54 protein-coding genes (2 of these 54 cut by a window edge) are annotated in these 57,158 nt (G+C 55.0%); 28 read left to right on the top strand and 26 right to left on the bottom strand.

Annotation, left to right across the window (positions count from 1 at the left end):
* Positions 1–8, bottom strand: the beginning of a protein-coding gene (locus A6R74_RS08440) for a GPO family capsid scaffolding protein (protein ID WP_064234085.1). The gene continues 805 nt to the left of window position 1, outside the view; only the first 8 of its 813 coding nucleotides appear in the window; the start codon lies at positions 6–8; the stop codon falls past the left edge of the window.
* Positions 9–59: 51 nt separating this feature from the next.
* Between A6R74_RS08440 and A6R74_RS08445 the strand changes: the two genes are divergently transcribed.
* The 3 genes from A6R74_RS08445 to A6R74_RS08455 all read left to right on the top strand — a co-directional run bounded on the left by A6R74_RS08445 (position 60) and on the right by A6R74_RS08455 (position 4,024).
* Positions 60–1,952, top strand: coding sequence for a terminase large subunit domain-containing protein (locus A6R74_RS08445; RefSeq protein ID WP_441294763.1), 1,893 nt, complete (start codon positions 60–62; stop codon positions 1,950–1,952).
* The gene (locus A6R74_RS08450; RefSeq protein ID WP_082906634.1) at positions 1,942–3,006 is read left to right on the top strand and encodes a phage portal protein; all 1,065 of its coding nucleotides are present in this window, start codon (positions 1,942–1,944) and stop codon (positions 3,004–3,006) included. Before A6R74_RS08445 ends, A6R74_RS08450 begins: the two co-directional genes overlap by 11 nt.
* 82 nt (positions 3,007–3,088) lie before the next feature.
* Positions 3,089–4,024 (top strand): hypothetical protein, encoded by a 936-nt coding sequence (locus tag A6R74_RS08455; RefSeq protein WP_064234086.1) that lies wholly within the window; start codon positions 3,089–3,091, stop codon positions 4,022–4,024.
* A 249-nt stretch (positions 4,025–4,273) separates the two neighbouring features.
* Here A6R74_RS08455 and A6R74_RS08460 read toward each other — a convergent pair whose 3' ends face one another.
* Positions 4,274–4,525: a hypothetical protein gene (locus A6R74_RS08460; RefSeq protein ID WP_064234087.1), complete on the bottom strand. Its 252-nt coding sequence runs from the start codon at positions 4,523–4,525 to the stop codon at positions 4,274–4,276.
* A 464-nt stretch (positions 4,526–4,989) separates the two neighbouring features.
* A complete protein-coding gene (locus A6R74_RS08465; protein WP_064234088.1) occupies positions 4,990–5,967 on the bottom strand; it encodes an OmpA family protein in 978 nt (325 codons plus the stop codon).
* Positions 5,968–6,175: 208 nt separating this feature from the next.
* Between A6R74_RS08465 and A6R74_RS08470 the strand changes: the two genes are divergently transcribed.
* Positions 6,176–6,385 carry a helix-turn-helix domain-containing protein gene (locus tag A6R74_RS08470; protein WP_064234089.1) on the top strand — a complete coding sequence of 70 codons (210 nt, stop codon included), beginning with the start codon at positions 6,176–6,178 and terminating at the stop codon, positions 6,383–6,385.
* An 80-nt stretch (positions 6,386–6,465) separates the two neighbouring features.
* On the opposite strand, the gene A6R74_RS08475 is transcribed toward A6R74_RS08470, so the two are convergent.
* A complete protein-coding gene (locus tag A6R74_RS08475) occupies positions 6,466–6,924 on the bottom strand; it encodes an META domain-containing protein (RefSeq protein ID WP_064234090.1) in 459 nt (152 codons plus the stop codon).
* Positions 6,925–7,321: 397 nt separating this feature from the next.
* On the opposite strand from A6R74_RS08475, the gene A6R74_RS08480 reads away from it, so the two are divergent.
* The 4 genes from A6R74_RS08480 to A6R74_RS08495 all read left to right on the top strand — a co-directional run bounded on the left by A6R74_RS08480 (position 7,322) and on the right by A6R74_RS08495 (position 11,453).
* On the top strand, positions 7,322–8,146 hold the full coding sequence (locus A6R74_RS08480) for a manganese catalase family protein (protein WP_064234091.1): 825 nt from the start codon (positions 7,322–7,324) through the stop codon (positions 8,144–8,146).
* A 433-nt stretch (positions 8,147–8,579) separates the two neighbouring features.
* A complete protein-coding gene (locus A6R74_RS08485; protein WP_064234092.1) occupies positions 8,580–9,389 on the top strand; it encodes a Crp/Fnr family transcriptional regulator in 810 nt (269 codons plus the stop codon).
* 281 nt (positions 9,390–9,670) lie between these two features.
* Positions 9,671–10,669 (top strand): ectoine hydroxylase, encoded by a 999-nt coding sequence (thpD, locus tag A6R74_RS08490; protein ID WP_064234093.1) that lies wholly within the window; start codon positions 9,671–9,673, stop codon positions 10,667–10,669.
* A gap of 118 nt (positions 10,670–10,787) precedes the next feature.
* Complete coding sequence (locus tag A6R74_RS08495; protein ID WP_064234094.1) at positions 10,788–11,453, top strand: fumarylacetoacetate hydrolase family protein; 666 nt, start codon at positions 10,788–10,790, stop codon at positions 11,451–11,453.
* Between the two features lie 189 nt (positions 11,454–11,642).
* Here the strand turns inward: A6R74_RS08495 and speA are convergent, their stop codons facing one another.
* Complete coding sequence (gene speA, locus A6R74_RS08500; RefSeq protein ID WP_064234095.1) at positions 11,643–13,559, bottom strand: biosynthetic arginine decarboxylase; 1,917 nt, start codon at positions 13,557–13,559, stop codon at positions 11,643–11,645.
* Positions 13,556–14,515: a homoserine kinase gene (locus tag A6R74_RS08505; RefSeq protein WP_064234433.1), complete on the bottom strand. Its 960-nt coding sequence runs from the start codon at positions 14,513–14,515 to the stop codon at positions 13,556–13,558. The genes speA and A6R74_RS08505 overlap by 4 nt, the downstream gene beginning before the upstream one ends.
* Before the next feature lie 167 nt (positions 14,516–14,682).
* Between A6R74_RS08505 and polA the strand changes: the two genes are divergently transcribed.
* Positions 14,683–17,472: a DNA polymerase I gene (gene polA, locus A6R74_RS08510; protein ID WP_064234096.1), complete on the top strand. Its 2,790-nt coding sequence runs from the start codon at positions 14,683–14,685 to the stop codon at positions 17,470–17,472.
* 129 nt (positions 17,473–17,601) lie between these two features.
* Here polA and A6R74_RS08515 read toward each other — a convergent pair whose 3' ends face one another.
* Positions 17,602–18,630: a Fe(3+) ABC transporter substrate-binding protein gene (locus tag A6R74_RS08515; protein WP_121499370.1), complete on the bottom strand. Its 1,029-nt coding sequence runs from the start codon at positions 18,628–18,630 to the stop codon at positions 17,602–17,604.
* Positions 18,631–18,855: 225 nt separating this feature from the next.
* Between A6R74_RS08515 and A6R74_RS08520 the strand changes: the two genes are divergently transcribed.
* Positions 18,856–19,959 carry an ABC transporter ATP-binding protein gene (locus A6R74_RS08520; RefSeq protein WP_064234097.1) on the top strand — a complete coding sequence of 368 codons (1,104 nt, stop codon included), beginning with the start codon at positions 18,856–18,858 and terminating at the stop codon, positions 19,957–19,959.
* Between the two features lie 7 nt (positions 19,960–19,966).
* Here the strand turns inward: A6R74_RS08520 and A6R74_RS08525 are convergent, their stop codons facing one another.
* From A6R74_RS08525 to dctP, 4 genes are all read right to left on the bottom strand, one after another.
* Positions 19,967–21,652, bottom strand: a complete 1,686-nt coding sequence (locus A6R74_RS08525) for an ABC transporter permease (RefSeq protein WP_064234098.1) — start codon at positions 21,650–21,652, stop codon at positions 19,967–19,969.
* Between the two features lie 200 nt (positions 21,653–21,852).
* A complete protein-coding gene (locus A6R74_RS08530; protein ID WP_064234099.1) occupies positions 21,853–23,190 on the bottom strand; it encodes a TRAP transporter large permease in 1,338 nt (445 codons plus the stop codon).
* Complete coding sequence (locus A6R74_RS08535; RefSeq protein WP_064234100.1) at positions 23,187–23,690, bottom strand: TRAP transporter small permease subunit; 504 nt, start codon at positions 23,688–23,690, stop codon at positions 23,187–23,189. Before A6R74_RS08535 ends, A6R74_RS08530 begins: the two co-directional genes overlap by 4 nt.
* A 61-nt stretch (positions 23,691–23,751) precedes the next feature.
* Positions 23,752–24,855, bottom strand: coding sequence for a TRAP transporter substrate-binding protein DctP (gene dctP, locus A6R74_RS08540; protein ID WP_064234101.1), 1,104 nt, complete (start codon positions 24,853–24,855; stop codon positions 23,752–23,754).
* Between the two features lie 360 nt (positions 24,856–25,215).
* Here dctP and A6R74_RS08545 point away from each other — a divergent pair, with 360 nt between their 5' ends.
* On the top strand, positions 25,216–27,378 hold the full coding sequence (locus A6R74_RS08545; protein ID WP_082906636.1) for a tRNA(Met) cytidine acetyltransferase TmcA: 2,163 nt from the start codon (positions 25,216–25,218) through the stop codon (positions 27,376–27,378).
* A 27-nt stretch (positions 27,379–27,405) separates the two neighbouring features.
* Positions 27,406–28,872, top strand: coding sequence for an aminoacyl-histidine dipeptidase (locus A6R74_RS08550; protein WP_064234103.1), 1,467 nt, complete (start codon positions 27,406–27,408; stop codon positions 28,870–28,872).
* A gap of 88 nt (positions 28,873–28,960) precedes the next feature.
* Here the strand turns inward: A6R74_RS08550 and A6R74_RS08555 are convergent, their stop codons facing one another.
* Together A6R74_RS08555 and A6R74_RS08560 are read right to left on the bottom strand one after the other, a co-directional pair.
* The gene (locus tag A6R74_RS08555) at positions 28,961–29,437 is read right to left on the bottom strand and encodes a Dps family protein (RefSeq protein ID WP_022522067.1); all 477 of its coding nucleotides are present in this window, start codon (positions 29,435–29,437) and stop codon (positions 28,961–28,963) included.
* A 320-nt stretch (positions 29,438–29,757) separates the two neighbouring features.
* The gene (locus A6R74_RS08560; RefSeq protein WP_064234104.1) at positions 29,758–30,891 is read right to left on the bottom strand and encodes a glycerate kinase; all 1,134 of its coding nucleotides are present in this window, start codon (positions 30,889–30,891) and stop codon (positions 29,758–29,760) included.
* Positions 30,892–30,997: 106 nt separating this feature from the next.
* Here A6R74_RS08560 and A6R74_RS08565 point away from each other — a divergent pair, with 106 nt between their 5' ends.
* The 4 genes from A6R74_RS08565 (at position 30,998) to A6R74_RS08580 (ending at position 33,686) form a co-directional block, all read left to right on the top strand.
* The gene (locus tag A6R74_RS08565) at positions 30,998–31,552 is read left to right on the top strand and encodes a hypothetical protein (protein WP_064234105.1); all 555 of its coding nucleotides are present in this window, start codon (positions 30,998–31,000) and stop codon (positions 31,550–31,552) included.
* Positions 31,549–31,908, top strand: coding sequence for a hypothetical protein (locus A6R74_RS08570; protein WP_064234106.1), 360 nt, complete (start codon positions 31,549–31,551; stop codon positions 31,906–31,908). The genes A6R74_RS08565 and A6R74_RS08570 overlap by 4 nt, the downstream gene beginning before the upstream one ends.
* Complete coding sequence (locus A6R74_RS08575) at positions 31,905–32,564, top strand: DUF1007 family protein (RefSeq protein ID WP_064234107.1); 660 nt, start codon at positions 31,905–31,907, stop codon at positions 32,562–32,564. The genes A6R74_RS08570 and A6R74_RS08575 overlap by 4 nt, the downstream gene beginning before the upstream one ends.
* Positions 32,565–32,654: 90 nt before the next feature.
* Positions 32,655–33,686: a nickel/cobalt transporter gene (locus A6R74_RS08580; RefSeq protein WP_064234108.1), complete on the top strand. Its 1,032-nt coding sequence runs from the start codon at positions 32,655–32,657 to the stop codon at positions 33,684–33,686.
* Between the two features lie 8 nt (positions 33,687–33,694).
* Here A6R74_RS08580 and A6R74_RS08585 read toward each other — a convergent pair whose 3' ends face one another.
* Positions 33,695–34,114 carry an HIT domain-containing protein gene (locus A6R74_RS08585; RefSeq protein WP_064234109.1) on the bottom strand — a complete coding sequence of 140 codons (420 nt, stop codon included), beginning with the start codon at positions 34,112–34,114 and terminating at the stop codon, positions 33,695–33,697.
* A 174-nt stretch (positions 34,115–34,288) separates the two neighbouring features.
* On the opposite strand from A6R74_RS08585, the gene A6R74_RS08590 reads away from it, so the two are divergent.
* Positions 34,289–34,420, top strand: a complete 132-nt coding sequence (locus A6R74_RS08590; RefSeq protein ID WP_064234110.1) for an entericidin A/B family lipoprotein — start codon at positions 34,289–34,291, stop codon at positions 34,418–34,420.
* A gap of 108 nt (positions 34,421–34,528) precedes the next feature.
* Positions 34,529–34,900 (top strand): I78 family peptidase inhibitor, encoded by a 372-nt coding sequence (locus A6R74_RS08595; protein WP_064234111.1) that lies wholly within the window; start codon positions 34,529–34,531, stop codon positions 34,898–34,900.
* Here A6R74_RS08595 and A6R74_RS08600 read toward each other — a convergent pair.
* Positions 34,897–35,502 carry a LysE family translocator gene (locus A6R74_RS08600; RefSeq protein WP_064234112.1) on the bottom strand — a complete coding sequence of 202 codons (606 nt, stop codon included), beginning with the start codon at positions 35,500–35,502 and terminating at the stop codon, positions 34,897–34,899. The two genes, A6R74_RS08595 and A6R74_RS08600, sit on opposite strands and share 4 nt — an antisense overlap.
* Before the next feature lie 98 nt (positions 35,503–35,600).
* Between A6R74_RS08600 and A6R74_RS08605 the strand changes: the two genes are divergently transcribed.
* Positions 35,601–36,995 (top strand): aminotransferase-like domain-containing protein, encoded by a 1,395-nt coding sequence (locus A6R74_RS08605; RefSeq protein ID WP_064234113.1) that lies wholly within the window; start codon positions 35,601–35,603, stop codon positions 36,993–36,995.
* Between the two features lies 1 nt (position 36,996).
* Here A6R74_RS08605 and A6R74_RS08610 read toward each other — a convergent pair whose 3' ends face one another.
* From A6R74_RS08610 to A6R74_RS08640, 7 genes are all read right to left on the bottom strand, one after another.
* A complete protein-coding gene (locus A6R74_RS08610; RefSeq protein ID WP_064234114.1) occupies positions 36,997–38,001 on the bottom strand; it encodes a hypothetical protein in 1,005 nt (334 codons plus the stop codon).
* Between the two features lie 75 nt (positions 38,002–38,076).
* Positions 38,077–38,613, bottom strand: a complete 537-nt coding sequence (locus tag A6R74_RS08615) for an acyl-CoA thioesterase (protein WP_064234115.1) — start codon at positions 38,611–38,613, stop codon at positions 38,077–38,079.
* 80 nt (positions 38,614–38,693) lie between these two features.
* Positions 38,694–40,004, bottom strand: a complete 1,311-nt coding sequence (locus tag A6R74_RS08620; protein ID WP_064234116.1) for a short-chain fatty acid transporter — start codon at positions 40,002–40,004, stop codon at positions 38,694–38,696.
* 174 nt (positions 40,005–40,178) lie between these two features.
* Complete coding sequence (locus A6R74_RS08625) at positions 40,179–41,483, bottom strand: MATE family efflux transporter (RefSeq protein WP_064234117.1); 1,305 nt, start codon at positions 41,481–41,483, stop codon at positions 40,179–40,181.
* Positions 41,484–41,488: 5 nt separating this feature from the next.
* On the bottom strand, positions 41,489–41,737 hold the full coding sequence (locus tag A6R74_RS08630; protein ID WP_035585565.1) for a YfhL family 4Fe-4S dicluster ferredoxin: 249 nt from the start codon (positions 41,735–41,737) through the stop codon (positions 41,489–41,491).
* A gap of 73 nt (positions 41,738–41,810) precedes the next feature.
* On the bottom strand, positions 41,811–42,305 hold the full coding sequence (gene coaD / locus A6R74_RS08635; protein WP_064234118.1) for a pantetheine-phosphate adenylyltransferase: 495 nt from the start codon (positions 42,303–42,305) through the stop codon (positions 41,811–41,813).
* Positions 42,302–44,185 (bottom strand): beta-ketoacyl synthase, encoded by a 1,884-nt coding sequence (locus A6R74_RS08640; RefSeq protein WP_064234435.1) that lies wholly within the window; start codon positions 44,183–44,185, stop codon positions 42,302–42,304. The genes coaD and A6R74_RS08640 overlap by 4 nt, the downstream gene beginning before the upstream one ends.
* 217 nt (positions 44,186–44,402) lie before the next feature.
* Here A6R74_RS08640 and trmB point away from each other — a divergent pair, with 217 nt between their 5' ends.
* The 6 genes from trmB to A6R74_RS08670 all read left to right on the top strand — a co-directional run bounded on the left by trmB (position 44,403) and on the right by A6R74_RS08670 (position 51,265).
* The gene (gene trmB, locus A6R74_RS08645) at positions 44,403–45,068 is read left to right on the top strand and encodes a tRNA (guanine(46)-N(7))-methyltransferase TrmB (protein WP_064234119.1); all 666 of its coding nucleotides are present in this window, start codon (positions 44,403–44,405) and stop codon (positions 45,066–45,068) included.
* Positions 45,065–45,394, top strand: a complete 330-nt coding sequence (locus A6R74_RS08650) for a DMT family transporter (RefSeq protein WP_064234120.1) — start codon at positions 45,065–45,067, stop codon at positions 45,392–45,394. The genes trmB and A6R74_RS08650 overlap by 4 nt, the downstream gene beginning before the upstream one ends.
* A gap of 8 nt (positions 45,395–45,402) precedes the next feature.
* The gene (gene dacB, locus A6R74_RS08655) at positions 45,403–46,875 is read left to right on the top strand and encodes a D-alanyl-D-alanine carboxypeptidase/D-alanyl-D-alanine endopeptidase (protein ID WP_064234121.1); all 1,473 of its coding nucleotides are present in this window, start codon (positions 45,403–45,405) and stop codon (positions 46,873–46,875) included.
* 34 nt (positions 46,876–46,909) lie between these two features.
* Positions 46,910–47,281 carry a diacylglycerol kinase gene (locus tag A6R74_RS08660; RefSeq protein ID WP_022522083.1) on the top strand — a complete coding sequence of 124 codons (372 nt, stop codon included), beginning with the start codon at positions 46,910–46,912 and terminating at the stop codon, positions 47,279–47,281.
* Positions 47,282–47,330: 49 nt separating this feature from the next.
* Complete coding sequence (gene glnE, locus A6R74_RS08665) at positions 47,331–50,303, top strand: bifunctional [glutamate--ammonia ligase]-adenylyl-L-tyrosine phosphorylase/[glutamate--ammonia-ligase] adenylyltransferase (RefSeq protein WP_064234122.1); 2,973 nt, start codon at positions 47,331–47,333, stop codon at positions 50,301–50,303.
* A 68-nt stretch (positions 50,304–50,371) separates the two neighbouring features.
* Positions 50,372–51,265: an AEC family transporter gene (locus tag A6R74_RS08670; RefSeq protein ID WP_064234123.1), complete on the top strand. Its 894-nt coding sequence runs from the start codon at positions 50,372–50,374 to the stop codon at positions 51,263–51,265.
* A gap of 38 nt (positions 51,266–51,303) precedes the next feature.
* On the opposite strand, the gene A6R74_RS08675 is transcribed toward A6R74_RS08670, so the two are convergent.
* Complete coding sequence (locus A6R74_RS08675) at positions 51,304–51,663, bottom strand: hypothetical protein (protein ID WP_064234124.1); 360 nt, start codon at positions 51,661–51,663, stop codon at positions 51,304–51,306.
* A 287-nt stretch (positions 51,664–51,950) separates the two neighbouring features.
* Between A6R74_RS08675 and A6R74_RS08680 the strand changes: the two genes are divergently transcribed.
* Positions 51,951–53,576 carry a BCCT family transporter gene (locus A6R74_RS08680; RefSeq protein WP_064234125.1) on the top strand — a complete coding sequence of 542 codons (1,626 nt, stop codon included), beginning with the start codon at positions 51,951–51,953 and terminating at the stop codon, positions 53,574–53,576.
* Positions 53,577–53,667: 91 nt separating this feature from the next.
* The gene (locus A6R74_RS22770; RefSeq protein ID WP_165603369.1) at positions 53,668–53,814 is read left to right on the top strand and encodes a hypothetical protein; all 147 of its coding nucleotides are present in this window, start codon (positions 53,668–53,670) and stop codon (positions 53,812–53,814) included.
* A 40-nt stretch (positions 53,815–53,854) separates the two neighbouring features.
* Here the strand turns inward: A6R74_RS22770 and A6R74_RS08685 are convergent, their stop codons facing one another.
* From A6R74_RS08685 to A6R74_RS08695, 3 genes are read right to left on the bottom strand one after another with little or no spacing between them, the layout of a single operon-like run.
* Entirely contained in the window at positions 53,855–55,141 is a 1,287-nt protein-coding gene (locus tag A6R74_RS08685) for a GGDEF domain-containing protein (RefSeq protein WP_064234126.1), read from the bottom strand.
* Positions 55,138–55,890, bottom strand: a complete 753-nt coding sequence (locus A6R74_RS08690; protein WP_240488191.1) for a substrate-binding periplasmic protein — start codon at positions 55,888–55,890, stop codon at positions 55,138–55,140. Before A6R74_RS08690 ends, A6R74_RS08685 begins: the two co-directional genes overlap by 4 nt.
* Before the next feature lie 6 nt (positions 55,891–55,896).
* Entirely contained in the window at positions 55,897–56,559 is a 663-nt protein-coding gene (locus tag A6R74_RS08695) for a substrate-binding periplasmic protein (RefSeq protein WP_240488192.1), read from the bottom strand.
* Between the two features lie 262 nt (positions 56,560–56,821).
* Between A6R74_RS08695 and A6R74_RS08700 the strand changes: the two genes are divergently transcribed.
* On the top strand, positions 56,822–57,158 hold the beginning of the coding sequence (locus A6R74_RS08700) for an MFS transporter (RefSeq protein ID WP_064234127.1). It continues 1,031 nt past the right edge of the window; 337 of the gene's 1,368 nt are visible here — the first part of the coding sequence; its start codon is at positions 56,822–56,824; its stop codon lies off the right edge, out of view.

Raw genomic sequence — 57,158 nt, forward strand, 5'->3', positions numbered from 1 at the left:
TTGGGCATGTTGGGCTTCCTGAGCAGGGTGGCGGTTGATGTGGCTCAGGTTCCGCGTGTATGCGTTTTGGCTCAACGGTTGCGCGTTGTGCGGGCGGGCTAGCACAAGGCGTGGCAGGCGTGGGCATCGCGCGCGGCGGGTACGCTGGCGACATGACGACGACAGCCCTCAACACGATCCCAAGCACGATAGAAACGCCGCGACTCACGGCCCGCCATTTGTATTGGCAGGGCTGGCGAGTGGCGCGCATTGCTGAGCATATCGGTGAGAAACCGGCCACGGTGCACAGCTGGAAAGCGCGCGACCGTTGGGAAGATGCCACGCCGACCGAGCGCGTTGAGCACACGCTTGAAGCGCGCATGGTGCAGCTCATTGCGCTACCGGAGAAAGAGGGGAAACACTACAAAGAGATTGACTTACTCGGTAGGCAGATCGAGCGGCTGGCCAGGATTCGTCAGTACCAGGAAACTGGCCGCGAAGCGGATCTAAACCCCAATATTGAGCGGCGCAACGCGGGGCCGAAGAAGAAGCCCCGGCGTAACGCGCTGGAAGAAGAGCAGATCGAGGCGCTGGACGCGGCGTTTCTGGAATCGCTGTTTGAATACCAGGCAGTGTGGCTGGAAGCGGGCCAGAAGCACCGCATTCGCAATATTCTCAAAAGCCGCCAGATTGGGGCCACCTGGTACTTCGCCCGGGAGGCGATCGTCGATGCGTTCAAAACCGGGCGCAATAAGATTTTCCTTTCCGCCAGCCGCGCCCAGGCGCATATCTTCCGCAACTACATCGTGCAGTTCGTTAAAGAGGTGTGCGATGTGGAGCTTAAAGGCGATCCGATTGTTCTGGATAACGGCGCCGAACTGCACTTCCTAGGCACCAACTCCAAAACCGCCCAGGGCTACCACGGCGATGTGTACCTGGATGAGTACTTCTGGATTCACCGCTTTGCCGAGTTTCGCAAGGTCACCAGCGGCATGGCCATGCACAAGAAGTGGCGGCAGACGTATTTCTCAACGCCTTCCAGCGTTGGCCATGAGGGGTATCCGTTCTGGAACGGTGAGCTGTTTAACAAGCGGCGTAAAAAATCCGAGCGGGCTGAGTTTGATGTCAGCCATGACGCGCTGAAGAACGGCAAGCTGTGCCCAGACGGCCATTGGCGGCAGATCGTGACAGTGCTGGATGCCATGGAGGGCGGCTGTGATCTGTTCGATCTTGATCAGCTGCGCATGGAGTACTCGCCGGAAGAGTTCGACAACCTGTTGATGTGTGGCTTTGTCGATGATAGCCAAAGCGCCTTCCCGCTGGCGGTGATGAAAGCCTGCATGGTCGATAGCTGGGAAGTGTGGGACGACTACCGGCCGTTTGCCCCGCGACCGGTGGGCGACCGGGAGGTGTGGATTGGTTACGACCCCACCGGTACCGGCGAAGATGGCGATGGGGCTGGTCTGGTGGTGGTATTGCCCGCGCGCTCCAGCGAGGAAAAGCACCGGGTGCTGGAACGCCACCGCTTGAAGGGCCAGGACTACGAAGATCAGGCCGCCTTTATCGAATCCTTCCGCGACAAGTACACCATCGGCCATATCGGCATTGATACCACCGGCATCGGCGGCGCGGTGGCCGAATACGTCGAGAAGTGGTTCCCCACGGTGGTGCGCTACCGCTACGACGTTTCGCTGAAAACAAGCATGGTGCTCCAGGCTCAGCAGATTATGCGCAAAGACCGGCTGGAGTTTGATGCGGGCTGGTCGGATCTCGCCGCTTCATTCATGGCAATCAAAAAAGAGCTGACCGGCAGCGGCCGCCAGTTCACCTATGTTTCCGGCCGCTGCAAAGCGACCGGCCACGCGGATCTCGCGTGGGCCACCATGCACGCCCTACATTTTGAGCCTCTCGACGGCCCCGCCAGTGAAGGCGCTGGCCGTTCTATCATGGAGTTTTCTGACGATGACGACTAACACCGCTGCGGCCAAGCCGCGCATTCGCGTGCCTGCGTATCAGGTTCAACACGATACCGCCCCGGTGGTGGCCACCGGCAACGGCCGTATGGAGGCGTTTACTTTTGGCGATCCGGAGCCGGTCACCAGCATGCGCGATGTTTGGTATGAAGGCGTGTGGCTAACGCCGGATGAGTGGTACGAGCCGCCGATCCCGCTAAGCGTGTTGGCCAAGAGCTACCGGGCCACCGCCCACCACGGCAGCGCTTTGCAGGTGAAACGCAATATTCTGCTGAAAACCTTTATTCCCCACCCACTGCTGAACCGCCGCACCTTCAGCTCGCTGGCCCTCGACTACCTGGTGTTTGGTAACGGCTATCTGGAGGACGTGCGCGGGCGGCTAGGGCGGCGGCTGGGTCTGCAGCACCGCGGCGCAAAGTATATGCGCCGGGGTGAGGATGACCGCTATTGGTGGGTACCCAACTACATGGAACGGGTAGAGCTGCCCGCCGGGCGTACCGTCCACCTGCTTGAACCGGATATTGATCAGACCATCTATGGGGTGCCGGACTATATCGGCAGCCTGCAAAGCGCCTGGCTTAACGAATCCGCCACCTTGTTCCGCCGCCGCTACTACCTCAACGGCAGCCACGCGGGCTTCATCATGTACGTCAACGACCCGGCCCACGATCAAAAAGACATCGACGATATGCGTAAGGCGCTGAAAAACAGCAAAGGGCCGGGCAACTTCCGCAACCTGTTCCTTTACTCACCCAGGGGCAAAAAGGACGGCGTGCAGATCATCCCGGTGTCTGAGGTCGCGGCCAAAGACGAGTTCTACAACATCAAAAACATCACCCGCGACGACCAGCTGGCCGGGCACCGTATCCCACCGCAGCTAATGGGCGTGGTGCCTCAAAACGCCGCCGGATTTGGCGACGCTGAAAAAGCCGCCAAGGTGTATGTCGCCAATGAGCTAGAGCCATTGCAGGCCACCTTCAAAGAGATCAATGAGCACGTGGGGGAAGAGGTGGTGAGGTTCGATCCGTATTTGTTGGATCTTGATGATATGTGAATTAATAAAAATAAAATTGAGATAAAGTAAAATGTATGATTCATTGAATTAAATTTAATTATCTATAAGGGCTAGCCGCAATATGCCTAAATTACCTGCAGAGCTTGATCAACTCCTTTCATGTATAGAGATAGAGAAGGAGCAATACCCTGATCGTCAGAGCGATCTGGAATCCCTACAGGACTATGTTGCGAACGGCAATACCTTCATGGTGAGGTCGACAGCGGAGAGGATCGTTGAGCAACAGCGGGCAATAAAGCAAATGCGGGAGCAGGGCTTGCCCGCAGATCTCCAGCTGTTATGCGAACGAATTGAGCAAGAAGAAGAGCAATACCCTGATCGTCAGAGCGATCTGGAATCCTTACAGGACTATGTTGCGAACGGCAATACCTTCATGGTGAGGTCGACAGCGGAGAGAATCGTTGAGCAACAGCGGGCAATAAAGCAAATGCGGGAGCAGGGCTTGCCCGCAGATCTCCAGCTGTTATGCGAACGAATTGAGCAAGAAGAAGAGCAATATCCAGATCGTCAGAGCGATCTGGAGTCCTTGCAGGAATATATTGTGAACGGCAACACTTTCATGGTGCGGTCGACAGCGGAGAGGATCATTGATCAACAGCGGGCAAGAAAGCAAATGCGAGAGCAGGGCTTGCCCTCAGATCTCCAGCTGTTATGCGAACGAATTGAGCAAGAAGAAGAGCAATATCCAGATCGTCAGAGCGATCTGGAGTCCTTGCAGGAATATATTGTGAACGGCAACACTTTCATGGTGAGGTCGACAGCGGAGAGAGTCATTGAGCAACAACGGTCAGTAAAGCAAATACGCGAACACGGTTTGCCTGCAGATCTCCAGCTATTATGTGAACGAATAGAGCAGGAAGAAGAGCTATACCCTGATCGTCAGAGCGAGCTGGAGTCCTTGCAGGACTATATTGTGAACGGCAACATCTTCATGGCGAAGTCGACAGCCGAGAGGGTCGTTGAACAACAACGTGCAGTAAGGCAGATGCGTAAGTGACATTTTTTAATCAACTCACATTTTCTTAAGCCGCTTTTTCAAAGCGGCTTTATTTATTTCAATTGATTTTGAATTTTGATTGGCCCACGCCGCGCCATCGTCACCCCGCCCCGCCCGCGCGCTAAATGCAGTGGTTTTTATGCACCCTTGCGGCAGGCACTCAAGCCGCGCCATTGCTGGGCGGGAACGCGGTTATAAGGGCTGATGTTTTTATGCGTTTTCATGCGCATTCATGCACTTTTTCGGTGCTCAGTAAAAAGGTGTTTGGAAGTGATTGGCCAGCATGGCCAATATTGTTTTGCGGTGGCCATCCCAGGTTCTTTCATCGACCATATCAGCGACTACGGTGGGCATTTCTGCGCGGGTGATCCATAGCTCGAAGGTATCGTCAGGGGTTAGGCCGATCTTTGCGCGGTGGTTTTGTAGTCTGATATCAAACTGCAGGTAGGTTCCACCGCCAGGGTGTTGGCGTAGTGAATAGGTGAATCGCTTGATTTTCATGCCATATTCTCACGGCCATTTTCTACGTAGTTCATATCGCTAAGCCAATGATTTACAATGCCGCAATGGATGGATTTAACATAGTTCTTTTTCGCATAACTCGCTGATTGATATATTTAATTGTAATATCTTGTAATCAGTAGGTCCCGGGTTCGACTCCTGGTGTCGGCACCACTGAAGAGTGGTTAAAAGCAAAGCGTTAGAGAATTAGATTAAACCGTCCTTAGGGGCGGTTTTTTCGTGTGTGTCTATAAAATGTGGCACAGTTTTCAAAAGAGCAGAAAAGCATAAGCCGATGCCATCTATGCCATGATTTCTGGCTGTGTGAAGTCCCCATAAAGACCCAACGCCAGGGATGAGTGCCACATCGTAACGCACTGAAAAAGGGCGCTAATTATTAGCGCCCCATAACCAGTGATTTACTTCGCGCTACCACGGTAGGTTATTCAGTGTGTCAACCAGATTTAGTTTGGCAATTCCACAAGCTCGACCCGGCGGTTAAGGCTGCGTCCTTCTTCGCTATGGTTGCTGGCCAGAGGTGCCATCATCCCTGCACCTGACGCTCTCAGTCGGTCAGCCTGTATGTCATGCTGACGCTCAAGATAAGCGTTCACCGCTTGAGCACGGTCAGCAGATAGGCGCAGGTTGTACTCAAAGCTGCCGTCACTGTCTGTATGACCTACAACAAGCAAACGTAACCCCGTTTCAGCTTGCAGTAACCGTGCGACCTCTGCCAGTGCTTCGCTGGATTCGGGGAGTATCTCTGCGCTGTCAAAGGCAAAGTGGATCTGCTGCAAGGCCACCCGCCCTTGGCTATCCAGTTCGGTGGCCAACCGATCTGCTTTTAACGGCTCATGCGCCATCTCACTGTCCATTTCGGTAGTGGTGACTACATCCAACAGCACGACAGGGGTATCGCTACGAGCTGGCATAAAAATCACCACTGCGGCTAACACGTTTCTATCTGCTGAGCGCACAGCAAGATATGCCACATTGGAAGCGTGGCTCATGGGTAGTCTCATCTGAGGCTTAAACCCCATCCTTTCAACAGCGCTGTATCTGCCCATAAAGCGTGTGCCACGGCGGTTATCCAGCGCATTATCCGCACTGCGCCCACTGAACAGTACCTCGAAACCTGCGCGCTCCAACGACTGCTGATAGCTGTGCATGATTCTGAGAGTAGAGGTTGTTGACTCATCGAAGAAGTAGACAATACGCAGATGTTCGCCTTCGAGTGTTTCAGTACTGTCATAACCTTGGCGATACACAAAAGGGCCGGTGGGCACCGTTACTTGCTCAAAGTCACTTCGTGAAAACCAGCCAATATAAGACCCAGCCACGCGCTCGATCAAAGGGTGATCTCCCGATCCCTCGACATCCTCATTGGCTGAAGAAAGATAAGGCAATGCCAGTAAGAGCAGTAGTACGACTATTTTTTTCATGAGATATATTCATTTAAGTTTGGATTTGAAAGTATAAACACTGCTCGCTGGCTAAGCTAGATAGGAAATTTATATCCTCGGCGGTCTCCAACTCTATGTGTTTGTTTTTATACATTCATGCTAGCTAAGCCCATTGTGGCGCAGCCGTTTCTAAAGTCCGATATTGCTTAATTTTCCTATGTCGATGGGAAGAGGTAATTGCATCGATATGCTTGATCTCAATGAGATTGCTCTGTTTGTGCCAGTAGCACGTAACGGTAGCTTCACCGAGACCGCACGCCGGTTAGGCACACCTTCCAATACGTTAAGCCATCGACTTCAAAAGCTTGAAAATCAGCTTGGTACGCGGCTACTTCAGCGGCCTACTCGCAAGCTGACACTCTTAACACTGGCCAAACATTTCACGAGCAGTGCGTAGGATCAGTCGATGGACTTATGATCCCCTGAATACTTGCTTTGATAATTTAAATATTAGTGGCTCGTTGCGTGAGCCGATTACTAATAAAGATACACCGCCTCGAAGGTCGCCAGTGGTTTGCTATTGGCATCTGACAGCACAAGCATCGCGCCATCCACGTGCCATGCTGTTACCTGCTTGAGTGAGGCAAGAAAATCGCTCTCGGTTTTCATTTGGGTCGTTGGGCAGGCCATTTTAGTGCTGGCGATTTGACTAAACTCAATGTGCTCGTTTTCCAACAGGTAGCTGCCCATCAGGGTATTACAGCCCGTAGCGCCGGCTAAGCGTGAAGCATCTTGATGAAGAACCAGGTGAGCTTCACGAAAATTCTCATGAGTGACGACCGGCGCACCATTCAGTTTCGTCAGCTTCCAATAGGTATTGACCAACGGTTCATCTAGGGTCGCGGAAGCGCCTTGGGCTTTTGTCGCGTCCACGGTGCAGCCGACGAATATTAATAGAGTGCCGATAAATCCACATATCGCTAGCAGTCGCTTCAAATTGCAATTCCTTATGAGGTTAAAGAATGATAATAGCAGTAAATAATATGAATATTAAAATCAAAAAAATGATGATATTTTTAAGCCTGAAATTTTAGTTTTTCTGAGGATTTAATGGGTATGGTGATGTTGTTGTAGTTTTTACGGTAAATTATCTTGGTGATTTAAAATTAAGTTGGCATGATTTATTTTAATGTAAGTTAAATCTTTTGTTTTGTGCTGCTTGCGGCTTGATAGACAAGGCATGTCAGCTATGCTCATTAGTGTTCGATCTATATGGTGAATTATCTAAGAGCGATGAGGTTTGTGGTTTTAAATTACTAATAAACCTAAAGATGACATATGACATTACTGCCAGTGGAAGGATTCTCTGGTAGCTCATTAAGGAGAATTTAAAATGTTTCATCATTCCGCAAAACTTCAGTATCCGGTAAAAGTCGATAAGCCTAATCCCCAGTTCGCCATGCTGCTACAGCAGGCAATTGGTGGTATAGAAGGTGAAATTCGCGTTGCGATGCAGTATTTCTTCCAAGCGATGGGCGCCCGAGGCGATGACCGTATCCGCGATATGCTCATGTCGACGGCAACGGAAGAGCTATCGCATATTGAGATGCTTGGTCATGCCGTCGCGCTTAACCTTGAAGGAGCACCCCTCTCTTACCAAGAAGAGACCGCCAAAGATCCGGTTATGAATGCAATTCTCGGCGGTGCCAACCCACGGCACCTATTATCCTCAGGTCTTTCGGCGATGCCGGTAAATGCGAATGGTGTTCCATTTGATATGAGCCATGTCTATGCCACCGGTAATATTGGTGCCGATATGCTAGCAAACGTGGCTGCGGAAGCTGGGGGCAGGGTGCTTGCATCACGCCTATATAACTGGACTGATGATCATGGCATGAAGGATTTCTTATCGTTCCTGATCGCACGAGATACCTACCATCAACAGCAATGGCTGGCCGTCATAGAAGAGTTGGGTGGCATGCAAGCGCAGCTTCCCATTCCGAACTCGACCCCAGAAGACCATGAGGCGATGCAGCACTCTTACTATTACTTGAATACCCTACTTGATAAAGAAGCGCCGAAAGGCCGCTGGGCAGAAGGCCCTTCTCTTGACGGAAAGAGCAATTATTCAGTAATGGATCAGCCTGCACCTGAAGGCCAGGAAGCGACGTTGGGTAAAGCTCCGCCAAACTCTGGCGCTCAGAACGAGCAGATGTAGATGATTATTAAGGTTGAATCGGTTATGAAATAACTGGCTGTCTCGTCAACGTTATAACGTTTTTCAAAAGAGAAAGCGTGCTAGATTGACCTGATGGTTTTAATTTGAATATTTTAAACTGTCTCACATAGTGAATGTTTAGCCTTGGCTTGTTGCCCGGGCTTTTTTGTAGCAGTTTTTATTCCTTTATTGCTTTTTATTAATTAATTATGTTGCCGCTTTTTGGCTGAGTGGGAAATGGCGGATTTCGATAATCTATATATTTAGTGTTAAGTGAATTCGCAGCCCATTTTTTAATGCATGAATAAATTGACCTTGTAGTATTTCTAATTGTTGTCTATATTATTTAGTCATCAATCGAATGGATAATGTTTCCCATTATACATTATGTAATTGAGTGTATGCCTTTTGTCTAACTACAAGGAATGTAGAAATGACAGATTATATAATTGATATTCAAAACGAAACTTCGAATATAAAAGATCACTGTGCTCAAGTGTCTGAAGTGATAGTCAATTTATCTCAGCTTACAAGTTTGGGTGATGTTTTGAATCGTTATTGTAAAATTGAAGCTGAAGCTTTGGATCGTTTGTCGAGTATTAGGTTCGATAACGTAGATTTAAAGAAAAATCAAAAAATACACTCTTTGTATCAAGAAAGGGCGGACGTTTTTGTAGTGAAGAAGGGGTGGGTAAGCTCAAGTCGTTCCGTTAAAGACCGAAGTGAAGATATATGTAATGTATATATGCCTGGTGATATTGTAGGTATCCGAGAGAGTTTTTTCGACAATCATAATATGACAGTATTGGCATTGCAGAATTGTCAGTTAGATAGGGTGTCAACTGATAGGTTGCATGAATTATTTGAAAGTTATGTGGATATAAAAAGAGCGGTAATTTCTTATATAATGGTTAATGATAATATTGCAATCGAAAGATTGAGAAGTTGTACCCATCATAAAGCTGAAAAACGGGTGGCGCATTTTCTTCTTGAGGTATATGCAAGGCATAATTTTAAAGAAATGATGGATTCAAATGCAATCTCTCTGCCAATCAAACAAGAGGTGGTGGGTGAGTTGCTGGGTATTACTAGCGTGCATGTTAGCCGTTGTATGACTGCGTTAGAGCAAAAGAAAATGATTCGAAAAACCAGAGGCTCAATTAGTTTGTTACAACCTGATCTGTTGGCTGAATATGCCGACTTTGACGAAGATTCAATCTATGGTCATTTAAAACAGGTTTGAGCTATTTTTTAAGAAAACTGATTTTTAGCTGGTAAATTGAACAACTGATACGTTGGTTAGATCATGGGTTAATTCAAGTTATGTAAGTTGTAAGTTACCGTTCAATTTTTTTCACGTAACCCACGTTATCAAATGGCTAATCACGCCTTGCGGGGAAATTTTAGTGGTCTAGGATACTCCCTGCACGATGTTTTAACCGTGCCCTACTTTTTATACGTACGTGATTATTTGTACGTACAATATGTTCGATCTGAAACCTAATCATACAAGGAGTGGATTAGATGACAGTCAAAAGCACACCGCTAAATGCGGTAACTGCCCATAAGCAATATAGCGAAATGGCCGATACGCCTAACGCTCACGTTACTCCGGCTCAGCGTACACAGGTACAGGATGCCTACCCGTCGCGCTTGGCCACTACCCCGGTAAACACTTGGTTGCCGCGCCAAGATGCGGTCATCAAGGGGCGCCAGCTTTCTGGCCCGTTAAGTCAGGCGCAGCTTGATGAGTTTGAGCGTAAGGGTTTTTTGTTTATTCCCAATCTCATTGAAGGCGCAGAGCTTGATGAGCTGCGTCAGGAAATGAAGGCGCTGATGAGCAACGATGAGTATCTCAATAAAGACTTCAGCGTGACTGAACCAAAGAGTCAGGAAATCCGCTCGCTATTTGCAGTGCATTTCCTCTCTGAGCGGCTGGGAAAACTGGCCAGCGATGAGCGTGTCGCGGGCGCTGCTCGTCAAATCATTGGCGGCGATTCTTATGTGCATCAATCGCGGATTAACTACAAGCCTGGGTTTGCCGGTAAGGGCTTTAACTGGCACTCTGATTTTGAAACTTGGCACGCAGAAGACGGCATGCCTGCGATGCATGCCGTCAGCGCATCGCTGATCTTAACCGACAACCACGAGTTCAACGGCCCGTTGATGTTGATTCCTGGCTCGCACAAAAAATTCGTGCCATGCCTAGGTGAAACGCCGGAGGATAACCATAAAAGCTCGTTGAAAGAGCAGGAAGTGGGCGTGCCCAGCCCAGAGGCGCTGGCCGAGCTAGTGGCCGAACACGGTATTGAAGCACCCAAAGGTAAGGCAGGCGGCTTGTTACTGTTCGATTGCAATACCCTGCATGCCTCGAATGCTAACCTTTCACCCGACCCACGAAGCAACGTGTTCTTTGTATTTAACTGTCACGATAATCGTTGCCAAGCGCCTTATGCGGCGGCTCAACAACGCCCAGACTTCTTGGCTCATAGCCCTGATCAAGCGGCGCAACAATATCGCTAACCCGCAGTGGGGAAACAAATTCATGGCCGAAGGGTGTGGAACCTTCGTCTAGGTGGGGTAAACTGTTGCGCCTGTCGTTGCGAATGCGGCACGCATAATGAGAAGGAGAATACCCGCCATGCGTTTTGTTCCACAGTTTACCGATGGCCAGGAGTTTCCCCACCCGTTGGGCAAGGTTGTCTGCATCGGCCGTAATTATGCCGACCATGCGAAAGAGCTGGATAATCCGGTTCCCACTGAGCCGCTGCTGTTCATTAAGCCGTCGACCAGCGTTGTGGATCTGACCAAGCCGTTGGATCCGCCGTTTTCACGCGGCGACGTACATTATGAAGTTGAGCTTGCGCTGTTAGTGGGTGAAACCTTAACCCATGCCACCCTGGATGAAGCCGAGCGCGCGATTGTCGGTATTGGGTTGGCGATGGATTTAACCCTGCGTGATGTACAGACCAAGCTGAAAGAGAAGGGGCACCCTTGGGAAATCGCCAAAGCCTTTGATGGCGCTTGCCCGCTTTCGTCGTTTCTGCCGCTAAGCCGAGTGCCCAACTGGAACGCGCTCGCTTTTACCCTTGAGATTGATGGGGAAGAGCGTCAGCACGGCGAAGGTTCCGATATGATTTTTGCTGTCCCCACGCTGGTGGCTGAAATGAGTCGCCACTTTACCCTGGAGCCGGGCGATGTAATCTTAACCGGCACGCCTTCTGGCGTTGGGGAGCTGGTTCGTGGTTCATCGCTGCGCTTAACCTTGACCGGTGGTTTGGAAGTCGAAACCAGCGTCGTCGAGTAACTAAATAGTTGACCCACAAACAGTGAAGCAGATAGCCCGCCACAAGCATTCGCTATCGTTATCAATAGAAACGCCACCCGTTAACCACAGGTGGCGTTTCTTTTTTTGGGCCGTTTAAGCCAACCTATCTAGGCAGTCCATTTAAGCCAAGCTGTTCGAGGCTGTTCAAGATAGACCATTCAAAAAAGCTCACTCAAGATAGGTATAGCCTTCCAGCCCTTCGCTTAAGCTGGCCGCAAAGCGGGCCTGCTCGTCGGCAGAGAAGCCGCTTGCGGCTAGCTGGTCGGTGAGCTTCTGCTTGAGCACGTTGGCATTGAAGTTGACGTAGGCCAGCACCTGGGCCACCGAGTCCCCGGCCAGGGGATTGGAGAGCGTCCACTCGCCGTCTGCATTGAGCGCAGCGTCAACGGAGTCGGTGTCGCCGAACAGGTTATGCAAATCGCCAAGGATCTCCTGATAGGCGCCCACCAGGAAGAAGCCTAACCAGCGCTCGTCGTCTGATGGCCATTCAGGCAGCGGCAGGGTGCTCTCGACCCCTTGGCCGTCGACGTAGCTGTCGATGCGGCCGTCGGAATCGCAGGTGATATCCTGAATCACCGCCCGTCGGGTGGGGGCCTGATCAAGCCCGCTCAACGGCAGCACCGGGAATATCTGCTCGATCCCCCAAACGTCAGGGACAGACTGGAACAATGAGAAGTTAACGAACAGCTTGTCGGCTAGTTTCTCCGCCAGCTCGTCCATGATTTCACGATGGGCCCGGTTGCGGGTATCAAGCTGGGTACGCAGTCGTGCGCAGGCAGCCATGTACACCCGCTCGCCTTCGGCGCGGGCGGTAATATTACTCAAGCCCATTACAAAGCGTTCCTGCAACTCACTTACCGCCTGAAGCAGGTCGTGCCAGGCTTCTACCAGCATGCGTGGTTCTTGAGCGGTAGCGAGTTGCTCGAACACCCGCCACAGAAGCTCCACTTGGGTATCTTCTTGAGAGTGCTGCTCAGGTGGGGTGTCGTCGATACGCTCTTCGCCAATCACGTTGGTGATCAATACCGCGTGGTGGGCGGTCAGCGCACGGCCCGATTCGCTGATCAGATGGGGCTGTGGCAGGTTCGTTTCTTGGCACAGCTGGGCAAAGGCACTCACTACGTTACGGGCGTATTCACGCATCGAGTAGTTGGCCGAGCAGAAGCTACGCGAACGAGTGCCTTCGTAGTCGATTCCCAAACCGCCGCCGACGTCTACAGTGTCAATCGGTGCACCCAGTTCCATCAGATTTTGATAAAAGCGCGCGCATTCGCGTAGGCCGCGCTGAATATCGCGGATATTGGCGATCTGGGAGCCCAAGTGGAAGTGCACCAGCTGCAGGCTTTCCAGCGCATTCTCGCGACGTAGGGTGTCTACGACCTCTAGAATCTGGCTGGCGGTGAGACCAAACTTGGATTTTTCACCGCCGGTATTCTGCCACTTGCCTTTACCCACCGAGGCTAGGCGGGCACGTAGGCCTATGCGGGGCGTGACCTCCAGCTCTCGGGCTTCTTCTAGGATCAACTGCAGTTCGGAGAGCTTTTCGACCACCAAGTAGACCTTGTGGCCCAGCTTCTCCCCTAGCAACGCCAGACGCACGTATTCGCGGTCTTTATAGCCGTTACACACAATGAGCGAGGAGCCGCTGTCGGAAAGCGCCAGGACAGCCAGTAGTTCTGGCTTGCTGCCCGCTTCGAGCCCCACCCGGCCATTGCCGCGCTCAGCGGTCGCCAGAATTTCTTCGACCACCCGACGCTGCTGGTTGACTTTAATCGGGTAAACCGCAGTGTAGCCGCCCTGATAGTCGCAGTCGCTCATGGCAGCATCAAAAGCACCGCACAGCTGCTCTACCCGGTCATGAAGAATATCGCTAAAGCGCACCAGCACCGGTAGGCGCAGCCCGGCTGCTTGCAGTTGGCGAACCAGGCCGCTAAGCGGCAGCGCCGGGCCTTCCGCATCGCTACCCAGCGGGCGTACCAGGGCCTGACCGTGGTCATCCACGTCGAAGTAGCCGCTACCCCATTGATCGATATTCCAGGTGCGCCGTGCGCGCAGGGCAGGGCTAGTCGTTGCCATCACACTCATGCAGACACCTCAGGCAGCGGCAGTGCACCGTGGGCAATGCGCGCATTTAAAATAGTACGGAAACGCTCCGGATCGTGGGGCGTCAAGTCGTGAGCTGGCGGGTCAACATAGACCACCAGTAAGCGCGACAGCCAGTAGCGCAGCGCTGTCATGCGCAGCATGGTCGGCCACAGCTCCCGTTCAGCCGCGGTTAATGGGCGGCGCGCTTGATAAGCGCTTAATAACGTATCGTGGCGCTCTAAATTAAGCGTGCCATCCTCGTTAGAGGCCCAGTCGTTGATCACAATCGCCAAATCAAACAGCAGATCGCCGGTGCAGCCATTATAAAAGTCGATAATACCGCCGAGCTGATCCCCCTCGAACAGAGTATTGTCGCGGAACAGGTCACCATGCAGAGCACCCTGGGGCAGCTCACCGTGTTGGCTGAAGGCGCTTTCGAAATCGTCGACTTCGTCCTTCATCAGCGTTTGATCAGCGGGACTTATGTAGCTCAATACCTTGTGGTGCATCACGTGCAGCCAGTTGAGATCCCGCGGATTCGGGCGGTGGCCGGGGAAGCGCTTCGATACCACGTGCATACGACCCAAAGTGTCACCTAAGGCTTGGCATTGGGCTAAATTGGGCGCTTCCGGATGACGGCCAGGCAGGCGCGGGAATAGCAGCGCTGGCTTGCCCTCCAGGCTATGCAGCGCGATACCTTCACGGTCGTGCACCGTACCCGGCACCGGTAAGCGGTGCTCGTCCAAATAGTCGAGCAGTTCAACAAAGAACGGCAGCTCCTCGTGTTCGCCTTGCTCAAAAAGGGTCAGTACAAGTTCACGGCGGTCGGTGGTCACAAAAAATGTCGAATTCTCGGTGCCGTTTGCGACGCCCTGTAGGGAAACGAAACTGCCAACATCAAATTTTTCTAAAAACGCAGCGACCTGTGCGTCGCTAAGCGGGGTAAATACAGCCATGAGAGTCTCGCCCAGGTTGCTAAGCCCGTTATTGTAGCGGCTTGGCCGCTTAGTTGGCAGCGTTGTTGTGTTAACAGAGAGGAGTTTGACTCTGCAGGCGGCCAGCGCAGCGGGTATCATGTGAGCAACTCTTTTTAAACAATCCTATTTAACAATGGAACTTGGTTATGGCTCGCGCTCCAATCGTTCTCGTCGATGGCTCTTCTTATCTTTACCGTGCCTTTCATGCGCTACCGCCGCTCACGACCTCCAATGGTCAGCCGACGGGCGCGGTGAAAGGCGTGTTGAATATGCTCAAACGGCTGATCAAGGATTACCCCGAAAGCCCCATGGCGGTGGTATTCGACGCGCCGGGTAAAACCTTCCGTGATGATATGTACAGCGACTATAAAGCGCATCGCCCGCCCATGCCCGATGATCTGCGCAGTCAGATTGCGCCGCTGCACGCCTGCGTGAAAGCGCTGGGCCTGCCATTACTGTGTATTGAAGGTGTCGAAGCGGACGATGTGATTGGTACTCTGGCCCATCACGCTACCCAGGCGGGGCGCGACGCGGTGATCTCCACCGGCGATAAGGATATGGCGCAGTTGGTCAATGCCCATATCACCCTGGTTAACACCATGAAGGATGAAACCTTGGATGAGGCGGGCGTGGAAGAGAAATTTGGTCTTCCTCCAGCGCTGATTATCGACTTTCTCGCCCTAATGGGTGACAAGGTCGATAACATTCCTGGCGTGCCCGGCGTGGGTGAAAAGACTGCGATTGGTCTGCTGCAAGGCATGGGCGGCGGGCTGGAGACCATCTACGGCGATTTAGAGCGAGTCAAAATGCTCACTTTCCGGGGCGCGAAAACGCTGCCCAAGAAGCTTGAGGAACATCGCGAACAGGCGTTTCTCTCCTATCAGTTGGCGACCATCAAGGTCGACTGCGAGCTGCCAGTGGGCTTGGATGACTTGGATATCGCCCACCCGGATCGTGAAGCGCTGGTCACCCTGTATAAAGAGATGGAGTTCCGCCAGTGGCTGGGTGAGTTGCTGGAAGGCAAAGACGAAGGTGTGGATGATGTGAAAGGCGGCGAGCCTGCGCCCGTGAGCGCTGATGAGGCAGAGACCAAGTCCGAAGCGTCGAGCGCTGCTGAAAAAACGTCTGTGCGTGAAGACCACGTTATTCTCGAACAGGCAGACTTTGAGGCTTGGCTTGCGCGGCTACAAAACGCCGAGCGCTTCTGTTTTGATCTGGAAACCACCAGCCTCAACTATATGGATGCAGAAATCGTCGGCGTCGGCTTGTCGCTAGAAGCGGGGGAGGCGGCCTATATTCCGCTGGCCCACGACTATTTGGATGCCCCCCAGCAGCTTGACCGTAAAACAGTCCTCGCCGCGCTAAAGCCGCTGTTGGAAGATCCTAAAAAAACCAAGATTGGCCAGAACCTTAAGTACGATACTTCGGTGCTGGCCAACTATGCAATCTCCGTTGCCGGGCCTTTTGCAGACACTATGCTGGCGTCGTACGTGCTCAACTCCACCGCTACGCGCCATGATATGGATTCGCTGGCGCTGAAGTATCTGGGCGAAAAGACCATCTCCTTTGAAGAGATCGCCGGTAAAGGCGCCAAGCAGCTGACCTTTAACCAAATTGCCTTGGAGCAAGCGGCGCCTTACGCCTGCGAAGATGTTGATATCACGTTAAGGCTGCAAGAAACGCTGCGCCCCCAGGTTGAGAACGAAGGGCGTCTGGCGGAAGTGCTCGATCATATCGAGCTGCCGCTAATCAAAGTGCTCTCGCGCATTGAGCGCAACGGAGTGGCGGTAGATGCTGACCTACTGTACAAACAGAGCCAGCAGTTAGAAAAGCGCATTGGTGAGTTAGAGCGCGAGGCGTTTGAACTCGCCGGGCGGGAGTTTAACCTGGGCTCGCCCAAGCAGTTGGGGCAGATTCTGTTTGAAGAGCAGAAAATCCCAGTGCTCAAGAAAACCCCTAAAGGTGCGCCCTCTACCGCGGAAGGCGTGCTGGAAGAGCTGGCGCTGGACTACCCGCTGCCGAAAGTGATTATGCAGCACCGGGGGTTGGCCAAGCTGAAGTCCACCTACACCGACAAGTTGCCGCGGCTGCTCAATAAAGCTACCGGCCGAGTGCATACCAGCTACCACCAGGCGGTCACCGCCACCGGGCGGCTGTCGTCATCAGACCCCAACTTGCAAAACATCCCCATTCGCACCGAAGAGGGGCGCAAAATTCGCCAGGCGTTTATTGCCCGCCCTGGCTATCGCATTGTCGCCGCCGACTACTCGCAGATCGAACTGCGCATTATGGCGCACCTTTCCGAAGATAAAGGCCTGCTGGAAGCCTTTGCCGAAGGGCGGGATATCCACACTGCCACCGCAGCGGAAGTCTTTGGCACCTCCCTTGAGAAGGTCTCTGGCGACCAGCGGCGCAGCGCCAAAGCGATTAACTTCGGCTTGATTTACGGTATGAGCGCCTGGGGGCTGTCGCGCCAACTGCATATCGAACGTAACCAGGCGCAGACTTATATTGACCGCTACTTCGACCGCTACCCTGGCGTGGCCCGCTACATGGAGCGCATTCGCTCCCAGGCGGCGGAAGATGGCTTCGTCGAAACTGTATTAGGTCGGCGCCTCTACCTGCCGGAAATCCAGTCGCAAAACCGCAACCGCCGCCAAGGCGCCGAGCGCACTGCAATCAATGCGCCGATGCAGGGCACCGCGGCGGATATCATCAAGCAGGCGATGATCGACGTGGATGCGTGGCTGGCGGAAGGCGAGTTCGATGCGCTAATGGTCATGCAGGTGCATGATGAGCTGGTGTTTGAAGTCGCCGAGAAACAGGTCGAGGCGTTTATCGAGCAGGTGCAAAAACGCATGCAGGGCGCGGCAAAGCTAAAAGTGCCGCTAATCGTCGAGGTGGAGAGTGGTGCCAATTGGGATGAAGCGCACTAACTCCCTAGTCTAATCATTGTTATAAACGAAAAATTGTTATAAACGAAACCCCCGCAGCCATTGGCTGCGGGGGTGGGCTAACCGCGATGGTTAGTCGCGATGCTTCGTTGCGATGATTTGGACTGAGGCTTAACGCCAGCCGACGCGATCAAAAATGCGGATCGCTTCAGGGTTGTTCTCACCCAGTACGCTGATATTCACGTCATCCGTTTTGAAGTTGCCCCAGGATTCCAGCACTGGATCTTTCTTGATGCCTTCGACTACCGGGAACTCGTTGTTGCCGGAGGCAAAGATTTCCTGGGCGGTGTCTGAGGCCAAGTACTCTAGAAAGCGGATGGCGTTGTCGCGGTTGGGCGCACCTTCTACCACACCGGCGCCGCCAACGTTGATGTGGGTGCCGCGGTCATTTTGGTTGGGGAAAATAATGCCCACTTTGCGAGCTGCTTCACGCTCGGCGTCATCGTCAGATTTCAGCAGGCGCACATAGTAGTAGTGGTTGGCTACGCCGATTTCGCACTCGCCGCTGGCAACGCCGAGAATCTGGTCGGTATCGCCACCTTCCGGATCCCGCGCCATGTTGTTAACCACGCCCTGGGCCCACTCTTCGGCACCCTCTTCGCCGTGATGCTCAATCATTGAGGCCAGCAGTGACTGGTTGTAAATGTTGTTGGAAGAGCGAATGCACACTTTGCCTTCAAACTGCGGGTCGGCCAGGTCTTCGTAGCTTTCGATCTGGCTTGGGTCGAAGTTTTCGCGGTTGTAGTAAATCGCCCGGGCGCGCTGACTAAAGCCAAACCACAGGCCGTCAGGGTGGCGCATGGCTTCGGGCAAGCGTTCATTGAGAACGTCTGACTCGATGCTTTGGAAGATACCTTCATCTTCCGCGCGCCAGAGACGGCCTGCGTCGACGGTCATCATGACATCAGCCGGGCTCGCCACGCCTTCGCGCTGAATACGCTCAATCAGTTGGTCGGAGTCGCCTTCAAGCAGGTTGACTTTGATACCGGTCTCTTCAGTGAACGCGTTGTAGAGGGGCTCGTCAGAGTCGTAATGGCGAGCAGAATAAAGGTTAAGCTCGTTTGCTAGAGCGCTGCTAGCAACGGCGGAACCCGCCAAAATGGCGGCGACTGATAGCGTCAGGCGTGCTTTTGTCATCATGAATATCTCCCTTCAGTTTTGATAATAAGTTGCATTATCAGCGGTGAGTATTCAAGCTTTAATCCCCGTTGAGGTCAAGGTGAATGCTAACCAACCGCATTCAACGAAAGGCACTAGACGTGCATCTCATTGCAATAAAAAATACAATGCAAATAACTTTCAAATGTACACAATCCGCGTTTAGTCGTTTGTCGGGCGGTTTGCCCAGCTGCAAAGTGGGGATTTATGACAGCAACCCTGAAGGTCGCCGCGGCGGTGCCTAGTTCATCGGCGTTAACCCTGCATAATGTACGTCATGCCTATGATGGCGATACGGTAGTGAAAGGCGTGGACTTAAGCGTTGCCCCTGGGGAAGTAGTTTGCCTGCTGGGCCCCTCGGGATGTGGGAAGACAACGCTGCTGCGAATCGCGGCGGGTCTTGAAGTGCTGCAAGAGGGCAGCGTTTCCTTGGAAGATATTTATATTGCCGGCCCAGGCCAGCGTCATGTGCCACCGGAGAAGCGCAATGTTGGACTGGCGTTCCAGGACTCGGCACTTTTCCCCCACCTAACCGTATTGGAAAATGTCACCTTTGGGCTTAAACATTTAGCCTCTCGCGAGCGTCGCGAGCGGGCGTCACAGCTGCTTGATCAGTTGGGTATGGCCGCCTATGCCGATGTTTACCCGCATATGCTTTCTGGTGGGCAGCAGCAGCGGGTGGCGCTGGCGCGGGCGCTGGCGCCATCGCCGCGTTTAATGCTGTTGGATGAGCCGTTCTCAAGCCTGGATGCGCGTCTACGCGACCGCATTCGCGACGATACCCTCCACGTGCTGAAAAAGGTCGGCGCGGCGACGCTGCTGGTGACCCACGACCCTGAAGAAGCCATGTTTATGGCCGATCGCATCGCGTTGATGCGGGATGGACGAATCGTGCAGACCGGAACGCCCCGCGAGCTTTACTGCGCGCCTCAAGATCCTTTTGTAGTAACCTTTTTTGGCGACGTCAATGAGCTACAGGGCAAGGTACATAATGGCGCTGTGAACACGCCAGTGGGGCGGGTGCCTGCCCCCGGATTAGCCGAGGGCAGCGACGCGCAAATCATGATTCGCCCCGAGGCGCTGCGTATTGTTGAGCGCGACTTGCCTGCTGATGCCCATCGCCATAGCCATGTGGTAATGGCGAAACTTCTTGGGCGCACCAGCCTGCTGCACCTGTGTGCCCATGGCGAAAACGGCCTTGAGGCCCACCTGCACGCTCGCGTACCCGGGGTGTTTCTACCCGCAGAAGGCCAGCCGGTGGATATTCACCTCGACCTTTCCCAAGTATTTGTTTTCCCGCTCACGGCGTAATGCTTCATCAGGACTGAGCGCCGGGGCGTGAACGGCGCATGGCCATGCTAAGCAGAATCACCGGCAGGATACCCACCACCACAATGGCCAGCGACGAGGTGGAGGCTTCGGCCAGACGCTCGTCCGAAGCGAGGTTATGCGCCCGCACCGCCAGAGTGTCGAAGTTGAAAGGTCGCAGAATAATCGTCGCGGGCAGCTCCTTCATGACGTCGACGAAGACTAAAATCCCTGCCGCCAGCAGGCTGCTGCGCATCATCGGTGTATGAATATGGCGCAGCGTGCCCCCCGCGGTTTGCCCCAGGGTGCGCGATGCGGCATCCATGCTGGGGGTGACTTTGCCCAGACTGGCCTCAACGGCATTGAACGAAACGGCTAAAAAGCGCACCACGTAGGCGTATAGCAAGATAAACGCTGACCCACTGAAGATCAGACCGATAATGTAGCCATAGTGGTTATTCAGCCAAGTGTTGAGGGCGTTATCCAACCAGGCAAACGGAATCAGAATACCCACCGCAACCACCGAGCCCGGAATCGCGTAGCCCATGGAGGCTACCCGGGAAGCCACCCGCGCAAAGGTCGTATCGTGCATGCGTACGCCGTAGCTAAGCACAACGGCTAAGCCCACGGCGATTAGCGCGGCCACGGTTGCCAGCCCCAGGCTGTTCCAGGCGTAGCCGATAAAACGCGTGCCCCACAGCGAATCGCCCCCCTGCAGCGCTAAATTGAGTAGAATGCCGCTAGGTAGTAAAAAACCCACCAACACCGGCACCAGACAGGCCAGCGTTGCAGCCACAGCGCGCCAGCCGTGCAGCGCGTATTCGGGTAACTGCTGATAGCGATTGGTGGTATGGAAATAGCGGCGCTTGCCCCGCGACCAGCGCTCCAGTAGCACTAATACAATCACGAAGGTGAGCAGGCACGCCGCCAACTGCGCCGCCGCTACCTGTTCGCCCATGCCAAACCAGGTGCGGTAGATACCGGTGGTAAAGGTATCCACGCCAAAGAACTGCACGGCACCGAACTCGTTGAGAGTCTCCATTAATACCAGCGATACACCACCTACTAGCGCCGGGCGCGCCAGCGGCACGGCGACGCTGGCAAACAGTTTCCAGGGGCCGCGCCCTAGCGTACGGCCTACATCCAGTACGCATACAGATTGCTCAAGAAACGAGGCGCGAGCCAGCAGGTAAACGTAGGGGTAGAGCACCAGGGTAATCACCGTTGCGGCGCCGCCGAGGGAGCGAATATTGGGAAAGTAGTAGTCGCCATAGCCCCAGCCAAATGTCTCGCGCAGCAGGGTCTGGAATGGCCCGGCAAACTGCAAAAAGTCAGTGTAGGCGTAGGCGATCACGTAAGTGGGCACCGCCAATGGCAGCAGTAGCGCCCACTCGAAGAGCCGTTTGCCGGGAAAGCGGCACATCACCACTAGCCAAGCCGCCCCGGTACCGATGATCAGCGTGCCAAGTCCTACGCTCACGACCAGCCAGAAGGTATTGTTTAAATAGCGGCCCAGTACGGTGCTGGCCAGGTGTTGCCAAACGCCATCGGTGGGCATCGCGATATGGGCAAAAACCACCAGTACGGGCAGCGCAACCACGAACGCTACCGCAATCAGGGCAATTGACCAGGGGGTAGCGCGACGGCTAAGCGAAGAAGAGAAGGCGAATAGCCCGCGATAGCCGGATCTGAACAAGCGAACACTCCTTGCATTGACGGAAAGCAGTCGTGGAAAGCCGGAAAGTAGCGCAGCACACTGAATGCGAAATAGTGACGGGCGTGAATAGTAGCATTGGCGCTGCTCTGCTGCAGCTTTGCAGGCCCGACAACATTACAAAAAAAGCCCGCCAAGGCGGGCCATAATGGTTGGTCGTTAAGCCTGTGAGGTGTGGCGACCTAGTAACCTCCTAACAGCATGCTAGGCAGGCCCGTAATCAGCCACGGGAAGAAGGCCATCAGCGTACACGCCAGTAGAATCAGCGCGACGAAGGGCACGACCGCTTTGTAGAGGTGGACGATTTCGACCCCAGGCGGTGCGACACCTTTTAAGTAGAACAGTGCGTAGCCAAAGGGCGGCGTCAGGAACGATGTTTGCAGCACTACCGCCACCATTACCACGAACCAAAGCATATCCACGCCCATGGTTTCGACGATGGGCAGCATGATTGGGAAGCTCAGCAAGACAATGCCCGTCCAATCCAGGAACATCCCCAGGATAAACACCAGGAACAGCATCAGGATCAGTGCCCCAATGGTGCCGCCGGGCATGGCCAGTACCAGCTCGCTGATCACGGTCATACCGCCCCCGCGGGAGAACACGCCGGTAAAGGCCGTGGCGCCCACTAGCACGAGCATTACCATCGTGGTGGTTTTGCCCGCTTCGATCATCGTCCAAAAACAGGTGGAGACTTTACGGTCACCGAAAATCAAAAACAGAATAAAGGCGATAAACACGCCGATGGCCGAGGCCTCGGTGGCCGTAGCGACGCCGGTAAATAGCGCGCCCAGCACGCCCAGAATCAACGCCATGGGCGGGAGCACGTACTTCGCCAGCATAATCAGTAGCTGCTTAGTGCTGACTTCCGCGCGCTCTTCTGGCGGTACTTTGGGGCCGTAGCTGGGTTTGATATAGCAGATAATCAACACATAGAGTGCATACATGACCCCGAGCAGCAAACCGGGAATCAGCGCGCCTGCGAACAGTGCGCCTACGGAAACCGGTGAGTAGCTGGCCATAAGGATCAGCATAATGCTGGGCGGAATCAAAATCCCCAAACAGCCGCTGGCCATAATGACCCCAGCGCTGAGTTCTTTGTTGTAGCCATACTTGAGCATGGGAACCAGGGCAATCATGCCCATCACCGCAATCGAGGCGCCAACGATGCCGGTGGTGGCCGCTAGCAGTACCGAAACGATCACCACGGTAAGCGCCAGGCCACCACGCAGGTTCGCCAGTAGTAAACGCATGGCGTCAAACATCTTCTCGGTTACGCCGGAGTCGTTTAAGAATCGCGCCATTAGGATAAACAGCGGTATCGCCACCAACACATAGTTGTCCATGGCGTTACCGAAAATATTGTTGATCAGGGTGCCGAGGATGCGCTCGCCGGGGCCAAGAAAGGCACCGATAACCGCTACACCGCCCAGCACAAACGCCAGCGGGTGGCCCATAAACAGCCCGATCATAAGGCCACCAAACATCACCAGCGTGAGTAATTCAGGACTCAGGTTCATGCTGATGTCTCCTCGCGAAGCTGCATGATGGCACGCAGCACAATGGCAATGGCCTGCAGCAAGATCAGAATAGCAGCGACCACAATCACCCCTTTAATTGGGTAGACCGGGATCGAGACCATGCCATAGGTGGTTTCACCGCGGCTCCAGGCGCGTTCAAAGAAGCTCCAGCCCAGGGTGATCAGCATCCAGATAAAGGGGACAAAGAAAATCAGATAGCCGAGTACGTCGAGCACGGCTTGCTTTCTACGCGATAACAAGCGCTTCAGTACGTCGACTTCCACATGGGTGTGATGTTTTAGCCCATAGGCCGCCATCAGCATAAAGTGGGCGCCAAACAGCATTTTGGTGACGTCAAAGGCCCAATCGCTGGGGCGCCCAAATAGAAACCGTGACGCAATGTCGAACAGAACAATCAGGGTAATGATGGCAATCAATGGAGCGATGATGCGCCCGAAGGCTTCATTGATGGCATCGATCGCCTTAGCAATCGCATTCATGGAAGATCTCCGCGGTCAGCACAAAAAACCGCCCCGGAAGCCGAGGCGGCACAGAAGCGCCTTACAGGCAGGCTTCGATCTCTTCCAGTGAGGGCAGATTGTCCATCACGCGGCTCATATTGTAGGGTGCGGAAACATCGCGCCAAGTCGCATAGTGCTCAAGATAGGCAATCATCGATTGGTAGACTTTGGCATGGTCAGGGTCTTCGCAAGCGCCGCGCAGAATAACCTCGTTGGTGACCTCCTGGATGCGTGCCAGATCCTCTTCAGAGAACTGGTTGATCGTCACCCCCGCGTCAATAAATTTCTGGGTGGCTTCGGTAGACTGGCGCTCTGACCAGGCTAATGACCAAGCCATGGTGGCGTCTGCCGCAATACGCAGGGTCTCTTGGGTCTCTTCGGAGAGCGCATCCCAGGCGTCTTTATTGATCATTACGCCAAATACGCTAGCCGACTGGTGCCAGCCGGGGGTTGCCCAGTAATCGGCCACTTCGGCAAAGCCGGCATTAAAATCAACCCCCGGGGTGGAGAACTCACCGGCATCGATAACGCCGCGCTCAATGGCTTGGTAGACTTCACCGCCTGCCAGGGTGACTTGTGAGCCGCCCAGTTCTTCGAGTACGCGGCCCTGGTCGCGGCCCGACAGACGTAGACGCTTGCCATCTAAATCGGCAATGCTCTCAATTGGAGTGCGGCCCATAAAGCCCGACTCATTGTTGGTAATGCCGTAGGGGAGATAAACCATGTTGAACTGGCCATAAATCTCTTCGTACAGTTCGCGGCCGCCCCACTGCTGAATCCAGTTGAGGTAGTCAACGCCATTAAACAGGCTGGTGGTGGTCGCCAGTGGCGAGAAGGCGGGGTTTAAGCCTGCCCAGTAGCCTGGCCAGTCGCCTGCGGCTTCAATGCTGCCCGTTTCAGTGGCGTCAAATACTTCGGTGCCGGGCATTAGCGTTCCGCCTGCGCGGAAATTGATCTGCAGCTCTTCACCCGCCAGTTTGTTGACTAGTTCCACCCAGTGCTGGTCAATCTTGATTAGATCAAGGTTTTCCGGCCAGGTGGTGGTCATTGTCCACTCTTCTTGTGCTTGGGCGGTGGTCGTTAACGTAGCGAAGGCAATACCAGCAGCGAGGCCGGTGAGGGAGAATTTGGTCATTTTTTTCATGATGTATTTCCTGGTTTGGCGTGTGGCGTTATTAGTGTTGGTTACCTGAATGCAGGAAAGTGCAGCACTGTTGAGTTACGTTTACGTAAACAAGCGTTGTTAGCGCTGCAGAGCTAAATTAGCACAACAACCCCGCTGCGGTGCAATATCAGTAATGTAAGCAGTGTTATCTATCGATTCTTATAAAAAATTTCATATGTTCAATATAAACAGCGGGTTATAGAGTGTTTTGAGAAAAAAAGAGAGGGGGGGAATCGCTTCACAACGTTGAAAGTAGTTAAATTGTTCAACCAAAGTTGTAAGTAAGAAGCTTGCCTGAAGCGCTCTTCGGCACGCTGATAGACGAAATAGGCTAACGTAATGGGAAGCAGCCGCGCTGGAGTAGGAAAATATTTGCTCAATAGTCACGTGTTAGATAACCCACAGCAAGCGCGAGTGGTGGCCACATTAGTGCATCACGCACGGCGTTTAGCCCGCCGCCGATGGCGTCAGCTAGTGTGGCTAAGCGGCGATGCTTCGCAGTGCCGCTCAATGGCACAGGCGCTATGGCAAGCCCACACCTGGCAAGCGCCGCTGTGGGTGGGAGACGAACACCTCTCGCCACGCAAGGCGCGCATGCGCCTGGGGGCAGAACACCAGTTGATAGTGCTCGACACTCACGGCAGCGGGTTTGATCCCGAGGCGCTGGGGGCGCTGGCGGGAACGATCACCGCCGGCGGTCTGCTGGTATTGCTTACACCGCAGCCGTGGGAGGAGTCGCCTGACCCGGACTACGCGCGTTTTGCCGATCACCCCTGGCATTGGTCCGAGCTGAGTTGCCACTACCTTTCGCGCTTGGCGCGTCAGTTGCAGGCTTCACCTAAGGTAGTGCGCTGGCGCGTTGATCAGTCGTTGCAGCTGCCTTACCTGCCTTTGTGCAAGGTAGACGACACGGGAACAGCTGATAGCGACTGCTCGACCGCAGATCAGGCCTGCGCGGTGAAACAACTGGTTGGTTTGAAACGCCGCCGTCCACTGGTGATGACTGCAGACCGTGGGCGTGGCAAAAGCGCCGCGCTGGGTATCGCCTGCGCACGGCTGCTAATGGGCAAAACCCAACGAATCGTGATTACTGCGCCGCGGCTGAGTGCAGTGGAAAGCGTGTTTGAGCGGGTGGCGGCACTTTGCCCAGACGGTCGTCGCGTTACCCCTGGCCAGTTTGTGCTTGCCCAGGGCAGCGAGCTGATTTTTTTACCTCCGGATGTGCTTACCGAGCAGATCAACGCCCAACGGCAGGGCGGTGATGGCAGTTATTTAATGGTCGATGAGGCGGCAGCAATCCCCGCAGCGCTGTTGGGGCACTGGCTCAGCGCCTTTCCTCGGATTGCTTTCGCCACCACGGTGCATGGTTATGAGGGTTCCGGAAGGGGGTTTGCGCTACGCTTTCGCGTGACCCTGGAGCGGCTGACACCCCAATGGAAAGCGCTGACGTTGAATGCCCCCATCCGTTGGCATAGCGGCGACCCGCTGGAAGCCCTGGTTAATCAACTGCTGTTGTTAAAAGCGCCACTGCCCATTGCGCAGCCGGATGATAGCGCAGTAGTAACGCAGGTGGTTGAGCGTGGCTGGCTTGCCCAGCAAGACGTCGCGCTGGAAAAACTGTTTGGCCTGCTGGTGCAGTCCCACTACCGCACCTCTCCCAACGACCTGCGCCAACTGCTTGACGGTCCAGCTACCCAGCTACGCACGATAGAGCAGGCAGGCGAGCCTCAGGCTGTACTGGTCACTCGGGAGGAGGGTGGCTTTGAGGCAGCCCTTGCCGATCAGGTGGCACGCGGTGAGCGTCGCCCCCAGGGGCATTTGTTGGCGCAGTCGCTGGCGACTCACGCTGGTAGCCGCACGGCGCTAACGGCCCGTTGGCGGCGGGTAGCGCGTATTGCGACGCACCCCGAGCGGCGTCGCCAAGGCTTGGGGCAAATGCTGCTGCAAGAGGATATGGTCGCCGCCAGGCAGCAGGGGGTTGCACTTTATGGCGCGACTTTCGGCGCTGAGGCATCGCTGCTACGCTTTTGGCTGGCGCAGGGGTTTACCCCGGTACGCTTAGGGTTTAGCCGGGAAACATCCACCGGTGAGTTCGCTGTTATGGTGGCGAAAGCGCTGAATGCGGAAGGCGAGGCGGTGCTGGCTGACCTCATTGAGCGCTTTCAGGCAGGTTTACCCGGTTTGCTGGCATTTGAGCTAAAGACGCTGCCGGCCGCGGTGCTGGTATTGCTACTCGCTCAAATACCGAGCGTTTCGCTAAGTGACCGCGAGTGGCAGGATATTGAGGATGTGGCCACCGCCCATCGCGACCCCGCCCTTGCCCGCCCGGCGCTGCAAGCCTTGGTCCGGGAAGCCAGCCACCGCAGTTTAAGCGAGCCACAGCAGCAGGCACATCAACAGCTAGCCGCCTGGGCGTTTCAAAATAGTGCCCTGGCGGATGCCCATAATGACGCCCTCAAAGCCCTACGCCTCGCTGTGAATAGCCTCATTGAGGTAAAGTAGGCCGGTTATCGATAATGAAGAGTCTTTATGAACGCACATCTTGACGCGCTTGAGCCCTCATTGGTTTGGCGCCACTTCCGAACGCTGTGTAATACGCCGCGGCCTTCTGGGCATGAGGCGGCACTGGTGGCTACCCTCGAAAGCTGGGCCGATGCCCAAGGCCTCGCCCACGACCGCGATAGCTTCGGTAATTTACGTCTACGTAAACCGGCCTCTGTCGGCTGCGAACAGGCGCCCGGCGTTGTGCTTCAGGGTCACCTGGATATGGTAGCCCAAGCCAATAGCGGCCACGCTCACGATTTTACCCGCGATCCGATTAGCACCTATGTAGCCGACGGCTGGCTGCACGCCGATGGCACCACCCTGGGGGCTGATAACGGGCTAGGCGTGGCGGCGATTCTCGCCGTGCTGGAAGATCCTGACCTTCGCCACGGCCCGCTGGAAGCACTGTTTACCCTGGAGGAAGAGACCTCCATGGGGGGCGCGCTTAACCTGGCTGAGCACTGGCTCGAAGGTTCGCTACTGCTCAACCTGGATAGCGAGGATCGGGGGCAGGTCTATATTGGCTGTGCGGGCGGGGCTGACGTGGAAGTGGATGCACAACTGCCTAGTGCCGCTGTTGGTGACCATGAGAGGACTATTGAGATCGCCTTGACCGGCCTGAAGGGTGGCCACTCCGGCGCGGATATCCATAAACCGCTGGGGAATGCCAACCGGTTGTTGGTCAGGGTGCTGCGCTCCCTTGAGGCATTTGATGCGCGCTTGATTAGCTATCACGGCGGCACCTTACGCAATGCGATCCCACGGGAGGCTTTTGCTCAAGTGGCGCTGCCTGCCGATGAAGTAGACGCCGCGATAGTATCAATCGCCGGGTTGGAAAAGACTCTGTTAACCGAGTTGGGCAGTGGTGATAGTGGCCTTAGTATCAACGCCCAGCGTTTGGCTGAGACGCCCACCGCGGAGCCGTTAACCCTGGATGCCAGCGTAATGCTACTGGCCGCACTTCACGCCGCCCCCTGTGGGGTCGAGCGGATGAGCGCCGATGTGCCGGGGGTGGTAGAAACCTCCAATAACCTGGGCGTACTAAGCCTGGAAAATGGGCGGCTGCACCTCTGCGCCCTGGTACGCTCACTGCACGACAGCGCGGTGGTCGCGATGGCGGATCGCTTTAAAGCGTTGTTTGGGTTGGTCGGTGCACGGGTAAAAGTGGAAAACAGCTACCCGGGCTGGGCGCCTAATCCTGACGGCGCACTGTTGGCGACCTTTAACGCGCGCCATGCGGCGCTGCTGGGCCGCGAGCCGGAGGTGAAGGTCATCCACGCGGGGCTTGAGTGCGGTATTCTTGGCAGCAAATACCCGCAGCTGGATATGATCTCCTTTGGACCACTGATTCGCGGCGCCCATTCACCGGATGAGCGGGTCGAGTTAGCCTCGGTGGAAGAGTTCTGGTCGCTGCTGCGGGCGTTGATTGAGGATCTTGCTGAGCAACGTTAGTCCGCGTCTGCAATCGATAAGTGCAACGAAAACGGCACCCACAATGGGTGCCGTTTGACGTCAATATGAATAAAAACCTTTTAAACGCTTATTTACTCAGGTATGCATTAAGCATCCAGATGGTTTTTTCCTGTTCGCGGATGTAGTCACCGGCTTGCGCCGCGGTGCCTTCATCGTCGGCGTCAGAGGCAAGCGACAGCAGTTCACGCTGCAGCTCAATAATCGTTTGGTACCCTTTGAGCACGCCTTTGACACAGGTGTTGCCGTCGTGAACGTCTTTGTCTTCCTGAATACGTGATAGCGTTACGTAGTCGCTGTAAGCGTGAACCGGTTTGTGGCCTAGGGTCAGGATACGTTCGGCAACCTCGTCCACTTTGGTCAGCAGGTCGGTGTAGAACTCTTCAAACTTGGCGTGCAGCTCAAAAAAATCGTTACCACGTACATTCCAATGGTAGCCGCGCACGTTCATATAGAAAATTTGGTAATTAGCCAGCAGGTGGTTAAGTTTTTCGGCGAGTTGACTAGCGCTACCTTCGTGTAGGCCAATGCTATTAGTATCCGTCATATCCTGCTTCCTCTTTATGCCGCAGTGTTTATGCAACAGTACTCATGCAACAGTATTGATGTCGCAATGGGCGGCGGTTAATGCGTGTAACCAGAATAGGGTGCCTTAGCGCCAGTGTGAAACAAGTTTTTTGCATCGCTGCCATAGCTCTTTGGTATAGCTTTTCGATATAGCTCTTTGGCATCAGTGTTTCGACATCTGTGCTTTGACATTATCAGCACTTCGACGTTATGTCGTCGCCGACACCCTTTGGTTACTGCATTAGATGCTGGCGATAAGGGCTTTTTTCAAGGGCTGCACATGTTGTTTTAAGGTCTATTTTAAGGTCTATGCACCCACAGCCGCAGCAGGCTTTCGCAGCGTGCTTCCAGTAGTTCAGCGGTGCGCGGTAGCGCATCAGATAAAGCCATGGGGCCATCGGCCAGCGCAAACGCTGCCGTTACGCCTTCGTCAAAGCAGGCCTGCCAGCCATCGCCTAAGCTGCCTGCCAGCACGATAACCGGTTTGTGAAGGCGCTTGGCGGCGCGGGAAACGCCAATCGGGGTTTTGCCAGACAAGCTTTGGCCATCCAGGCGCCCTTCACCGGTGATGATCAAGTCGGCACGGGCCAAAAGCGTGGCCATATCTGCCTGCTGCATAATCATCTCAATACCGGGCTTTAACGTGGCATTTAAAAACGCCTTGGCTGCAAACCCCATACCGCCCGCGGCGCCTGCGCCCGGCAGCGTTCGGAAATCATCGCCTAATGCATGCGCGCTGATATCGGCGAAGTGGCCAAGCGCACGATCCAACTGCTCAACCTCTTCAGGCGATGCCCCTTTTTGCGGGCCAAATACCGCGCTGGCCCCGCGTTCGCCCAGCAGCGGATTGTCTACATCAACGGCGGCCTCCAGGGAAAGCTTGGCTAACCGCGGGTCTAGCCCGCCAAGTTCCAAGCTCGCCAACTGGCTAAGCGCGGCACCGCCGGGCGCCAGCGGTTGGTCGTTTTGATCCAAAAAGCGCGCGCCCAGTGCCTGAAGCATGCCTGCTCCTGCGTCATTGGTAGCGCTGCCGCCGAGCAGTAAAAGTGCTTTTTCAGCGCCTTGGTTCAGCGCCGCCAGCAGCAGTTCGCCCACGCCAAAGGTGGAGGTGTGCAGCGCATTGCGCTCCTCGGCCTCAAGGTGCTGTAAACCACTGGCTTCTGCCAGCTCAATAAACGCGGTACGCTGGTCGCTCAGCCAGCCCCAGGCTGCTTGGCGAGGGCGCCCCAGGGCATCATGAACGTTGAGCTGGCGCCGCTCAGCGCCGGTAGCGGCGATTAGCGCATCCAAGCTGCCTTCGCCGCCGTCAGCCAACGGGCAAACCTGAACATGCGCTTCAGGCATGGCGCGCTGTACGCCCCGCGCCATGGCGGCCGCGGCGTCTTGGGCGCTGAGCGCATCTTTGAAGCTGTCGGGGCAAAGCAAAACATTCATTAGCACGTTCTCCGCAAAACAGTGTCTTCATTACAATGTCATTTCATTTAAGCATGACTAGCTTCGGCGAGCTAAACCAGCGGCCTCGTCCGTTAGAGGATCTAACATGAAGTCGATACCCATAAGCTTAACCTGTCTGCTAGCACTTGCTGGCTGCCAAGCAATTCCTGATCGCCTGCCGCAAGCGGAACCCGCGCCTGCGGCGGCGTGCTATTTTCCCGTCGCACAAGAGCGGGCGCTGGAAACCAGCGTTGAGGTGCTCACTGAGTGGGGCTTCACCTTGAATTCTACTGATACCAACTTGGGGTTGGTTAGCGCCAGCCGCGAACGTCCGCTACACGGCTATTATGACCCTTACGATGATGCCTATGGCTATGGGCGCGGAATGCGGGTCTTTGGTGGCTTGGGTATCGGCCGAGGTTCCGGTGTGGGGTTCGGTATAGGTAGCGGTTTTGGCGGTGGCGTAGGCCAGCAGCCGGTGGAGTCTGAGCGAGTGTCGCTACTGGTTGACGATGCGCATATACGCATATCCCGTGATATTCGCCGCTTTGATCACTGGGGTGATCTACGCGAATCCTACAGTGCCAGCAACGACGATTTCTGTCAGCGTTTTCAAACCCGCTTTGCCCAAAGTGCCCCCGCAACCGGGAGGCCGTTATGAAGATTCGCCACTGGTTGTTAATCGGACTATTGGGTGGATTAGCCGGCTGCGCGACAACAACGCCCCTGGAGCCTCGTGAGTTGGCTTATAGCACTTCATCTGAAGAGACCTTTCGCGAAGCCGTCGAGCTGATGGTGGAGCAGGGTTATGTGGTACGCCATGCGGATCTATCGTTGGGGCGGGCGGAAGCATCGCTGGCCCGCTGGCCGGAGTACCGGCTGCAACTGCAGGTGAGCGATGAGGGCAGTGGTAGCCGCGTGCGGGTGTCGGCGTTGAGGGGTAGCCAACCACTGCCGCCCCAGTTGCTCGACCCTTGGCTGGTCGCCTTGCAGCATAAGCTGGGAGTTGCGCCATGAAGTGGACTGGTAGCGCAGTCGCCGTTTTGTTGACCATGAGTAGTCTGCTGGTCAGCCCCTATGCTCGTGCCCACCCTCACGGCTGGATCGATCTGAGTGTACGGGTCATCACCGATGATCAGGGCGTAGTGAGTGGCCTGCATCAAACCTGGCGGATGGATCCTTTCTACAGTCTGGTGGTTTTTGAAGAGCTGCAACAGGTGGAAAACGCCAGTTTGGAGGAGGGGCTGGATCAGCTTGGCAGAGAGATTCGCGATAATCTCGCCGCGCAGCATTATTTAACCGAAGTGAAAATCAACGGCGAGCCCCAGGCGCTGGGCGAGGTAAGCGAATATACCGCTATGGAACGCGATGGGCGGCTAACCTTTATGTTTATTCTGCCGCTGGCAACACCACAGCCACTGACAGACGCTTTGCTGACTTACCAAGTGTTTGACCCTACCTACTACATCGAAGTGGTGCACGAGGAGGAGGGTGGCCAGCCCCAGGATGACGCGCTGATACTACACGGCGAGCCGGACTGTGAGTTGGCTATCCTCCCTGCTGATCCAGATCCTGAAATGGTGATGCAGGCGGCGCTGCTCGATAAGGATGAGAGTGGTGAGCCAGGCTTGGGACGCTATTTTGCTGAAACTGGCCAAGTTGATTGCCGCTAGCCGTTATTTAAGGCGTGCTTGTCACGCTCAACCTATCGACTATAAATGTTTTTATGTTACTTTGTAACAATTTGGCGGTGGAGCGGTAAAATGTCATTAACACGGCCGTTTAAACGACATTTAGGGTTAATGCTGGGTCTGCTGCTGGTCGCAGTAGTGCTCATCATCGTGTGGCAAGGCGGATTTCAGAGCGTGAGCTATCAGCTACTCGGTTGGCAGCGGGATCTGCACCGTTCGCTGACATTGGCGATTACCGAACTTTCACGTACCCCCACCATGGCGACATGGGTGAGCCTGCTAAGCATTAGCTTCGCCTACGGCGTGTTTCATGCTGCTGGGCCGGGGCATGGTAAAGCCGTCTTGGCGACTTACTTAGCCACCCACGGCGGTGCGGTCAAGCGTGCTTTGGGCCTATCGTTCGCTGCCTCGTTACTGCAAGGGGTGACCGCCATAGTGCTAGTCGTGGTGTTGGTGTATGGCTTGGGTTGGGTGACTCGGCAAGCCATGGGCAGCGTTGCCTGGGTGGAGCAGGCCAGTTTTTTATTGGTGGCGGCCTTGGGTGGGTGGCTATGTTGGCGAGCTGTAAAGCAACTACGGCAAGCCTACCAGCCAGGGCGAACGGCTCATTTGCACGGCCCAGCCCATGAGCATCATCAAGACCACAGCCATGAACATAGCCATGACCACAGCCACTGTTGCGGTGGAGCTCACCATATTGAGCCGCAGCAGGCGTTGGATTTGCGGACAGCGGTGATGACAGTCGGGGCCATTGGTATGCGTCCCTGCAGCGGTGCCGTGCTGATGGTAGGAGCGGCCAGCTTGCTGGGCCAGTTTGAGGTGGGCGTGGCCTCGGTAGTGGCCATGTCGATAGGCACTGGAATAACGGTGTCAGCGCTCGCGCTGGCGAGCATTTTTGCTCGAAGCTGGGCTCAGCGGCGCCTATCCAAGCAGCAGCACAGCCAACGTAGCGTGCAAAAAGCCACCGGCTGGGTAGCCTTGGCTGGCGGTGCCTTGATAGTGGTGCTGGGTATTTCACTTAGCGTGGCGGGCGTCGCCCAGCCTGCTAGCGGGCCGCTTCTTAACGATCCGCCTGCGCGGCAAGGCCATCCATTAACGGGGTAACGGTTAAACTACATATCAAGTCCATCGATAAGCGCCAGCAGTTGGTCGCGTAACTGCGCCTGACCATCCAGATCGTAGGGTTTAGCTGAGCCGTTGCCCCACACGGGAGCCGGCCAGGTTGCATCACCGTGCCGTCGGATCACCACGTGCACATGCAGCTGGCTAACCACATTGCCTAGCGTGGCAATATTAACTTTGTCCCCTCCCAGCGTTGCTTTCATGGCATTGCCTAACTGGTTGGCCTCACGCCAAAGCTGCTGCTGGTCGTGAGCCGAAAGCTCAAACACTTCACTGATAGAGGCGTGGCGTGGCACTAGAATCACCCAGGGGTAGCGCGCGTCATTCATTAGCAGCAGGCGGCTTAGCGGGAGGTCTGCGATGGGTAAGGTGTCGGCAGCAAGGCGTTCATCTAGCTCGAAATTGATCAAATGTAAGGCTCCAGTCAGCGGTTTAGGTGATTGTTAGTATAGTCGCCGCGAGGTGACGCAGGGAAAACGAGCGCGATTGCCAAAACGCTGTTACCCTGAAAAAACTCCCAACTGGCAAATTAATTTGCCAGTGGAGTTCCCCGATGTTGAATAACTCGTTAAGGAGAACGGAAAATGAAAAAAATATTGGCCATGAGCTTTATGCTGCTGATGACAGCGGGTGTGCTAACAGGTTGCAATACCATCGCTGGCGCTGGCCAGGATGTGCAAGAAGGCGGTAAAGCCGTCCAAGATGCAGCTGAATAAATAAGTAAGACTGCGTTTTAGCGTAAGTGGTACCCCACGAGCTAGGCTAACGCCTAGCTCGTGGGGTTTTATAGCCTATCCTCATAACCTTCTTTTGGAGATTCAAGGATGAAACCCCGTATTACCCTGGTTAAGTTTGCCGCTGTTAGCGCCTGTGCGCTGCTGCTAACGGCCTGTGTCAGTTCCCAAATGCCGATTTCCCCTGCCAGCGACAACGTCGACGCAGCACCACCGCCGCCCACAGTAGCGCCAAACGGTTCCAGTGATGAGCAGGCTGCCAGCTGTGATCTAGACGCTATTCAATACGCTATCGGTGAACCCTTCAATGAGGCTAGCTTTTCGCAGTTAAAAAGCGCTAGCGGTGTTCAACAAGTGCGCGTGTTGCGGCCTGGCGATATGGCCACTATGGATCACCGACCGGATCGCTTGAACATTCATCTTGATGATCAAGATGGCATTGAAGCGCTGCGCTGCGGCTAACCTAAGATCAGTACAACGCAGGCGGCGGTCAGTATCCCCATGGTGATGTTGAACGCCCGCCATGCGTTATCCGTTTTGATCCACTGGCCAATCGCACTACCAAAGGCGGCCCATAGCGCAATACAAGGCAGTGCTACCATTTCAGCAAAGCCTGCCAGTAGCAGCGCATTAAATACCGGTTGGCCACTTTCGGGTAGAAAGCCCGCCATCAATGCTAGCCCCATTACCCACGCTTTTGGATTGGCGAATTGAAATGCCGCTGCCTGCCAAAATGTAAACGGTACGCTATGAGCTTGGGCGTTAAGATTGGGCGGCGGCGCGCTGGCTATCTTCCATGCTAAATAGAGCAAGTAGGCGCTGCCAAGCCAGCGCAGCGCGGTTTGAATCGCTGGGTAGCGTTCAAATAGCACGCCCAGCCCCAGCGCTATGCCTGCAAAGAGTAAAAAGCAGCCCCCTAAAATCCCCCACATATGCGGCAGCGTGCGCTTAAAGCCGAAGTTGGCACCAGAGGCGGTGAGCATAACGTTATTAGGCCCAGGGGTAAGCGTCATCGACATCATATAGAGCGCGGCCGGGCCGAGAATTAACCATTCGCTGTTCATTTTATTGTATCCATACAATTTTGGATTGAAGGTTGCTTTAAAGCGGCTATTGTTAGCATAATGGGGATTAAATTGACGTCAAAGGTTTTATTGTCACCATGACAATGTGGGTGCCTTCGCTAGCTGAGTTTTCTAGTCCACGCTACCGCGCTATTGCCAGCGCCATTGAGGCCGCTATAGAGGCTGGGACGCTATTGCCTGGGGAGCGCTTGCCGCCCCAACGCCGTTTGGCGGATGCGCTAGGGGTGACTATCGGTACAGTCACCCGGGGTTACGCTGAGGCTGAGCGCAATGGCTGGGTGTCGGCACGGGTGGGTAGCGGCACTTATGTAAAGAACCAAAGCCAAGACAACGCTGTTAGCCTGACGTTTCCCGCTGACGATACAGACGGTGTGATTGATTTGAGTCTTAGCCTGCCGCCTCCCCATCCGCTGCGGCAGGCGCTGCTGAGTGAAGCACTGCTCGCTTTGGGCCAATCCGGGGCTGCATTAGCGCGCGGTGTCACCTACCAAGATGCCCAGGGGCGTCGTGAGCATCGTGAGGCGCTGGCTCGCTGGTTAAATAGCTTAGGCATGCCACTGGTAGCCGATGAACTGCTGATTACCCAGGGTGGTCAGCACGGTATTAGTCTGGCGCTTAGCACCTTGCTACGACCGGGCGAGCTGCTGGCCGCCGATGCCTTGACCTACCCCGGTGCCATCAGCGCAGCGCAGCAAGGTCATCTCAAGTTGGTGGGGATTGGTCAAGACAGCGAAGGGATGCGCATGGATCTGCTGGAGGCGCAGTGTGCCCGGCAGCCGCCGAGAGCGATTTACCTTACGCCGGAGCAGAACAACCCCACCGGCGCGTGTTTAAGCGCGCCGCGTCGCGAACAGTTGGTGACGCTGGCGAGGCGCTATGATATCTGGCTGATTGAAGACGGTGTTCAATATCTGCCCGCTGAACAGCGTGGTACACCTCTTTATAAGCTTGCGCCGGAGCGTACGCTGTTTGTGTTTAGTACCGCTAAAGTGCTGGCGGGTGGGCTGCGAATTGGCGTGCTGCGTGCGCCTAAGAGTTTGCACGAACGGCTAGCGACTGGCCTGCGCGCCCAAAGTTGGATGGTGCCACCGCTAATGGTCGATGTGGTCTGCCACTGGGTTAATCAGGCTGGGGCTGAAGAATTACTTACCTGGCAGACCCAGGAGTTAGCGGAGCGTCAGCAGTTGGCTGCAAAATGGCTGCAAGGGTTTACCCTAAGCGGGCGTTCCCATAGCAGTAATGTATGGCTAACGCTGCCAGAGGGAAGCCGGGCCGTAGAGCTGTGTGACCGGCTACTGCAGCGGGGTGTCAAGGTAAGCAGCGCGGAGCCCTTTTGTGTGGGCAGTACGCCAGCGCCCCAAGCGATTCGACTATGCATTGGAGCCGCGGCGGATCGCAGCGAGCTCATTCAGGCATTAAGTATCGTCGCCGCCTGTTTGAGCGAGCGTCCGTTAGCCCCCACCACCTTGTGAGTTATTCATAGCGGTCTTTCCAGGCTTGATGGCTTATCTGCTCTTTGAGCATTTCGAGGATGTCATACAGCACCTGCTCGGTAACGCGATTGCTGCCTTCGTCAACCGTTAGCCAGGTGTCGAAGCCGCTGTCGGCAGCGCGCTCCACCAACTGCCTAAACTCATCGGAATGAATACCTAGCAGCAGTTCATCGACGAGTCGCTGGGCAACGCCACTGAGTGATGCCTCCATCGCCCTGGTGGCCTGCTGCCCCATCGGTAGGCGGTTAAGACGCTGAATCTCGGGACTTTCCCGCAGCGTACGGCTAACCAAATCGCTGATCGCCGCCATGATGGACTGTCGGTTGTGCTGGTAGGCTTGGCCGATAGTGCTCTCTAATCGCTGGGCAATCTCATGAATTAGCTGCGACTTGCGGGGCATGATGACACGCTCAATCACGCGCTCGGTCAGCGAATCGCTGGCACGAATCTGCTGCTGCACATTGCCCAGCAGCCGCAGCGCGATACGGTCGGAAAGCTCCTCAAGTAAAATATCGTAATACTTGGCAACAAATTGGTAGATATACCAGTGGGTAACATCAATAAGGCCGAGGCGGTGTAGTCGGTTGATTAACGATACCACGCGTAGAATACGCAGCAGGCGGAAGCCAGCGAGGGGAATACAGCCCAACACGTCATACCAGTGCACGAAGGGGTAGAAAAACCAGCGGTGGTAGCGCCGCTCGGCAATAGCAATTGTCCAGCCTAGCAGTACATCGGCGATAAAAAAGCTGACAAATACCAAGTCGATGGTGATAAAACGGCTATGAATCGCCTCATCGTAAAAGGTGTGAAAACTGGGCGCGAGATTGGCGATGCCCTGGTTAATAGGGCCAAGTAAAAACAGTGAATCAAACAGCAGCAGCGCGAGGTTAATCACCACCAGCGTCAAAATGAAAAAATCCCAACCAATATGGGCGTATTCAACCGCTTTAGGCAGGTGCGGGTAGCGTTCCCTGGCGGGCATACGAACTCCTTGTCGTTGGATGGGGTTTATGTCGAGGGCTCTGTTTTTGATTTTTGATAAGGTCTATGTTGTTGGTTAGTCCTGTGATGGGGCATTAGGCTCATACTGGTGCTGGGTGAACAGCTCTTCTTTCTCGGCCTGTTTGCGTAACTTCTTGCGTAAAGCCGCCTTATCAAAGCGTAGCTGCTGTAGAGGTGTTGCCAAACTGAGCGGCGGCACATTGGCGGGTTTTCCATCTTCATCCACAGCGACCATGGTCAGGTAGCAGCTGTTGGTATGACGGATCAGCTTATTGCGAATATCTTCAGCCACGACCTTAATGCCCACTTCCATTGACGAGCGGCCAACATGATTGACGCTGGCTAAAAAGGTGACCAGCTCGCCGACATGAATCGGCTGTTTAAACAGCACCTGATCCACCGACAGTGTCACCACGTAGTGGCCCGAATACCGACTGGCGCAAGCAAAAGCGACTTCATCAAGCTTTTTAAGAATCGCGCCGCCATGCACTTTACCGCTGAAATTCGCCATGTCGGGCGTCATCAGTACGGTCATGGAAAGTTCGTGCTGCCCAGGCAGGGCAGCGTTGGCGCTGATTTCGGCGTCTGTCATACGGTGCTCCTGCGATTATTTGCAACGGCTACCCCTCCCGCCGGGCAGCCGCTGGTTATTGGTTTAGAGCCATGCGCTTATTAAAACCACAATAGGCCCACTGAGATAATAATACCGGTGATAAACAGCTGAATCAGACAGAAGCCCATAATATCTTTGGCCTTAAGCCCGGCAATGGCGAGTACCGGTAGCGCCCAGAAAGGCTGCAGCAGGTTTGTCCAGGCATCGCCCCAGGCCACTGCCATGGCGACTCGTGGGATGTCAGCCCCTAGCGCTTGGGCGGCAGGCAGCATCACCGGTGCTTGCACGGCCCACTGGCCGCCGCCGGAGGGTACAAACAGATTGACAATCCCCGCGCTGATAAACGACCAGAATGGCAGTGTCGTGGCGGTGGCAAAAGAGACCAGCCACTCGGACATGCTTTCTGCCAGCCCAGATTGAACCATGATGGCCATAATGCCCGCATAAAAGGGGAATTGGATAACGATCCCCGCACCGCCTTTAATCGCTTCGTTCAAGCTATTGAGTAGGTTGCGTGGCGTGCGGTGCAGCACAATGGCCAGGAATAGGAACAGGAAATTGACCACGTTAAGGTTTAAGCCGCCACCCCGCAGCAAAAAGTGATCCAGCAAGAACAGCAGCCCAGGAACGCCGACCAGCAGGGCGAGGGTCACGCTGTTTTCCAGGCGTTCCGCCGGGCGGGTAAGACGGCCAACGGGTTCCGGCTCATCATTCAGCACGCTGGGGTCGACGTAGACGCTATCCTTCTCATCCGGCAGCATCATGCGGTTTACCAACGGAATGGCAATGAACAGGCAGACCACGATGCCGAGGTTAAATAAGGCGAAAATCGTTGAGCCAGTGCCAATCACGCCAATCTGGTCGGCGGAAAAATGCCCTTCGGTGGCGATGGTCAACGGTATCGAGCCCGCCAAACCGCCATGCCATACCACAAAGCCAGAGTATGCGCTGGCGACGAGTAACCGGTAGTCAACGCGGATCAGTCGTGCCAGCTCTTTGGCAAAGAGTGCCCCGACTACCAAGCCAAAACCCCAGTTAATCCAACTGGCTGCCAATGACACCAGCGTGACCAGGATAATGGCGCCGCCTGGTGTTTTAGCGGTACTGGCGATTTTTTGTAGAATGCGTTTCACCGGTGGTGAGCTTGCCAGCATAAAACCGGTGACCAGCACTAGCAGCATCTGCATCGAGAAGGTCAGTAACCCCCAGAAGCCATCGCCCCAGAAGCGTAGCACCGCCAGCGGTGTTTGGCGCTCAATGGCAATCGCAGCGACCGAGGCAATTAACGTCAGCAGCAGCACGAAAATATACGGGTCGGGGAGATAGCGCTCCACCAGCTTTACCGCCGGTTTTGAGATCATTTTAAGCATGGGATGCTCTCTTTATTCATTATTAGGAAGTGGCTAAGCAAGATTTTTACAAGGTCTTTGAAGTGCCTACGCGGTGCAAGTACATAGCTAATATACGGGGGAGTGCGGTGTTTTTCACGTTGAAGCTGCTCGGCTAATCTCACGTTATTGCAGTGATGGCCAGGCGTGGATCGTTTAACGCCAGTGAGTATGGCGATAACGGCGATGGTAGTGGGCATAATAGTAGAAGATCAGCACCGCCGAGCGAACCAGCATAAACAGCATAAATGAAAACCACAGCCCATGATTGCCCAGTCCTTGGGTTAGCCACCAAACGGGCAGATAGGCGGCAAGGCCGATAAAGATACTGTTACGCATTTCACGCACCGCGGTGGTGCCAATAAATACCCCGTCAAGCAGGTAGCTCCATACCGCAATCAGCGGCATGACGACCATCCAGGGCAAATACTGCGCCGCGGTCGCACGTACTTCTTCAAGGCCAGTGAGCAGCGCGATCAGCGCATTGCCACCCAGCGCAAACAGCAGAGCGGCCACACCTGCTGTCCAGAATGAAAAATGCGCGGCGGCGCGCACGGTGGTCGCAAACTCACGCCAATTTTTGCGCCCATAGGCGCGCCCAATCAGCGATTCGGCCGCATGGGCAAAGCCATCCAACGCGTAACTGGTGAGCATAATAAATTGCAGCAGGACAGCGTTGGCAGCGAGCACTGTATCGCCCTGACGGGCGCCCTGAGCGGTAAAGAACGCCACGGCAAACAGCAGACCGAGGGTACGCACAAACAGGTTGGCGTTGACGTTAAACAGCGCTTTATAGGCTGCCAGTGCCAGCAGACGCTCGCGTAAAAAATGGCCATCCAGGCGGCTTAGCTGGCGCAGCACTAAATAGCCGCCAAAGGCTAACGCACTGTAGTCGGCGATCACGCTGGCCCAGGCTACGCCGTTGCTGGTCATGCCTAGGCCCACCACGAACCATAAATCTAGGATGATATTGACACTGTTGGTGAGCAGCAGAATCATTAGCGTGACGCGGGAATTCTGTTGGCCCAAAAACCAGCCCAGAATGGCGTAGTTGGCAAGCACTGCTGGCGCAGACCAGAGACGAATATGAGCGTACTCTCGCGCTAAGTGAGTGGCTACCACGCTACCATCTAACAGCCACAACCCCAGCGTAATCAGCGGCGAGGCAAACACAATCAGCAAGCTGCCGATTACCAGCGCCATGATCAGCGATTGCCCCAGTAGGTTACGCACATCCGAGTCGCTCTCACGGCCCATGGCTTGGGCGACCAGCCCCGTGGTGCCCATGCGCAAAAAGCCAAAGCCCCAGTAAAGGAAGCTAAACAGCGTAGCGCCGAGAGTGACGCCCGCCAGATAGCGGGAGTCGGGCAGGTGCCCGACCACAGCCGTATCCACCAGCCCAAGTAGCGGGACGGTGATATTAGAAAGGATGATTGGCCAGGCGAGGGCCCAAATGCGCATTCAGCTTAGGCGGCAGTAATGATGCGGTACTTCTTCATCAACTGTTCTTGGGTCTCGTGGCGTTCTGGATCAAGCGGGATGCAGTCCACCGGACAGACCTGTTGGCACTGAGGTTCGTCATAGTGGCCGACGCACTCGGTGCATAGGTTAGGGTCGATGACGTAGATCTCCTCGCCGGGGGAGATGGCATCGTTGGGGCATTCGGGCTCGCAGACGTCGCAGTTAATGCACTCGTCAGTAATCATCAGGGCCATGGGCATACCTCGCAGATGGCATTCGCACCCAGGCTGACAAGTACCTGAGTGTTTTACTCAACAATAGCGTTGGCTAGCTAGTGTAGTGGTTACGCAGCGCTTCGGCGACCTGTGGATGCACCAGAGGGGAAATATCGCCACCCAGCTTGGCAATCTCACGCACGATGGTTGATGAAATATACGAATTTTCCACCGCAGGGGTTAAAAACACGCTCTCAAGCTCCGGGTTCTGCGCGCGGTTCATATTGGCCAACTGTAGCTCATACTCAAAGTCGGAGACCGCGCGCAGGCCGCGCAGAATGATCGTCGCCCCCTGCTCGTGCATCATGGTCGTCAGTAGGGTCGAGAAGCCAATCACCTCAACGTTGGGCAGCGACGCACAGACCGTTTTTGCCAGCGTCATGCGTGTTTCCAGGTCGAGGTGGGGGCTTTTGCCGGGGCTTGCCGCCACCGCGATGACCACTTTGTCGAACATTCGCGCACCGCGCTCAATGAGGTCGAAATGGCCATTGGTGATGGGGTCGAAGGTGCCAGGGTAGACGGCGATATTCAGCTTGCGAGTGGTCATTCCTCGCTCTCCTCGTCCAGGTGGCCAAACGGATTATCGCTGGTTAATGAGACAGCATGCGCGTAACCGGGGATATGAATCCGATCAGCATGAATGTCCAGTTCTGGGCCCTCGAGTACCGCTTCGCCGAACTGGTAGCGTGGGGCGTAGTGGCCAACGTCTGCCTGGGCAAGGTAGGCCGCTGCCGCTTCGCGGGTGGCGACTCGTCGCGTTTTCCAGGCGCTCACCGCTTCTGCGCCGTGACGCTGAGTCAGCAGGCGCTCGGTGACTGCTGGTGACAGCACCACGCCAGTGGCATTGTTGCCGCCGAAGCCCTTGGCATTAATAAAAGCAACGTCCGCACGAAAAGTTTGTGTCGTTTGTGAAAGACGCAGCCGTTCGGCATAAACATCGTCGGCGACGGCATCCAGGGTGGGAATCCCCGGCAGCAGGCCGTGGGCAAAACTACCTAGGGCGCTCGCCAATTGATCACCGGCCGCGGTGCCCTGGGAGTGGCCGATAAAGGCTTTGATGGCCACCACCGGCCAGTCGTTAATGCCGTTGGCGCGGGCAATTGCGTCGAACACATGGGATTCGGTGATGCGGTTTTTGGGGGTGCTGGTGCCGTGCGCGTGCAAAAAACTGCGCTCTTTAAGGGCTTTTTCACCCAGCATATCGCGCACCAGGGCAGTCGCTTTGCCCAGCGTGATGTAATTGCCAATTCCCGGTGCCGAAATTGAGCGCTTGTAACCGTCAGCATTGACGAATACGTCCGGCACCGCGCCAAGAATATCCGCGCCGACTTCCATTGCCAGCGAATCGTCCATCAGCAGCACAAACTGGCTGGCTTCCGCCATGGTAAAGCCGCAGTTGCGCGCAAAGGGGCGGCAGGCGCGCTGATAGTCGCTATCGGTGAGTAGTTCAAGCGCGTCCAAGGCTTTCAAGCCCGCGTCGTCGGCCAGCGCGCCCATGGCCCTGAAGCCCTCGATAATCTCCGGGGTGATGGGTGCATCAGCGGTACCCACCATCACCACACGGCGGCGTCCGGCGCGAATATCGTCAATACCCAGGCGCAGGTTATAAAGAAAGCTGGCGCAGGCGCCTAATGCTGCGCCGGTGCCACCTACGCTGCCCAGCACATAGGCATTCAAAAAGTCGGCAGGCATCTGGCCATAGCCCAGCGGCATCTGCTTGGAGGTGGCGCGTTGGCCGCTCACCAGACTTTTCAGTAAGCCGCCCCAGCCTTGATCGTCCAATTGGCCGATAGAGTTGCCTGCATACACGGCAATATGATCTGGGTTTAACTGCTGGCGTAGCGTCTCCCATGACAAGCCGCTGGCACCCAGACAGTCGCTGGCGCCAAATACCGCCAGCGATAGGCCACGGGGGTGGTGCACACTGCGGTAGAGGCTCGCCGGATCAAAGCCGCTGGGTAGCTGAGCCGCCGCGCGCACCTTGGGTGGCTGGGCGTCGGGCAGCAGTACTTCCAGCACCCCTGCGGGTACACTCACTTCTACCTCACGGGCATCAATATCGCGCACCTGCCAATCGGCGGGCAGGTTTTCAGGCAGTTGGCGGCGGCGCAGAGTAAAACGTAGCGGCTCTGCCAACTGCATGCTGGCTTGCCGGTTAGACGGCATGCCGGGGTCGAGAAAGCGCGGGTCTTCGTTGCGGCGTATCAGGGTGTGGTTCAGCACCTGATCACGCAGCGACTGTGCCGGGGCCTTTATGGGTTGGCCTCGACTATCGTGCCACCCCTCTTCGGAGTGCTCTACTAGGCGCATAAGCGCCGCTAAGCCTTCCAGTGTCTGGCGTTGCTGGTCAGCAGGAAGGGCATCAAGCACAGTGCGGCGGAAGGCCTGATGGCCAGAGGTTCTGCCAGCGGGATTGATGCCGCCCATGCCGACAATCACCGGTAAGTGTGACAAGCCGGGTTCCTCTTAATACGGTGGTGGTAACAATTATTGGCAACGGTCATGGCAGATCTGGCCCAGTACCATGCGCTTAATAAGGTCACTAATACATTCGTTAGGCGTGATCATAGCACCGGGTGCGCAACGCCGTCATGCCGCAAGCGTTCGAGACTGATAGAATTACGCTTTTCAGCCGAGTAATGGCATGCAGCATAATTCCCGAACAGTGACGTCTAATCAGCCAGGCCCGCACCAGGATTTGGCCCGTCGAGTAAATCGCGCGCTGACCCATCCACTGCGTAAACCGATCGCCGCACACACGCAGGGTAATTTTGCCCTGGCGGCTGAGTGGTTAGCTAGCCGTCAAGCACCGTTGATACTTGATTCAGGCTGTGGCGTAGGGGTATCGACACGCCAACTGGCGGCGCAGTTCCCCGCCCATGCGGTGATTGGCGTTGATCGTAGCGAGGATCGCCTGGGGCGGGATCACGGCAAGTTGCCTGACAATGCGCTGCTGGTAAGGGCCGATCTTGTCGACTTTTGGCGTTTGGCCTATCAAGCTGGCTGGGCGCCAGAGTACCACTTTCTGCTTTATCCCAACCCTTACCCCAAGTCGGGGCACCTGAAAATGCGCTGGCATGGGCATGCGGTTTTACCCACACTGTTGGCGCTTGGAGGGCGCCTTGAATTGCGCTCCAACTGGTCACTTTATGTTAAAGAGTTTGCTTTGGCGGTGGCGCAGGTAACCGGTCAACAGGCAGTGGTGAATGAAATTGCGCCTAAAGATGACTATTTAACGCCGTTCGAGGCTAAGTATGCTCGAAGTGGCCAGGCACTGTGGCGTTTATGTGTTGATTTGGAGCGAACATGACGTTTGTCTATCTGGTGCTGGCGATTGTGGCTGAAGTGATCGCTACGAGTGCCTTAAAGGCGTCCATGGGGTTTACCCGTCCATTGCCCAGCGTGGTGGTCGTGGTGGGCTATGGCGTAGCCTTTTATTTGCTCAGCCTGGTACTGCGTACGCTGCCGGTGGGGGTTGCCTATGCGATTTGGGCGGGCCTAGGCATTGTGCTGGTCAGCTTAGTCGGCATAGTGGTGTTCGGTGAAAAGCCCGATTTACCGGCGGTGGTGGGGATTGGCTTAATAGTAGCGGGTGTGGTCATGCTGCAAGTGTTTTCTAAAATGAATGTGCATTGAGGTATCGTATGGGTCGTTTTGCTAGTAACCGTATGCGGCGCTGGTCGCTGGTAACCGGTTTTGCCACGCTGGCGCTGTGCGCCAGTTCCAGTTTGTTCGCTGATTTTAGTCGTCTGGGACAGCTGCAAAATAAAGGCTTTTCGATTAGCGCCGAAGCCCGCCTGTTGGATGCTAACGCAGGCGCCAATGCGTTATTAGGCAGCATCACCCCGGATCGCCAGCTGTCGCCAGCCTCGGTCACTAAAGCCTATCTATCCGCGGCGGCGTTGAACCGTTTTGGCCCCCAGCACCGCTTTACCAGCCAACTGGTCAGCTCAGCTAGCGTCGATAATGGCGTGCTGCGCGGCGATTTGGTGTTTGAGGGCGGAGGGGATCCAGGCCTCACCACTGAAAACCTGTGGCGCTTGGTGCAGCGTTTGCACTTAGCCGGGGTGCGTGAGGTAGATGGCGCTTTGGTGGTTAGCCAGTGGCGCTTTGGGGCGGTGGACTGCATTACCACTGACCGCTGCAATGCGCTCAATCGGGTCGCCAATGCGTATAGCGCGCCGCTCTCTTCGGCTGGCGTTAACTTCGGCAGTTGGTGTGTCAATGTCGCCCCTGCCGCTAGCGCAGGGGCGCCTGCCCAGGTGGGACTGTGCGATAGTCAGACATCGCTGCTCACCATCGATAACCAAGTGGTCACTCGCCCGGCGAATAGTGGTACTGAAATTAGCGCTGAGCGTATCACCGATGAGCGTGGCGATGTGATGCGCTTGACCGGCCAAATTTCCACCAACGCCACTGCCCGTGATGTCTACCGTGGCGCTGGCGATGCCGCCGAAACCACCGCGCAAGTGTTGATGGGCATGTTGAATCAGGCAGGTATTCAGGTGCGCGAACCGTGGCGCGTCAGCTCGTCTCAGCCGCCCAGCAACGCCCAGCGTCTGGCCGCGGTGGACAGCCAGCCATTGCAAGAGCTATTGCTGCGCATCATGAACTACTCCAATAACTACATGGCCGATGTGCTGGCGCTAGATCTCGTCGAGATACCCCAGGCGCAACTACGTCAAGCAGGTCAGGCCATAGAGAATTATGCCCAGAGCCTGCCAGGGCATGGGCCGTTAACCCTGTATAGTGGTAGCGGACTAACCACTGAGAACCGTACTTCGGCTCAGGGTGTTAACGTGATGCTGGAAGACATGTTTCGTCAAAGCAGTCTGTTTCCAAGCTTTGTAGCGGCCTTTCAGTCACCCGCTAACGGCGTAATGCGCTTTATTCGGCGAGGCTCCCCCACGTTTCAAAACAATGTCATGATCAAAACGGGCACGCTTAACCAACCCTTTGCCGTGCGCGCCGCGGCGGGTTATTTTCGCACCGCGCAAGGGCGCTGGGGGGTGTTTAGCGTCATGGTCAATGGTAACAGCAGTACACCTTATTTAAGCTGGTCTGAGGTGCTGGATCCGTTGTCACTGGATCTTGAAGCAATGATATTAGCCAACTAATCCAACTCTACGCTCACAAGGTGAGGCGATCTGCATGAAACCTGGGCATACCGGTTTAACACATTTGGTTCACTCCACGCGTTATTCGTGGAAAGGCTTAAAAGCAGCGTTCAGAAACGAAGCGGCTTTCCGCCAAGAGGTGGGCATTACGGTGGTGTTGCTGCCACTTGCTTGGTGGATTGGCGAAGGCCCCATCAGTTGGTTACTGCTGGTGGGTAGCCTGTTTTTTGTGCTGATAGTGGAGCTGCTTAATAGTGCAATTGAAAACGTGGTGGATCGGATCGGCACTGAGCATCATGAGCTTTCTGGGCGGGCCAAGGATATTGGTTCTGCGGCGGTAATGCTGTCGCTGATTATGGCCGGTCTTACCTGGGGACTATTAGGCTGGGAAAAGTTCTTTAGCTAAGCTTATTTTCAAACCATTTATTTTTAACGCGCATGGCAGCGAGGTAGATATGCAAGTGAACGACGATTTTTTACCGTTGTCAACGCTGCCAGCGTCGTTACAAAAAATCACCCAATCTGCTTGGCAGCGGCTAAGCGATGCGCTTGTCCAAGCCGATAATGTCGCCGAGATGACCAAGCAGGAGTTGCCTTCCAGTAGCTGGCAGGGGTTATCTGAGCCGCGCCGCGAAGCCCTGGCGAGAGTGCTGGCTATTTCGACCTTTGCGCTGGATACCTTAGTGCGCCACCCCCATTGGCTAGCTGAACTGGACATCGTCGGTGAATTGGACGCAAACCCAGGGCGCGATGAGCTGGCCAGTTGGCTGAATGAGTCGCTGGAAAGCGCCGAAGATGACGCTGCCATGCAGCGGGCGATTCGCCGTTTTCGCCGTAAGCGCATGCTGGGTATTGTTTGGCGTGATCTTAACCGTGCTTCCGGCCATAGCATGTGGGATACCGCTAAGGCAGTTTCAGAACTTGCCGAAATATGTTTAGAAGCTGCTTTAACCTGGCTTGAGCAGTTTTACGCGCCGCGTTGGGGCTTACCTGCCCCGCGCAAAGATGGCTCGCCTCAGCGTCTGGTAATTTTGGGCATGGGCAAGCTGGGGGCGGGAGAGCTAAATCTCTCCTCCGATATCGATCTGATCTTTGCCTTTCCCGAAAAAGGTGAAACCCAAGGTGGGCGTAAGCCATTAGAGCACCAGGAGTACTTCACTAAGTTGGGGCAAAAGCTGATCGCCGCTCTAGACGCCATGACCGCCGACGGCTTTGCCTTCCGTGTTGATATGCGCTTGCGGCCTTTGGGTGACGGAGGGCCGCTGGTGGGCAGTTTTGCCATGCTCTCCAGCTACTACCAGGATCAGGGCCGAGAGTGGGAGCGCTACGCGATGCTGAAAGCGCGCCCGGTGGCGGGGGATCTCGATGCGGGCGACGAACTATTGGCCGGGCTGCGCCCCTTTGTATATCGCAAGTATCTCGATTTTGGCGCCATTGAGTCGCTGCGTGAACTGAAAGCGATGATCAACCGCGAAGTAAAGCGCAAAGGTATGCAGAGCAATATTAAGCTTGGCCCCGGCGGCATTCGTGAGGTTGAGTTCGTGGTACAGGCGTTCCAACTGATCCGCGGCGGCCGCGATACGGAGCTGCAGGTGACATCGCTGAAAACGGCGCTTAATCGCTTGCCCGAGCTAGGCCTGTTACCGCAAGAAGTGGTTGATGAGCTGCTGCCGGATTATGCCTTTTTACGCGATGTGGAGCACGCGCTCCAAGCGCTGGAGGATCGCCAGACACAAACCCTACCCAGTGATGATAGCGATCGTGAACGGGTCGCCTTCGCCATGAACCATGAAGACTGGCCGGGGCTGGTTGCCCAGCTTGACGAAGTACGCGATCGGGTGCGCCAGCACTTTGACGCAGTGATTGCCGACCCTGAAGAGGACGTCGACGAGGCCAATGATGATAGCCAGCTTGGCTTGGCCCAGTGGCGGCTTATTTGGCGCGGTGAGTTAGAGGCGGAGGAGGCTACAGCGCACCTTGCCGAGGCGGGTTTTAATGCGCCTGAAAAAGCCTTGAAGCGGCTGCAGAGTCTTTACCACTCTCGGCAAGTGCAAAGCATGCAGCGAATTGGCTTTGAGCGCCTGGACGCGTTGATGCCGCTGTTGCTAGACGCCTTGGCGGACAATGAGGCGCCGGATACAGCGCTTGTAAGGGTGCAACCGCTGATTGAGGCTGTGCTCCGACGTACAGCTTATCTCGCCCTGCTGCGCGAAAATCCCCAGGCACTAGAACACCTGATGCGCCTGTGTGCGGCCAGCCCATGGATAGCCGAGCAGCTGTCGCGTTATCCCATTCTGCTCGACGAGCTGCTGACCCCGGAAACGCTGTATACCCCCGCCGATAAAGCGCGCCTTGCCGATGAACTGCGCCAAACGCTCAATCGTCTGCCAGAGGATGATGAAGAGGCCCAGCTAGAGGCGCTGCGCGTTTTTAAACACGCGCAGACGCTACACGTAGCGGCGTCGGATATCGTGGGTACTCGGCACTTGATGAAAGTAAGTGATTACTTAACCTTTATCGCCGAAGTCATTCTCGATGCAGTATTGGCCATGGCGTGGAAGCATATTACTCGCAAGCATGGCGTTCCTGAGGGGCTGAACGCTCGCGAGGCTGAGTTTCTGATTGTCGGCTACGGCAAGCTGGGGGGCATTGAGCTGGGCTACAGCTCAGATCTAGACCTAGTGTTCCTTCACGATAGCGATGGGCAGGGCACGACTGACGGCCCAAGGCCTATTGATACAGCGGTGTTCTTTACCCGCCTGGGTCAGCGCATTATTCACCTGCTTACTGCGGTAACACCCACCGGCACACTTTATGAAGTGGATATGCGCCTGCGGCCATCGGGAAATTCAGGGCTATTGGTCACCTCACTTAAAGCTTTCGCTGAGTATCAGCGTCAAAATGCCTGGACCTGGGAGCATCAGGCACTGGTGCGCGCCCGAGTGGTGGCGGGTAGCGATGTGCTAGCGGAAAAGTTCAGCCAGTTGCGGGGCGATATCCTGGGCGCTGAGCGTGATAAAGCCATGTTGCGCGATGAGGTGGTCAATATGCGTCATAAAATGCGCGACCACCTGGGCAGTAAAATCACCAGCCAGACCTTCAACGTCAAACAGGATGCGGGCGGGATGGTCGATATTGAGTTTCTCTGCCAATACGCGGTGTTAGCACTTGCTCACCAAACGCCTGAGTTGCTTACCTACAGCGATAATATCCGTATTTTAGAGAGTCTTACCGAGAGTGGTCACTTACCTGCTGAAGAGGCGGAGCGCCTTCGCGAGGCGTATTTGGCGTATCGTAGTGCTACCCATCGAGCGGCGCTCACCGGTGAAAAAGCGCTCAGCGATGGTGAAGAGTTCCGTGCCCATCGCGATATCGTCACGGCGTTATGGCAGCGCTTTCTTGAGCCATCAGCGGCTAATAACACCTAGTCAAACGTATTTCGCCAGACTAATCAGGAAGTGACAGTGATGCCAAGGAGCAAGGCGGGGCGGCTCGCATGATTGGACATATTCTGGCCACCTTACTGCCGGTGTTTTTAATCGCGGGGTGTGGTGCTGCCTATGGGCGCTACCGTACGCCGGATATTCGCAGTCTCAATACGCTCAATATGGAGCTGTTTGTTCCGCTATTGGTATTTGCCGTGTTGGCCGACCGTCAAGCGCCGTTGGCAGAATATGCTTGGCTTGCTACGGCGGCCATTGCGGTAGTGCTTGGCTCGGGGGTTGTGCTGTGGCCGCTCGTCAAGTGGCTAAAGCTGGATAGCAAAATCTTCCTTCCGCCGATGATGTTTAACAACGCCGGTAATATGGGCGTGCCGCTGCTGGTGCTGGCATTTGGTGCCGAAGCGCTGCCCGCAGCGGTGGTAGTCTTTATCGTTGAAATGCTGCTGCACTTTTCGGTAGGGCTTTACATGCTTAACCCGCGCACCTCGCTGTGGCGAATGCTGCGCATGCCAATTGTACTCGCGAGTTTGGCGGGCTTAGCGGTGAATATCAGTGGACTACCGCTGCCTGGCTGGCTGCTGGAGGCGATGCATATGCTGGGCGGAGTCTGTATTCCGCTAATGCTGTTTGCACTGGGGGTTCGGCTGCTGGAAATCGACTTTAGCGATTGGCGTACCGGCATGTTGGGGGCGGTGCTTTGCCCGCTTTCCGGATTAGTGATTGCCTTGCCGTTGATGTGGCTACTGCCGCTTAATGCGCTGCAGATGGCGGTACTGCTGGTGTTTGCAGCGTTGCCCCCTGCGGTGTTGACTTATTTGGTCGCAGAGCAGTACCAGCTGGCGCCACAAAAGGTCGCTTCGCTGGTACTGATTGGAAACCTGGGGAGTTTGGTGGTGATGCCGCTCACCTTGGCGGCAGCATTTACTTGGGTGTATGCGCCCCTCTAACTTTCATCGGTAGCGCAAAAAAGTAACTAACTGCGCAATTAGCGTTCATCTTTAACTTCGTAACTACCTTCTAGCACGTCCTGATGACCTGGACGGTTGTTCGCCGACGTGGGCTCGTGGGAGTAGCCGCCACCGATATCTTGCGCCTGCTGAGCACGCATTTGATCCATACGTTTTTTCATTTTATGGCGCAGAAACGGCATCATTGCCCAGCCAATTAGTAAGAAAAACAGGCCGAGTACTACACCAACTATCATTAACGCGCCAAACGCTAGCCATGTGAATAGCAGCTTTAAGCTACCCGCCAAGCCAGTAGGTTGGGTTTGCGCAGCACGGGCACGCCATTGGTTAGCCGCTTGCCATGCAGCGTTGCGTTGATCGCGATTCATCTGTGGCATAAGAGCCTCCATCGGTTATTCGCACCCATTGGAACACAGTTGCTCTAGCAAGTTCACTGTGTGGCTGTAAGGGGAGAGAGGAGCAAAACTATTATCTAGGCGCCACTTTTTACGTACAGGTTCTGTGTGCAGTTTTTAGGTACAGTTTTTTAAGTGCAGTTTCTATGACAGTGCGATGAGGTTTTTCAACTGTTACCATTAAGCTGTACAAGGCAAGTTTTGTTGTACAAGCATGCGCTTAATACGCTGCGCTTACCTAAATAGAGCTCATCTAACAGGAAGGTTATATGGCTAATCATGGAGGCAAGTCGGTATTCATCGCATCGGTGGTGATTATCTTTGGCTTGGTAATTGTTGGAGCGTCATTTCCAGAAGGATTTGCCAACGCGGCAGAGGGAGCGCTGACCACGATTACTGGGCTGTTCGGGTGGTTTTATCTATTTTCAGTTTTTGGTTTTGTGATTTTTCTGTTTGGACTAGCGCTGAGCAAGTACGGAAAAGTGCGCTTAGGTCCCCAGGATAGCCGGCCCAACTACACGTTTTTCTCGTGGATCAGCATGCTGCTGGCCGCAGGCTTTGGTGTTGGGCTGGTGTTCTACGGCATGGCGGAGCCTATGTTCCACTTTATCGAGCCGCCTTATGGTGACAGAACCGCTGAAACCGAGGCGGCGGCTCGTTACGCGATTCAATACAGCTACTTTAACTGGGGGATACATCAGTGGGCGGCCTTCTCGATCGTTGGTTTGATCATCGCCTACTTTCAGTTTCGCAAGGGGCAGGCGGGGTTGGTCTCATCAGTGCTGTCATCAATAACGGCTAAGAATCCTAAAATTCGCCCCTATGCTTCCTGGTTGGACGTGTTTGCGGTAGTCGCCACGGTGATGGGCGTTGCTACCTCGTTGGGCTTGGGTGTGCTGCAGATGAACGGTGGTTTGAACGCCGTTTTTGGTCTGCCGGAGAACGGTTTTTGGCAGTTTGTGATTCTTTTCGTGATGTTCTGCGCCTATATGGCATCGACTTGGTCGGGCTTGGATAAAGGCATTAAACGCCTCTCTAATCTCAATATGATTTTATGTATCGGGTTGATGCTGTATGTGCTGTTTACTGGCCCAACCGTGGCAATACTCGAAACCATCACGGTGGGCATTGGTGACTACCTGCAAAACTTTATTGGTATGAGCCTGCGCATTTCGCCCTATAGTGATAATGAGTGGGCGAGCACTTGGACGATTTTCTACTGGGCCTGGGTCATTGCTTGGTCACCTTTTGTCGGCACCTTTATTGCCCGGGTATCCCGTGGGCGTACCATCAAAGAGTATGTGTTTGGGGTGCTGTTTGTACCGCCGCTGTTAGCCTGTTTATGGATCGGCGTGTTCGGTGGCGCGGCGCTGCATATGGAGTTGAATGGCACCGACGTGGGGCTGGCTGCCGCGACTCAGAATAATATCACCGTCGCGCTATTCGAGATGTTTGAGCTGATGCCTTTTACGGGCGTGCTGTCGGTGGTAGCGATGCTGCTGATCTTTATTTTCCTGGTGACCTCGGCTGACTCGGCTTCGTATATCGTGGCGCAAATGACCGATAATGGTTCGATCAATCCGCCGCTGTATAAGCGCGTCATTTGGGGGGTGCTGATTGCTGCCATTTGCCTGACGTTGATTGCCTCGGGAGGTTTAACGGGGCTGCAGTCGGCATCGGTACTGTCGGCACTGCCGTTCACTTTCATCCTGTATATGATGGTGTTTGTGTTAGTCCAGGAGCTACGCGCAGACCGCAAAGCCATGCTGACCCAGCTTTATCGTCGCCATGGCGAAACGCCGGTGGGCGCCGACGCTTTTGAAGCCGAGCTGTTAGGTGAGGAAGAACGCCTGCGCCGTGCACCGAGTGTGGTCAACCGGCGCATTAATAGTTAGCATCACTCATCAGCACTAATAAAAAGTAACCAAGCCTGCGGTTGCGGGGCGGGGTAATTCGGGAGCAGTGACACATGAAGCGAATATGCTAATGGCGCGGCAAGGGCGCCATGGCGCGACGCGTAGGCAGTCCAAGGGGATTGCCGTTGATCGCTGGCTTGATCGGGTAGTCACCGTGGCTGTACTTACGGCAATGGTCATTGGTCTGGCTGCCGTGGCTGCGCACTGGCTACTCTAAAACGCCTGCTCTTCGTAATATTGGTGCTTAACGCCCGGCTTTATGCCGGGCGTTTGCGTGTCTCGACACGGTTTCGGCCCAGGCGTTTGGCGCGGTATAGGTGCTGGTCGGCGCGTTCAATCAGCGCTTCAGCGCTAATCAAAAAATCGGGCGACATGCTAGCCACCCCCATGCTGACAGTGAGGTCTGAGTGGGTGCTGGAGAAAGCATGGGGAATGGCCAGCGACAGCACGGCTTCGCGCAAGCAGTTGGCAATGCTGACGGCGTCCTCATGATCTTGGCCCGGCAGTACACAGACAAACTCTTCGCCGCCGTAGCGGGCGAGTAAATCCCTGGCGGGGTCGATACACAGATTGAGCGCATTAGCCACCGCGCGTAGCGTATCGTCCCCCATGGCATGGCCATAGTGATCGTTAAACTCTTTAAAGTTATCGATATCGATAAAAATCACTGAGAGCGACTGCTGCGCTTGCTGTGCCAAGTGCCAGTGGCGCTGATAAAAGTCATCAAATTGGCGGCGGTTCGCCACGCCGGTTAAGCCATCCATATTTGAGAGATGATGAAGCTGGTCACGCTGCTCCAAGCCCTGCTGAAACGCTTTAAGTAAATGATCCAAACTATCCACCAGATGACCCAATTCATCATGCTGATGGCCTTTCAACACTGGCTTGAGCCATTTTCCAGGTTGGGTGGGGTCGGTTTGGGCAATCGCTGCGTGTACTTTGAGCAGCGGCCGGGTAATGAAAAAGTGGAAAAAGGTGATGATGACAAGGCTTAAAATAAACGCCTCCAAAATACTCACCCCGACCAACGTATAAATACGCGCTAAAAACTGTTGGGTTAAGTAGCCTTCCGCCAGCACCAGTTCAATTTCGCCAACGACCGCTTCCGGCATATCGCTGCCCATGTAATAAGCGAGGGAGGTTCGATAATGCAGTATATCGCCAAATAAATACTGGCTGAGCCAGGTTGAATCAGCCTGTTTGGGCCGATCAAATTCAGCCAGCGCGCGGCCAAAATCATCACGAATCGACACCCATGCGACCTCATTATCATTAAATAGCCCATAGGCGATTTGGTGGGCAAGGTCGGGGTTAAGCTGGAAGGCGGCTTCTGCGGCGGCACCGTTGACGATCGTCAACTGCTGGGTGATGCGTTGTTCGGTTTCTTGACGCATTTGCGTGGCGTGACTGATAAGTTCGACACTGCCCGCTACGCTACTAATGAGCATAGCGATCAGCAGTGTGAGTAGTGCTTGCTTGGTGGTCAGGCTGCCTTTTTTAGGGTCGGGGGCTGAGAGAGAAAATCGTGGGCGAGGGCTGATCACTGGCTCTCCTCCTGCGCATTGCGGTGCAGGGTATCCAGCTGCGTTTGCAGTCTCGCCAACAGCGCTTCAGGCACGCTAGGGTGGCAGGCGAGATAGAGGGGCGCACGGTAAAAGGTAAACAAATGCGCTAACGCGATATCCTGTTCTTGTGCCATAAATTCACCGGTTGCTTTACCTGTCACGATCACATCTAGCAGGCCCGCCTTTAAACGCGCGATATTTTCTCGCTCCGAGGGAGCCAGGAGCACATTAATGCCGCGAGAAGCAACGTAATCACCTACGGCATCTTCGCGAAAACTGCCCACCCGCCAAGCGTGTAGCTCTGAAAGCGATGCAATGCTGAGCCCGCGTTCCGCTAAACTAAATGCTGCCCACTCATTAACCACCAGCGGCCCTACCCAGTGAAACAGCGCTTCACGCTCCTGGGTGCGGGTCGTAGAGTAGACGCAGTGATTATCGCGTAAGCGTGCTTCGGTGTAAGCGCGCGCCCAAGGCCGTAGCCGAAAATAAGCCTCAATGTCAGCTTGGCGTAGCGCGTTACGTAGCAGCAACGTTGCACTGCCGATAATTTGCCCTTGGTCGTCCGTATAGTTGAACGGCGGGTACTCTTCCGTGTTAATAGTGAGCGGTAGTGCTTCTGTTGTAGCCGCTAGCGGCATCGAGTGGAGTGACATACTGTAGCTGCCGAGCGTGGTGAGCAGAGCAACGCCCATGCGGTATCGCCATCGGCGAGTAACGTCATTAGCCATCGTCAACTACCTCTGGGGCTGTTCCGCTATCACCCTGTCTAATGCCTGCTGCATCAGCGTTACCAAGCGATGGTCGGTGGCTTGGTTTATGGCAAAGTATAGCGAAGATTCACTGAGAGTGTGTATCGGGATTAACTCATCTTTAGGATAACCTTCCGACTCAGCTATCCAGACAGCCACATCTTCACTGTAAGCCCATAAATCAACGCGCCCGCGGGTTAGCATGTTGAGTGCGCTACGGTTATCAATGGCCGGTACGAGTAAGCGTTCAGGGTAACCCGCTTCTAATAGCGCCTGGGCGCCAATATCTTCCCGAATGACCGCGACGCTCAGACCGCGTTCAATCGCCTGTGATAAAGACTCAATCGTCACCGGTGCATCGCGATGGGCAAGCAGTACGACCCGATCTTGAGCAATCGGCCCTACCCAGTGAAAGTTGGCCTCTCGGGCTGGGGTGCGAGTGGTTGAGAACAGCACCGTATTCGGCTGAGTGAGTGCCAGCTCATAGCCGCGAATCCAAGGGTAGTAGCGGATGTCATGGCGGTTGAGGGGCGTTTGGGTAGCCGCAAAAATAGCGTCCAATAAATCAATTGATATACCGGTTAATTGCTGATTATCGATATAGTTATAGGGCGGGTACTCTTCCGTAATAAAGGTTAATGTTGTCAAGGTGCCGGACGCATCAGCCTGTACGTTTGCGGCGTTTGCCAGCCAGAGACATAGCACTACCATCAACCTATTTAATAGTGGTCGATATAATCGCTGTGGAGATGGCTGGGCTAACTCCATCGCAGTTTATCCCTATTATTTATCAATCAACCAAACTTAGAGCAACGCTGGTCGGCTGTCACCTCTAATCTACCAACGCAAGCCGTGGCGTCTTCCTGGTTCCTCCTGTTAGGCTTACAGCTTCCCCTGTGAGAGAAAACTAATGCTGTCTGCTAACTCTGCTAAGGCGACGGATGGCTACGCGTCGCGTCGAGAAATATTTGGCTGGGCGATGTTTGATTTTGCCAACCAGGCCTACACGCTGCTGATTATTACCGTGGTATTTGGTGAGCTATTTACCACCGTTATTGTGGGGGATCGCGGCGATAACTTCCGGCTTGCCAACTTTCTATGGAGCTTGGCCCTGGCGATTAGCTATCTGATGGTGGTTATCACGGCGCCGCTATGCGGCGCCGTTATGGATTACCGGGCAGAGAAAAAGCGCTTTTTACTGATTAGCTATTTAGCCACCGTCGTCACCACGGCGATGCTTTACTTCG

This window comes from Halomonas sp. ALS9 (assembly GCF_001651035.1).
Lineage (GTDB): Bacteria > Pseudomonadota > Gammaproteobacteria > Pseudomonadales > Halomonadaceae > Vreelandella.

Coding starts and splice junctions, on each gene's coding strand:
- A6R74_RS08445 (WP_441294763.1), top strand. CDS start 60: ATGCGTTTTGGCTCAACGGTTGCGCGTTGTGCGGGCGGGCTAGCACAA.
- A6R74_RS08450 (WP_082906634.1), top strand. CDS start 1,942: ATGACGACTAACACCGCTGCGGCCAAGCCGCGCATTCGCGTGCCTGCG.
- A6R74_RS08455 (WP_064234086.1), top strand. CDS start 3,089: ATGCCTAAATTACCTGCAGAGCTTGATCAACTCCTTTCATGTATAGAG.
- A6R74_RS08460 (WP_064234087.1), bottom strand. CDS start 4,525: ATGAAAATCAAGCGATTCACCTATTCACTACGCCAACACCCTGGCGGT.
- A6R74_RS08465 (WP_064234088.1), bottom strand. CDS start 5,967: ATGAAAAAAATAGTCGTACTACTGCTCTTACTGGCATTGCCTTATCTT.
- A6R74_RS08470 (WP_064234089.1), top strand. CDS start 6,176: ATGCTTGATCTCAATGAGATTGCTCTGTTTGTGCCAGTAGCACGTAAC.
- A6R74_RS08480 (WP_064234091.1), top strand. CDS start 7,322: ATGTTTCATCATTCCGCAAAACTTCAGTATCCGGTAAAAGTCGATAAG.
- A6R74_RS08485 (WP_064234092.1), top strand. CDS start 8,580: ATGACAGATTATATAATTGATATTCAAAACGAAACTTCGAATATAAAA.
- thpD (WP_064234093.1), top strand. CDS start 9,671: ATGACAGTCAAAAGCACACCGCTAAATGCGGTAACTGCCCATAAGCAA.
- A6R74_RS08495 (WP_064234094.1), top strand. CDS start 10,788: ATGCGTTTTGTTCCACAGTTTACCGATGGCCAGGAGTTTCCCCACCCG.
- speA (WP_064234095.1), bottom strand. CDS start 13,559: ATGAGTGTGATGGCAACGACTAGCCCTGCCCTGCGCGCACGGCGCACC.
- A6R74_RS08505 (WP_064234433.1), bottom strand. CDS start 14,515: ATGGCTGTATTTACCCCGCTTAGCGACGCACAGGTCGCTGCGTTTTTA.
- polA (WP_064234096.1), top strand. CDS start 14,683: ATGGCTCGCGCTCCAATCGTTCTCGTCGATGGCTCTTCTTATCTTTAC.
- A6R74_RS08515 (WP_121499370.1), bottom strand. CDS start 18,630: ATGATGACAAAAGCACGCCTGACGCTATCAGTCGCCGCCATTTTGGCG.
- A6R74_RS08520 (WP_064234097.1), top strand. CDS start 18,856: ATGACAGCAACCCTGAAGGTCGCCGCGGCGGTGCCTAGTTCATCGGCG.
- A6R74_RS08530 (WP_064234099.1), bottom strand. CDS start 23,190: ATGAACCTGAGTCCTGAATTACTCACGCTGGTGATGTTTGGTGGCCTT.
- A6R74_RS08535 (WP_064234100.1), bottom strand. CDS start 23,690: ATGAATGCGATTGCTAAGGCGATCGATGCCATCAATGAAGCCTTCGGG.
- dctP (WP_064234101.1), bottom strand. CDS start 24,855: ATGAAAAAAATGACCAAATTCTCCCTCACCGGCCTCGCTGCTGGTATT.
- A6R74_RS08545 (WP_082906636.1), top strand. CDS start 25,216: ATGGGAAGCAGCCGCGCTGGAGTAGGAAAATATTTGCTCAATAGTCAC.
- A6R74_RS08550 (WP_064234103.1), top strand. CDS start 27,406: ATGAACGCACATCTTGACGCGCTTGAGCCCTCATTGGTTTGGCGCCAC.
- A6R74_RS08555 (WP_022522067.1), bottom strand. CDS start 29,437: ATGACGGATACTAATAGCATTGGCCTACACGAAGGTAGCGCTAGTCAA.
- A6R74_RS08560 (WP_064234104.1), bottom strand. CDS start 30,891: ATGAATGTTTTGCTTTGCCCCGACAGCTTCAAAGATGCGCTCAGCGCC.
- A6R74_RS08565 (WP_064234105.1), top strand. CDS start 30,998: ATGAAGTCGATACCCATAAGCTTAACCTGTCTGCTAGCACTTGCTGGC.
- A6R74_RS08570 (WP_064234106.1), top strand. CDS start 31,549: ATGAAGATTCGCCACTGGTTGTTAATCGGACTATTGGGTGGATTAGCC.
- A6R74_RS08575 (WP_064234107.1), top strand. CDS start 31,905: ATGAAGTGGACTGGTAGCGCAGTCGCCGTTTTGTTGACCATGAGTAGT.
- A6R74_RS08580 (WP_064234108.1), top strand. CDS start 32,655: ATGTCATTAACACGGCCGTTTAAACGACATTTAGGGTTAATGCTGGGT.
- A6R74_RS08590 (WP_064234110.1), top strand. CDS start 34,289: ATGAAAAAAATATTGGCCATGAGCTTTATGCTGCTGATGACAGCGGGT.
- A6R74_RS08595 (WP_064234111.1), top strand. CDS start 34,529: ATGAAACCCCGTATTACCCTGGTTAAGTTTGCCGCTGTTAGCGCCTGT.
- A6R74_RS08600 (WP_064234112.1), bottom strand. CDS start 35,502: ATGAACAGCGAATGGTTAATTCTCGGCCCGGCCGCGCTCTATATGATG.
- A6R74_RS08605 (WP_064234113.1), top strand. CDS start 35,601: ATGACAATGTGGGTGCCTTCGCTAGCTGAGTTTTCTAGTCCACGCTAC.
- A6R74_RS08610 (WP_064234114.1), bottom strand. CDS start 38,001: ATGCCCGCCAGGGAACGCTACCCGCACCTGCCTAAAGCGGTTGAATAC.
- A6R74_RS08615 (WP_064234115.1), bottom strand. CDS start 38,613: ATGACAGACGCCGAAATCAGCGCCAACGCTGCCCTGCCTGGGCAGCAC.
- A6R74_RS08620 (WP_064234116.1), bottom strand. CDS start 40,004: ATGCTTAAAATGATCTCAAAACCGGCGGTAAAGCTGGTGGAGCGCTAT.
- A6R74_RS08625 (WP_064234117.1), bottom strand. CDS start 41,483: ATGCGCATTTGGGCCCTCGCCTGGCCAATCATCCTTTCTAATATCACC.
- A6R74_RS08630 (WP_035585565.1), bottom strand. CDS start 41,737: ATGGCCCTGATGATTACTGACGAGTGCATTAACTGCGACGTCTGCGAG.
- coaD (WP_064234118.1), bottom strand. CDS start 42,305: ATGACCACTCGCAAGCTGAATATCGCCGTCTACCCTGGCACCTTCGAC.
- A6R74_RS08640 (WP_064234435.1), bottom strand. CDS start 44,185: ATGGGCGGCATCAATCCCGCTGGCAGAACCTCTGGCCATCAGGCCTTC.
- trmB (WP_064234119.1), top strand. CDS start 44,403: ATGCAGCATAATTCCCGAACAGTGACGTCTAATCAGCCAGGCCCGCAC.
- A6R74_RS08650 (WP_064234120.1), top strand. CDS start 45,065: ATGACGTTTGTCTATCTGGTGCTGGCGATTGTGGCTGAAGTGATCGCT.
- dacB (WP_064234121.1), top strand. CDS start 45,403: ATGGGTCGTTTTGCTAGTAACCGTATGCGGCGCTGGTCGCTGGTAACC.
- A6R74_RS08660 (WP_022522083.1), top strand. CDS start 46,910: ATGAAACCTGGGCATACCGGTTTAACACATTTGGTTCACTCCACGCGT.
- glnE (WP_064234122.1), top strand. CDS start 47,331: ATGCAAGTGAACGACGATTTTTTACCGTTGTCAACGCTGCCAGCGTCG.
- A6R74_RS08670 (WP_064234123.1), top strand. CDS start 50,372: ATGATTGGACATATTCTGGCCACCTTACTGCCGGTGTTTTTAATCGCG.
- A6R74_RS08675 (WP_064234124.1), bottom strand. CDS start 51,663: ATGCCACAGATGAATCGCGATCAACGCAACGCTGCATGGCAAGCGGCT.
- A6R74_RS08680 (WP_064234125.1), top strand. CDS start 51,951: ATGGCTAATCATGGAGGCAAGTCGGTATTCATCGCATCGGTGGTGATT.
- A6R74_RS22770 (WP_165603369.1), top strand. CDS start 53,668: ATGGCGCGGCAAGGGCGCCATGGCGCGACGCGTAGGCAGTCCAAGGGG.
- A6R74_RS08690 (WP_240488191.1), bottom strand. CDS start 55,890: ATGGCTAATGACGTTACTCGCCGATGGCGATACCGCATGGGCGTTGCT.